The sequence below is a fragment of the Burkholderia sp. AU45388 genome, assembly GCF_030481585.1.
Classification (GTDB): domain Bacteria; phylum Pseudomonadota; class Gammaproteobacteria; order Burkholderiales; family Burkholderiaceae; genus Burkholderia; species Burkholderia sola.
On record NZ_JAUJPV010000007.1, the window covers coordinates 172,215 to 227,610 of the forward strand.

At 68.3% G+C, this 55,396-nt stretch carries 54 protein-coding genes (2 of these 54 only partly in view); 35 read left to right on the forward strand and 19 right to left on the reverse strand.

All coding sequences use genetic code 11. The annotated features are described in order from the left end of the window. The 5 genes from QZM72_RS15115 to QZM72_RS15135 form a co-directional block, all read left to right on the forward strand. Nucleotides 1-629: the 3' portion of a hypothetical protein gene (locus tag QZM72_RS15115; RefSeq protein ID WP_301738539.1), read on the forward strand. Its footprint begins 103 nt before the window's first position; the window shows 629 of its 732 coding nt (coding positions 104-732); the start codon falls outside the window, past its left edge; it ends in the stop codon at nucleotides 627-629. Nucleotides 630-663: 34 nt separating this feature from the next. Beyond that, nucleotides 664-921: a PAAR domain-containing protein gene (locus QZM72_RS15120; RefSeq protein WP_089469445.1), complete on the forward strand. Its 258-nt coding sequence runs from the start codon at nucleotides 664-666 to the stop codon at nucleotides 919-921. After that, a complete protein-coding gene (locus QZM72_RS15125) occupies nucleotides 918-2,330 on the forward strand; it encodes a hypothetical protein (RefSeq protein WP_301738540.1) in 1,413 nt (470 codons plus the stop codon). Before QZM72_RS15120 ends, QZM72_RS15125 begins: the two co-directional genes overlap by 4 nt. Beyond that, a complete protein-coding gene (locus QZM72_RS15130) occupies nucleotides 2,327-2,830 on the forward strand; it encodes a hypothetical protein (protein WP_301738541.1) in 504 nt (167 codons plus the stop codon). Before QZM72_RS15125 ends, QZM72_RS15130 begins: the two co-directional genes overlap by 4 nt. 147 nt (nucleotides 2,831-2,977) lie before the next feature. Further along, nucleotides 2,978-3,442: a thioesterase gene (locus QZM72_RS15135; RefSeq protein ID WP_301738572.1), complete on the forward strand. Its 465-nt coding sequence runs from the start codon at nucleotides 2,978-2,980 to the stop codon at nucleotides 3,440-3,442. Between the two features lie 46 nt (nucleotides 3,443-3,488). Here QZM72_RS15135 and QZM72_RS15140 read toward each other — a convergent pair whose 3' ends face one another. From QZM72_RS15140 to QZM72_RS15155, 4 genes are all read right to left on the reverse strand, one after another. After that, complete coding sequence (locus tag QZM72_RS15140) at nucleotides 3,489-4,541, reverse strand: AI-2E family transporter (protein ID WP_050017367.1); 1,053 nt, start codon at nucleotides 4,539-4,541, stop codon at nucleotides 3,489-3,491. A gap of 233 nt (nucleotides 4,542-4,774) precedes the next feature. Further along, nucleotides 4,775-5,359, reverse strand: coding sequence for a YSC84-related protein (locus tag QZM72_RS15145; RefSeq protein WP_301738542.1), 585 nt, complete (start codon nucleotides 5,357-5,359; stop codon nucleotides 4,775-4,777). Between the two features lie 64 nt (nucleotides 5,360-5,423). Beyond that, complete coding sequence (locus QZM72_RS15150) at nucleotides 5,424-5,810, reverse strand: YqjD family protein (RefSeq protein WP_089469271.1); 387 nt, start codon at nucleotides 5,808-5,810, stop codon at nucleotides 5,424-5,426. A gap of 285 nt (nucleotides 5,811-6,095) precedes the next feature. Then, the gene (locus tag QZM72_RS15155) at nucleotides 6,096-7,967 is read right to left on the reverse strand and encodes an ExeM/NucH family extracellular endonuclease (protein WP_301738543.1); all 1,872 of its coding nucleotides are present in this window, start codon (nucleotides 7,965-7,967) and stop codon (nucleotides 6,096-6,098) included. Nucleotides 7,968-8,173: 206 nt separating this feature from the next. On the opposite strand from QZM72_RS15155, the gene QZM72_RS15160 reads away from it, so the two are divergent. The 8 genes from QZM72_RS15160 to QZM72_RS15195 all read left to right on the forward strand — a co-directional run bounded on the left by QZM72_RS15160 (nucleotide 8,174) and on the right by QZM72_RS15195 (nucleotide 15,162). Beyond that, nucleotides 8,174-8,527, forward strand: coding sequence for a YciI family protein (locus tag QZM72_RS15160; protein WP_006482933.1), 354 nt, complete (start codon nucleotides 8,174-8,176; stop codon nucleotides 8,525-8,527). 125 nt (nucleotides 8,528-8,652) lie between these two features. Continuing rightward, complete coding sequence (locus QZM72_RS15165; RefSeq protein WP_301738544.1) at nucleotides 8,653-9,072, forward strand: YciI family protein; 420 nt, start codon at nucleotides 8,653-8,655, stop codon at nucleotides 9,070-9,072. A gap of 26 nt (nucleotides 9,073-9,098) precedes the next feature. Then, entirely contained in the window at nucleotides 9,099-9,515 is a 417-nt protein-coding gene (locus tag QZM72_RS15170) for a VOC family protein (RefSeq protein WP_301738545.1), read from the forward strand. Then, nucleotides 9,512-10,780 (forward strand): RNA polymerase sigma factor, encoded by a 1,269-nt coding sequence (locus QZM72_RS15175; RefSeq protein WP_175976797.1) that lies wholly within the window; start codon nucleotides 9,512-9,514, stop codon nucleotides 10,778-10,780. The genes QZM72_RS15170 and QZM72_RS15175 overlap by 4 nt, the downstream gene beginning before the upstream one ends. Nucleotides 10,781-10,994: 214 nt before the next feature. Then, the gene (locus QZM72_RS15180) at nucleotides 10,995-11,417 is read left to right on the forward strand and encodes a rubrerythrin family protein (protein WP_006479492.1); all 423 of its coding nucleotides are present in this window, start codon (nucleotides 10,995-10,997) and stop codon (nucleotides 11,415-11,417) included. 123 nt (nucleotides 11,418-11,540) lie between these two features. After that, nucleotides 11,541-12,878, forward strand: a complete 1,338-nt coding sequence (locus QZM72_RS15185) for a heterodisulfide reductase-related iron-sulfur binding cluster (protein ID WP_301738546.1) — start codon at nucleotides 11,541-11,543, stop codon at nucleotides 12,876-12,878. 29 nt (nucleotides 12,879-12,907) lie between these two features. Continuing rightward, nucleotides 12,908-13,489 (forward strand): DUF3501 family protein, encoded by a 582-nt coding sequence (locus QZM72_RS15190; protein WP_089469276.1) that lies wholly within the window; start codon nucleotides 12,908-12,910, stop codon nucleotides 13,487-13,489. Nucleotides 13,490-14,220: 731 nt separating this feature from the next. Then, the gene (locus QZM72_RS15195) at nucleotides 14,221-15,162 is read left to right on the forward strand and encodes a transposase (RefSeq protein WP_089469278.1); all 942 of its coding nucleotides are present in this window, start codon (nucleotides 14,221-14,223) and stop codon (nucleotides 15,160-15,162) included. 123 nt (nucleotides 15,163-15,285) lie between these two features. On the opposite strand, the gene QZM72_RS15200 is transcribed toward QZM72_RS15195, so the two are convergent. Continuing rightward, entirely contained in the window at nucleotides 15,286-16,827 is a 1,542-nt protein-coding gene (locus QZM72_RS15200) for a mannose-1-phosphate guanylyltransferase/mannose-6-phosphate isomerase (protein ID WP_301738547.1), read from the reverse strand. Between the two features lie 431 nt (nucleotides 16,828-17,258). Between QZM72_RS15200 and QZM72_RS15205 the strand changes: the two genes are divergently transcribed. From QZM72_RS15205 to QZM72_RS15250, 10 genes are all read left to right on the forward strand, one after another. Continuing rightward, a complete protein-coding gene (locus QZM72_RS15205) occupies nucleotides 17,259-18,632 on the forward strand; it encodes an undecaprenyl-phosphate glucose phosphotransferase (RefSeq protein ID WP_089469447.1) in 1,374 nt (457 codons plus the stop codon). Nucleotides 18,633-18,706: 74 nt separating this feature from the next. Beyond that, nucleotides 18,707-20,119 carry a UDP-glucose/GDP-mannose dehydrogenase family protein gene (locus tag QZM72_RS15210; protein WP_089469280.1) on the forward strand — a complete coding sequence of 471 codons (1,413 nt, stop codon included), beginning with the start codon at nucleotides 18,707-18,709 and terminating at the stop codon, nucleotides 20,117-20,119. 30 nt (nucleotides 20,120-20,149) lie between these two features. Further along, nucleotides 20,150-20,593 carry a low molecular weight protein-tyrosine-phosphatase gene (locus QZM72_RS15215; RefSeq protein WP_006482944.1) on the forward strand — a complete coding sequence of 148 codons (444 nt, stop codon included), beginning with the start codon at nucleotides 20,150-20,152 and terminating at the stop codon, nucleotides 20,591-20,593. Next, nucleotides 20,587-21,765, forward strand: a complete 1,179-nt coding sequence (locus QZM72_RS15220) for a polysaccharide biosynthesis/export family protein (protein ID WP_089469281.1) — start codon at nucleotides 20,587-20,589, stop codon at nucleotides 21,763-21,765. Before QZM72_RS15215 ends, QZM72_RS15220 begins: the two co-directional genes overlap by 7 nt. A gap of 50 nt (nucleotides 21,766-21,815) precedes the next feature. Further along, nucleotides 21,816-24,041, forward strand: a complete 2,226-nt coding sequence (locus QZM72_RS15225; protein WP_301738548.1) for a polysaccharide biosynthesis tyrosine autokinase — start codon at nucleotides 21,816-21,818, stop codon at nucleotides 24,039-24,041. Nucleotides 24,042-24,103: 62 nt separating this feature from the next. Further along, a complete protein-coding gene (locus QZM72_RS15230) occupies nucleotides 24,104-25,063 on the forward strand; it encodes a glycosyltransferase family 2 protein (protein ID WP_089469283.1) in 960 nt (319 codons plus the stop codon). A 43-nt stretch (nucleotides 25,064-25,106) separates the two neighbouring features. Continuing rightward, entirely contained in the window at nucleotides 25,107-26,252 is a 1,146-nt protein-coding gene (locus QZM72_RS15235) for a glycosyltransferase family 4 protein (RefSeq protein ID WP_301738549.1), read from the forward strand. A gap of 10 nt (nucleotides 26,253-26,262) precedes the next feature. Continuing rightward, the gene (locus QZM72_RS15240) at nucleotides 26,263-27,729 is read left to right on the forward strand and encodes an O-antigen ligase (protein ID WP_089469285.1); all 1,467 of its coding nucleotides are present in this window, start codon (nucleotides 26,263-26,265) and stop codon (nucleotides 27,727-27,729) included. Continuing rightward, nucleotides 27,726-28,910, forward strand: a complete 1,185-nt coding sequence (locus tag QZM72_RS15245; RefSeq protein ID WP_301738550.1) for a glycosyltransferase family 4 protein — start codon at nucleotides 27,726-27,728, stop codon at nucleotides 28,908-28,910. The genes QZM72_RS15240 and QZM72_RS15245 overlap by 4 nt, the downstream gene beginning before the upstream one ends. Next, nucleotides 28,910-30,076 (forward strand): glycosyltransferase family 4 protein, encoded by a 1,167-nt coding sequence (locus QZM72_RS15250; protein WP_301738551.1) that lies wholly within the window; start codon nucleotides 28,910-28,912, stop codon nucleotides 30,074-30,076. The genes QZM72_RS15245 and QZM72_RS15250 overlap by 1 nt, the downstream gene beginning before the upstream one ends. A gap of 150 nt (nucleotides 30,077-30,226) precedes the next feature. Here QZM72_RS15250 and QZM72_RS15255 read toward each other — a convergent pair whose 3' ends face one another. Further along, on the reverse strand, nucleotides 30,227-31,462 hold the full coding sequence (locus tag QZM72_RS15255; RefSeq protein ID WP_301738553.1) for an MFS transporter: 1,236 nt from the start codon (nucleotides 31,460-31,462) through the stop codon (nucleotides 30,227-30,229). Nucleotides 31,463-31,615: 153 nt separating this feature from the next. Here QZM72_RS15255 and QZM72_RS15260 point away from each other — a divergent pair, with 153 nt between their 5' ends. Both QZM72_RS15260 and QZM72_RS15265 read left to right on the forward strand, forming a co-directional pair. Next, entirely contained in the window at nucleotides 31,616-32,086 is a 471-nt protein-coding gene (locus QZM72_RS15260) for a helix-turn-helix domain-containing protein (protein WP_301738554.1), read from the forward strand. A 68-nt stretch (nucleotides 32,087-32,154) separates the two neighbouring features. After that, nucleotides 32,155-33,090 (forward strand): hypothetical protein, encoded by a 936-nt coding sequence (locus tag QZM72_RS15265; RefSeq protein ID WP_301738555.1) that lies wholly within the window; start codon nucleotides 32,155-32,157, stop codon nucleotides 33,088-33,090. On the opposite strand, the gene QZM72_RS15270 is transcribed toward QZM72_RS15265, so the two are convergent. From QZM72_RS15270 to QZM72_RS15280, 3 genes are all read right to left on the reverse strand, one after another. Next, nucleotides 32,990-34,531 carry an MFS transporter gene (locus tag QZM72_RS15270; protein ID WP_301738556.1) on the reverse strand — a complete coding sequence of 514 codons (1,542 nt, stop codon included), beginning with the start codon at nucleotides 34,529-34,531 and terminating at the stop codon, nucleotides 32,990-32,992. The genes QZM72_RS15265 and QZM72_RS15270 overlap by 101 nt on opposite strands. Before the next feature lie 120 nt (nucleotides 34,532-34,651). Beyond that, nucleotides 34,652-35,425: an AraC family transcriptional regulator gene (locus QZM72_RS15275; RefSeq protein WP_089469290.1), complete on the reverse strand. Its 774-nt coding sequence runs from the start codon at nucleotides 35,423-35,425 to the stop codon at nucleotides 34,652-34,654. A gap of 26 nt (nucleotides 35,426-35,451) precedes the next feature. Then, complete coding sequence (locus tag QZM72_RS15280; protein ID WP_006479474.1) at nucleotides 35,452-35,793, reverse strand: FKBP-type peptidyl-prolyl cis-trans isomerase; 342 nt, start codon at nucleotides 35,791-35,793, stop codon at nucleotides 35,452-35,454. Between the two features lie 578 nt (nucleotides 35,794-36,371). On the opposite strand from QZM72_RS15280, the gene QZM72_RS15285 reads away from it, so the two are divergent. After that, entirely contained in the window at nucleotides 36,372-37,289 is a 918-nt protein-coding gene (locus tag QZM72_RS15285; protein WP_089469449.1) for a metal-dependent hydrolase, read from the forward strand. A 448-nt stretch (nucleotides 37,290-37,737) separates the two neighbouring features. Then, nucleotides 37,738-39,228, forward strand: a complete 1,491-nt coding sequence (locus QZM72_RS15290) for a sigma-54 dependent transcriptional regulator (protein WP_301738573.1) — start codon at nucleotides 37,738-37,740, stop codon at nucleotides 39,226-39,228. 29 nt (nucleotides 39,229-39,257) lie between these two features. Here QZM72_RS15290 and QZM72_RS15295 read toward each other — a convergent pair whose 3' ends face one another. Beyond that, nucleotides 39,258-39,644, reverse strand: coding sequence for a GtrA family protein (locus QZM72_RS15295; protein WP_089469292.1), 387 nt, complete (start codon nucleotides 39,642-39,644; stop codon nucleotides 39,258-39,260). A 607-nt stretch (nucleotides 39,645-40,251) separates the two neighbouring features. On the opposite strand from QZM72_RS15295, the gene QZM72_RS15300 reads away from it, so the two are divergent. After that, nucleotides 40,252-40,500, forward strand: a complete 249-nt coding sequence (locus QZM72_RS15300) for a hypothetical protein (protein ID WP_089469450.1) — start codon at nucleotides 40,252-40,254, stop codon at nucleotides 40,498-40,500. A gap of 217 nt (nucleotides 40,501-40,717) precedes the next feature. On the opposite strand, the gene QZM72_RS15305 is transcribed toward QZM72_RS15300, so the two are convergent. Then, complete coding sequence (locus QZM72_RS15305; protein WP_089469293.1) at nucleotides 40,718-41,500, reverse strand: ABC transporter substrate-binding protein; 783 nt, start codon at nucleotides 41,498-41,500, stop codon at nucleotides 40,718-40,720. Between the two features lie 235 nt (nucleotides 41,501-41,735). Between QZM72_RS15305 and QZM72_RS15310 the strand changes: the two genes are divergently transcribed. After that, nucleotides 41,736-42,155, forward strand: coding sequence for an MbcA/ParS/Xre antitoxin family protein (locus QZM72_RS15310; protein WP_050017968.1), 420 nt, complete (start codon nucleotides 41,736-41,738; stop codon nucleotides 42,153-42,155). A 29-nt stretch (nucleotides 42,156-42,184) separates the two neighbouring features. Continuing rightward, complete coding sequence (locus QZM72_RS15315) at nucleotides 42,185-42,853, forward strand: RES family NAD+ phosphorylase (RefSeq protein ID WP_301738557.1); 669 nt, start codon at nucleotides 42,185-42,187, stop codon at nucleotides 42,851-42,853. Nucleotides 42,854-42,887: 34 nt separating this feature from the next. On the opposite strand, the gene QZM72_RS15320 is transcribed toward QZM72_RS15315, so the two are convergent. Continuing rightward, nucleotides 42,888-43,619, reverse strand: a complete 732-nt coding sequence (locus QZM72_RS15320) for a metallophosphoesterase (protein WP_301738558.1) — start codon at nucleotides 43,617-43,619, stop codon at nucleotides 42,888-42,890. Nucleotides 43,620-43,764: 145 nt separating this feature from the next. Between QZM72_RS15320 and QZM72_RS15325 the strand changes: the two genes are divergently transcribed. Beyond that, entirely contained in the window at nucleotides 43,765-44,418 is a 654-nt protein-coding gene (locus tag QZM72_RS15325; RefSeq protein WP_301738559.1) for a DUF1345 domain-containing protein, read from the forward strand. Between the two features lie 6 nt (nucleotides 44,419-44,424). Here QZM72_RS15325 and QZM72_RS15330 read toward each other — a convergent pair whose 3' ends face one another. Continuing rightward, nucleotides 44,425-45,093, reverse strand: coding sequence for a glutathione S-transferase (locus QZM72_RS15330; RefSeq protein WP_301738574.1), 669 nt, complete (start codon nucleotides 45,091-45,093; stop codon nucleotides 44,425-44,427). Between the two features lie 96 nt (nucleotides 45,094-45,189). Then, a complete protein-coding gene (locus QZM72_RS15335) occupies nucleotides 45,190-45,897 on the reverse strand; it encodes a class I SAM-dependent methyltransferase (protein ID WP_089469297.1) in 708 nt (235 codons plus the stop codon). A gap of 314 nt (nucleotides 45,898-46,211) precedes the next feature. Here QZM72_RS15335 and QZM72_RS15340 point away from each other — a divergent pair, with 314 nt between their 5' ends. Continuing rightward, on the forward strand, nucleotides 46,212-47,864 hold the full coding sequence (locus tag QZM72_RS15340; RefSeq protein ID WP_301738575.1) for a DUF3459 domain-containing protein: 1,653 nt from the start codon (nucleotides 46,212-46,214) through the stop codon (nucleotides 47,862-47,864). 51 nt (nucleotides 47,865-47,915) lie between these two features. Here QZM72_RS15340 and QZM72_RS15345 read toward each other — a convergent pair whose 3' ends face one another. The 5 genes from QZM72_RS15345 to QZM72_RS15365 form a co-directional block, all read right to left on the reverse strand. After that, nucleotides 47,916-48,500, reverse strand: coding sequence for a thiamine phosphate synthase (locus QZM72_RS15345; protein ID WP_301738560.1), 585 nt, complete (start codon nucleotides 48,498-48,500; stop codon nucleotides 47,916-47,918). 22 nt (nucleotides 48,501-48,522) lie between these two features. Beyond that, a complete protein-coding gene (locus QZM72_RS15350; protein ID WP_089469299.1) occupies nucleotides 48,523-49,866 on the reverse strand; it encodes a hemolysin family protein in 1,344 nt (447 codons plus the stop codon). Between the two features lie 76 nt (nucleotides 49,867-49,942). After that, nucleotides 49,943-50,722 (reverse strand): sensor histidine kinase KdpD, encoded by a 780-nt coding sequence (locus QZM72_RS15355; RefSeq protein ID WP_301738561.1) that lies wholly within the window; start codon nucleotides 50,720-50,722, stop codon nucleotides 49,943-49,945. Between the two features lie 67 nt (nucleotides 50,723-50,789). Next, nucleotides 50,790-51,713, reverse strand: a complete 924-nt coding sequence (locus tag QZM72_RS15360) for a DMT family transporter (protein ID WP_301738562.1) — start codon at nucleotides 51,711-51,713, stop codon at nucleotides 50,790-50,792. A gap of 40 nt (nucleotides 51,714-51,753) precedes the next feature. Continuing rightward, the gene (locus QZM72_RS15365; protein ID WP_301738563.1) at nucleotides 51,754-52,611 is read right to left on the reverse strand and encodes a LysR family transcriptional regulator; all 858 of its coding nucleotides are present in this window, start codon (nucleotides 52,609-52,611) and stop codon (nucleotides 51,754-51,756) included. 113 nt (nucleotides 52,612-52,724) lie between these two features. Here QZM72_RS15365 and QZM72_RS15370 point away from each other — a divergent pair, with 113 nt between their 5' ends. The 3 genes from QZM72_RS15370 to QZM72_RS15380 all read left to right on the forward strand — a co-directional run. Then, on the forward strand, nucleotides 52,725-53,108 hold the full coding sequence (locus QZM72_RS15370; RefSeq protein ID WP_301738564.1) for a tautomerase family protein: 384 nt from the start codon (nucleotides 52,725-52,727) through the stop codon (nucleotides 53,106-53,108). Nucleotides 53,109-53,247: 139 nt separating this feature from the next. Beyond that, nucleotides 53,248-54,867, forward strand: coding sequence for a CHAD domain-containing protein (locus QZM72_RS15375; protein ID WP_089469304.1), 1,620 nt, complete (start codon nucleotides 53,248-53,250; stop codon nucleotides 54,865-54,867). A 54-nt stretch (nucleotides 54,868-54,921) separates the two neighbouring features. After that, a protein-coding gene (locus tag QZM72_RS15380; protein ID WP_301738576.1) for a TOBE domain-containing protein crosses the window boundary here: on the forward strand, nucleotides 54,922-55,396 show its 5' portion. It continues 362 nt past the right edge of the window; only the first 475 of its 837 coding nucleotides appear in the window; the start codon lies at nucleotides 54,922-54,924; its stop codon lies beyond the right edge, outside the window.

Below are 55,396 nucleotides of genomic sequence, written 5' to 3' on the forward strand. Positions count from 1 at the left end.
TGAGCGCCAAGGAACTGCCTTATGATTCGCCGCCCCAAGTCATTTACCGAATTGACGATCACCGGTTCGTGACGCTGGAGCGGTATCGTGATTGCTATCACGGCGAGACCTTCTACAACGATACGAAAACAAGTATCCGCAGGAAGCTTGGGCGGGGTACCGTCGAGAATTTCCAGGGGCGAATCATCAATGCCGATCCGACTGGAATGAATCTCGTGTTTCCATCCGCAGTCGCGCCTTATACAGTTTGTGGCGACAGAGGATGCAACCCCGTCATGGCGTACTCAACGGATGGTGGCAACACGTTTCATGGAATGGTATATGCGAGGCACATCTATAAGCCGTTCGAGGATTCGAAGAGATTTACGGTTGCAGCAACGAAAGATAAGCTGTTTGTCGCTCAAGTCGATTATGGCGACGAAGACGGTGATCCTTACGTGAAAGAATACCCGTTGCTTCCGAATATCGATCTGAGTAAGCCATATCCTCCGGGCGTACGCAGTTCGACATTTTTGGCGTCGAAGAGACCAGGTCTTTTTTCGAAGCTTCGCACTCCCTCCGGTCAAGACCGCATCACGTGCGACGCATCAATCAAGCCGACCAATCCCGATGCGCCGCTGGTGCGTTAGAACGCGCGTGTCCCTCGCTGCAAGGAATAACACCATGAAAAATCCCGTTTGTCTCGGTGACTCCACAACACACGGCGGCACCGTCAAAACCGCCTCGTCCACGTTCGCCCTCGACGGCCGCAAGGTAGCCTTGCTACACGACATCGTGTCGTGCCCCGAGCACGGCGATAACCGCATCATCGAGACGGGCGTCGGTTATAGCGAAAGCGGGCGCAGGTGGGTCGTCGATCGGTGCCGCACCGAGTGCGGCAGCCATGTCGTTGCCCAATCGTCGGGAGTGTCGATCGCATGAGCATGCAATGGCACATGCGTCCGCCCTTGCCACGCGTATGCGGCAAGCCGCCGCCGCTATGGATCGCGTTAGCCATCTACGTCGTCATCCAAGCGGCCGGTGTGGTCATCACGGTGCTGACCTGGGGGCCGCAGCCGGTCGCGTCCGGCGACTTTTTTGTGCGCTTGCTGGTCTTGCCGCTTGCGCTGACGGTTGCTTTATGCGGGAGCCTTTACAGCGGCTACGAGCAGGAGGTCAACGATACGGACTGGTGGAACTTCCTGTGCCGGGAGACCCAGTCGAGTTGGCGACGCTGGGCGCAGCGGCGCGTCGTCATCGTCGCGAGCACGACACTCACACCGGAGGCCGAACTGGGCGAGCGCATGTTGGGCTTGGAAGGACCGCGTCCGGCGAATGCCGGTAAACGGCTACCGCTGGCGAACCATGACCAGGCATCCAGCGAAGCGCGGCTCGAAGGCGTACTCACCAGCCTGTTGACGCCATTGTCAGCGACGATTGCAGGCGTCGCGCGCACCCGCTCGATGCACGTCTACCTGCAATCGGCAACGCAGGACGATTTGTCCGAGTTGAGGCAGCTTTGGCAGCGCTTACGCCTGCCCGATCTCGTCTCGTTCTCCTGGGTATCGCTCGATACGCCGCTGTCACTCACCGAACCTTGGTTTGGCAACGATCACCCGCCGGCGGAGTTCGTGCTGACCCTTGCTTGCCAACTGCATCGAGCTGACCAGGCACCGGCCTGGTCGGAGGCCGCCATAGCGCTTCTCACCACCTCATCCGACGTGATGCGCAGTTACCGTGGCAAGCGCAGGCCGCAGGCGTATCTGTTGCGGCCAATCACGGCCGAAGCCGATGAGGTGACAGACGCAACCGCCGCTCTTCTGCGCGCGCAGCAGGTTCCGCCCGACCGGATCAAGCACCTGTGGACGAGCAGTCTACCTGGACATCTCCGGCACGCTACCGCAGCCGCGGTCAAGGACAGCGGGCTCGATTTGCCGACGCACGACCTCGATGAAGCGATGGGTGAGCCGGGGCCAGTCAGCCCGCTGCTGCTGCGCGCATTGGCGGCGCAGATCGTGCAGCACGGCCAAGGCGTACAACTGGTCGCCACGCCGACACGGCACGGTGTGCAACTGAACCTGATTGGCACACAGCTGGCGCCGGTTGAACCCGTCAAGTCCGAGTATTACCGGATGCTCAGTTTGTCTGCGACCATCGGCTTGATGGGGGTGGCCTGTTTGACGATGTTCGGAGCCGAGACGTTGGGCGTCATGAGACCGTGGATCGGCTGGGCGGTGCTGGCGCTCGTGATCCTGATGTTGCCGATCCAGATAGGCGGTTCGATACTGAACCGGCGTCTACTGGAAGACGACTTTTTCAGTGAGTTGCAACGGTCAAAGGAACGCACATGAGTAAGCTCGGGACACGCGATGCGTGGCACGAAATCGAACGCGAGGTTCGCAAGCGGGGGCGGTGGAGCAATCATCGCCGCTACGCCGTACTGTATCTGTTTTGGGTGGGCGCGATTCTCTGTGCGGTGTGGGAGACGATCGTTTGCTGGATGGCTGCACAGGCACTGGATAGCACCTGGCCGTTCATGCCAGGAGCTGGACTGTGGGCTGCGACGCTGTGTTGGGTTGGCCCGGACGCGCTTCGTCACTGGCGACAGCAGGTGGCGATGCGTCTGTATCACGAGGACATCGCCGACGGCTTATGTTCCGACCGGGGCATGCAGATCACGGCGGCGAACGGCTGGGGGTGGTACAAGCAGCGGGGTTCGCCGCTGTGGATCAGTTCGACACGCGTCCGCCCCAAGGTGCGTGTCGCGGACGCCTTCTATCGGTTGTGCGGTGACCTTCCCCTGCCTCGACTCATGCGCGGTCGCGACCTAATCCACCCACTTGACGAGTAGCTCCCATATATTGTTTCGGCCGCTCTCCTTAAAGACATTGCCAGCAAACGGCGGCGTGACCGGTGCGTCACGCCGCCGTTTTCATTTGCGCGGCGAACAGGGAGGCGCAACATGCACGCGAATACAAGGCCGGACGTACTGGCGGGGATGCGCGATCGAACGAAGCGGCGCATCGGCGCCAGGCTGCGGATCGCCGCAACGGGGATCGGCGCCGCGCTCGCGATGTCGGGCGCCGGTGCGGCCGGGCATGCGAACGCGGATGGCATCGTGCGATTTACCGGCGTGCTCGTCGATCTGTACGACGTGACGTTCGACGCGCCGTCGATCGGGGTATCAAGCCGCGCGACGGCGGCGACGCTCCGGTTCGATGCGCATGGCCGGCGCTTGCCCGGCGCGCACGTGGCGCTCATGGGGCTGGACGGCCAGCCGATTTCCCGGTCGGCGGGAACTGCGATTCGCGCAACTTGGCACGACGCGCGCGACAATCGCATCGTGTCGCTGGAATCCGGGCGCGCGCATCGCATCGGCCCGTACGGCGGCGTGATGACGATTGCGGCGGATGAAGCAACGGGCGCCGTGGCGCCCGTCGTGATCCATATCCGTCATCCTTGACCGGCGAGAGCCGCGCGCATGCGGATCGCCGGCCACCGCCTGCGTGTCATTCGCCCTGTTCGGCGCGCGCGTAGATGTCCCAGCTCGCCATGAACAGCGCGGCGACGAGCGGCCCGATCACGAAGCCGTTGATGCCGAACAGCGCCATCCCGCCGAGCGTCGAGATCAGCACGACCCAGTCGGGCATCTTCGTGTCCTTGCCGACGAGGATCGGGCGCAGCAGGTTGTCGACAAGGCCGATCACGCCGACGCAGAACGCAACGAGGATCACGCACTTCCATACCGCGCCGATCATCAGGAAGTAGAGCGCGGCCGGCACCCACACGAGGCTCGCGCCGATCGCGGGCAACAGCGACAGGAACGCCATCAGCGCACCCCACAGCACGACGCCCTCGATCCCGAGGATCCAGAAGATCAGGCCGCCGAGCGCGCCCTGGACGAGCGCGACCGCGATGTTGCCCTTCACCGTTGCGCGCACGACCGTCGTGAATTTCGCGAGCAGCAGGTTCTTGTGTTCTTCGTCGAGCGGCAGCGCGCGGCGCACGCGGCGGCCGATCTCGCCGCCGTCGCGCAGCAGGAAGAACACCATGTACAGCATCACGCCGAAGCTCACGACGAACTGGAACGTGTTCTGGCCGATGCTGAGCGCCTGGGTGGCGGCGAACTGGCTGATCTGCGCGGCGCCGTCGGTCAGCTTCTTCTGGATGCCGGGGATGTTGGTCAGCCCGTATTTCTGCAGCAGGTTCTGGATCGACGTTGGCAGCGCATGGATGATGTCATGGAAGTACTGCGAATAATTCGGCTGGGCGTCCTTGAGCTCCTGGTACACGTACGCGATTTCCTGCACGAGCGTCGCCGTGACGAACACGAGCGGCAGGATCACGATCAGGATGATCAGCGACATCGTGACGAGCGCGGCCAGATTGCGCCGCTTGCCGAAGCGTGCGGCCAGCCAGCGCTGCACGGGCTGGAACAGGATCGCGAGAATGGTGCCCCAGAAGACCGCGCCGGAGAACGGGGCGAGGATCCAGCAGAGTCCGACGGTGACCGCGAACAGCAGGAAGTAGAAGAATTTTTGGTGATCGTGTCCGCTATCCATGGATGACATTCGCGCAGATTGATGCGTGGTTTGATTGAATCTCGTTGTCCCGCGCGCGATCGGTTCGCGAACCTCAGGTTCGCGCCGCAACGCGCCGCCGGGCGGCCCATGCGGAGTATGCCCGCAAAGGTGCCGCCATCATAGCCGCTGCGTGATGCACATGCGAAAACGCCGCGGCCGAGGCCGCGGCGCTGCCGGGAAGCGAACGCGGCGCGAGGCCGCGCGCCGCATCGTCAGATGTTGAGCTTGGTGACCTTCGTGCCGTTCACCGACAGGTCGCCCATGAGGCCCGCGTTGGTCAGGATCAGCACTTCCACCGGTGCGGTGGCCGTGTTGGAATCGACCGCGCCGTTCGCGCCGACCTTCACGACCGCGACCGACGCGTCGGCGCCGGCCGACCAGCCGTCCGACTTGCGGAACGAGTCGAGCGCATCCTGCGTCATGAACAGGAACACGACCGCCTTCGATTGCGCGCCGGCCTGCAGGCCGACCGACAGCGACGACGTGTTGTAGTAGCCGACGGTGCTGCCGCCCACGCGCAGCGCGCCGTTGCCGGACTGGGCGCCGACGATGAAGCCGGCTTGCAGCACGTTCGGGAACACGAGGACGCCGCGTGCTTTCGAGACCAGGTCGCGCGAACCGGGCACGGTCGAATACAGGCGCGATAACGTCGCGTTCACGCTGGCGTCGATCGACTCGCGCTTCGACGCGCTGGCCGCGGCGCTATCGGGCTTGCCGGACGTGGTCGTGCAGCCGGCGAGGGCGAGACTGCCGAGCATCACGGCAGCGGCGGCTTTCATGGCGAGGGATTTCTGCATGGCGTTTCTCCTTCGTTGTCTGATGAGTGACGGGCGAGGCGGGCGGCGGTGCACGCCGCCCCGTTCAACGGCGGGAAAGCAGCAAGCCCGCAACGAACGCAAGGCCCGCGACGACGCCGGCGGTTTGCCACGGGTTGTCGTGCACGGCCTGCGACACGCGTTCGGCCGATTCGCGCAGCCGGGCGGCCGCGCTGCCCGATGCGTAGTCCAGCGCGCCGCGCGCTTCGTCGAGCCGGGATTGCACGCGCTTGCGCAGCGCGGCGATATCGCCGTCGCCATCGTTTTTCAGCAGATCTTCCAGTTCGTCGACCAGCCCGCGCAGATCGTCGGTCACGTCGTCATGCAGATCGCGGGCAGCCGCGCGCGTCGTGCGGCCCACGCGTCGGCCGGTGCGACGGATATCGGACAGCCCGCGGTCCAGCTTGTGTTCGATCGAGTCGGTAAGCGCCATGGTGTTTATCCTCCTTTGATTCAAGGCAATTTGAAGATAAGAAGAATCGCTGCAACTTATGTGATTCACTTGATCCGATTGAGTTTCGAGACAAATTTTCAATTCGTCGACGGAATCGCCGGGAAGCCCCGTCGCGCGGGGCGGCGCAGCGGTTGAAAAAATTTCGTGCTTCGGGGCGATACAGCGTGTCGAGCAGCGGGTCGCAGTGAAGGTCCGGTAAATATGGCGCCGCCACGGGCATCAGGTAAATAGTGCCGTTGCAGGTTGGTTGTTGATGCAAATGCACTACTCGACGCCCGGTGGAGGCGCACGATTCGTGCCTGATGCCGGCGGGGTGCCGGTGTCGTTCAGTGCGACGTCGATGACGACGGGATCGTGGTCCGACGCGCGGTAGGCGTCCGGCGCGTAATAAGCCGCCCGTCGGGCACGCGTTTTGTAATCGGGCACGGGTTGCAGCGCGAGCGGTTCGTCCGCATTGATGTGCCAGAACCGCACGGCCTTCACGCGCGCGGCGAGCGGCGGCGTGGCGAGCGCATGGTCGAGATTGCCGGCTTCGCCGCGAAATACGTAGCTGTACGCAGCATCGCCGACGAAGCGCGCGACCAGGTTCGCGTAGCCGCGCGCTTCGAGCGTGCGGACCGGGTCTTCCTTCGCATAACTGTTCAGATCGCCGATCAGCAGCACACCGTCGGCCGCGACGCCCGTCGGCGACGTGGCGAGCCAGTCGGCGACGCGCGCGGCCGCCCGCGTGCGCGCCGCGTTCCAGCAGCCCTGGCCGTCCGACTGGTCGAGATCGGCGCCGCTCGCATGCGGGCAGTTCTTCGACTTCAGGTGATTGACCGCGACCGTGAGCGCACGCGTGCCGCCGATGCGCCGGAACGTCTGCGCGAGCGGCGGGCGGTGCCGGCCGCCGAGCGAGACGGTGGCGGCGCGCCCGACCGGCTCGACCGTGCGGCTGTCGTACAGCAGCGCGACCGCGATCGCGTCGCGGCCCAGCCGCGCGGTGCCGGGATCGACCGCGCGCCAGCCGTCGCCGAGTTGCGCGGCGAGCCGACGGATGGCGCTCGCGTCGCCGTGGCCGTTGTTCGCGATTTCCATCAGCCCGATCACGTCGGCGCGCAGCGCGCGCAATGCCGCGACGATCTTCGCTTCCTGGCGCGCGAACGCGGCCGGTGTTTTCGCGCCGCGATTGGCCGGCGCGTCGAATCCGCCGCCATGGCCGTCGCCGTTGAAATAGTTGAAGACGTTGAACGACACGATGCGCACGTCGGCATCGGGATGCCGGGCCGGTGCCGCGGTACGCGGGTTCGCGGCGGCATCGAATACGGGCGCCGTGCCGGCCGCCGGTTGCAGCCGCCATGTGCCGTAGCGCAACTCGAGCACGCCTTCGACGCCGCGTACCGTGTAGCCCGCGCGCAGCGTGTTGGCGGCGCTCAGCGCGGGCGGCGGATAGCGGACGGTCGGCGGGTCGCGGCGGTTCGAACCGTCGTCGAGCACGATGCGATTCAATGCGTTGGCCGCTGCCTGCGCGGCAGCGCCGGCCGGCGGCGCGACCTGGGTCGGCACGCGCAGCCGGCCGTTGCTCAGCACGATGCTGCCGTAGCGGCCGAGTTCGTAGGTATCGCTGACCGTCAGCGTTTGCGGCAGGCGTACGCGCATGGCTTCGTGTGCGGCGAGGACGGCGGGCGACGTGACCGGCAGCGTGAGCGCGGCCGGCGTGACCGTCTGCCCGCGGGCGCAGACGGCCACGCGGCCCGTCAGCGTCAACTGCGTCCGGCCGTATCGCTCGTCGACCTTGCCGGTGAGGTGCACGAGATCGCCGGGTTCGGCGCGCGCGTTCGGCGCGTAGACGAACAGGCCTTCCGAAACGCCCGGCCGGCGCTGCCGCCGTGCGTCGGCCTGCTGGACGAAGAAGCCGCCCAAGCCGTCGGCGCCGCCGAACGCCGCGGTGACGACCGCCTCGATCGACGTCGTTTGCCCGGCGAGCGGCGACGGACCGCCGGCGCGGCGGATCTCGGCAATCGCCGTGGCCGCGCCGCCGCAGCCGCTGCTGACTCGCGGCGCGGCGGGGGGCGGTCGGGCGCAGAAGGCCACGGGCAGCACGACGAACAGCACGGCGAACAGCGCGACGGCAAACAGGGGCAGCGGGCGTGACATGGGGCGGTCCACAGGATGAAAATCCGACAGTTCGGGACCGCATCTTGAAGGCAAAATGTCAGGCTGCGGTCGAAATGGCCGTTCGGCCATTGCCGGTTGGCCAACGATGCGGCAAGCCGCTCCGCGGCTGTTACGCTTTCGCACCGGGCATCGTGTACCGCTCGTCCCCTGCATGCCGCCGCGCCCCGTTCCCACAGGAGAAATCCATGTCTTACATGCTGTTGATTGTCGAACCGACCGAACAGCGCGCCGAGCGCACGCTCGACGAAGGCCAGGCGCTCTATGCGCGGATGGTCGATTTCGCCGAGTCGCTGAAGGCGCGCGGCGTGCTGCGCGGCGTCGAGTCGCTGGAGCGGTCCGAGCGCGGCACGCGCGTGCAGGTGCGCGACGGCGAGACGCGGCTGCTCGACGGCCCGTTCGCGGAGGCGAAGGAGATGGTCGGCGGCTTCTTCCTCGTCGACGTCGACACGCGCGAGGAAGCGATCGAGATTGCGCGCCAGTGCCCGGCCGCGCAGTGGTGCACGGTCGAGGTGCGCGCGGTCGGCCCTTGCTTCCTGTGAGCGTCGCGACTCGGTATTTACCCTGATCTGTCGTGGCGCGTGTCGATCCGGCTGTGTTGCGCTCGTCGTCAGGGTAAGGCGCCGCGGAACGGGCGCCGCTTTCCACCGACGACAAGGAGTGAACGATGCGATTCATGATCATGATCCGGGCGAACGCCGTCAGCGAATCCGACGCGTTGCCGGACGACCGGCTGGTCGAGGCGATGACCGTCTATCACGAGGAACTGGCGAAGGCCGGCGTGCTGCTCGACGCCAACGGCCTGAGGCCGAGCGCCCACGGCTGGCGCGTGCGCTACACGGGCGGCAAGGGCACGGTGATCGACGGCCCGTTCGCCGAGACGAAGGAACTGATCGCCGGCTATACGCTGATCCAGGTGCGCTCGCGCGACGAGGCGCTCGAATGGACGCGCCGGTTCCCCGCGCCGTTCGGCGCCGAGCTCGATTGCGAGATCGAGGTGCGGCCGCTGTTCGAGCTCGACGACCTCACGCCGAGCGATGCGGTCGAGCGGTTCCGCGATCTTCACGTCGGCCGCGGCCACGCCTGAATCCAACCTTCCCGGGAGCACCCGTCATGCACAAGATGGTTTTCATCAACCTGCCGGTAGCCGACCTGCCGCGCGCGAAGACGTTCTACCAGGCGCTCGGCTTCGAGGTCGTGCCGGCCTATACCAACGAGCAGGCCGCCTGCATCAGGATCAGCGACACGATTTTCGCGATGCTGCTCGTGCGGTCGTTTTTCCAGACCTTCACCGACAAGACCATCATCGATCCGGCGACGCACATCCAGGTGCTGTCGTGCCTGTCGTGCGACAGCCGCGCCGAAGTCGACACGCTCGTCGCGAAGGCGCTGGCGGCCGGCGGGGCCGCGCCGCAGGCGCCGCGCGAGTATCCGAACATGTACGGCCACGGGTTCACCGATCCGGACGGCCATACGTGGGAGCTGATGGCCATGCCGCTCGATGCGTCCGCCCAGGGGCAGGCGTCGTGACGCATGAGGCCACGCATCGTGCGATCGAAGCGGTCTGGCGAATCGAGGCGCCGAAGATCATCGCGCGCGCCGCGCGCGTGGTGCGCGACGTCGGCGTGGCCGAGGAACTGGCGCAGGACACGCTCGTCGCGGCGCTCGAGCACTGGCCCGTCGATGGCGTGCCCGACAACCCCGCCGCGTGGCTGATGACGGCCGTGAAGCGTCGCGCGCTCGACCGGGTCCGGCAGGAGTCGCTTCATGCGGCCAAGCGCGACCAGCTCGGCCACGAGATGGACGCGCTCGAAGCGCACGTCGTTCCCGACATCGCGGATGCGCTCGCCGACGCGCGCGACGACGACATCGGCGACGACCTGCTGCGACTGATCTTCACGTCGTGCCACCCGGTGCTGTCGACCGACGCGCGCGTCGCGCTGACGCTGCGGCTGCTCGGCGGGCTGACGACGGGCGAGATCGCGCGCGCATTCCTGACGCCGGAGCCGACGATCGCGCAGCGGATCGTGCGCGCGAAGCGCACGCTCGCGGCGGCGCACGTGCCGTTCGAGGTGCCGGCTGCCGATGCGCGGCCCGCGCGGCTCGCCTCCGTGCTCGAAGTGATCTATCTCGTGTTCAACGAAGGCCATGCGGCGACGGCGGGCGACGACTGGATGCGCCCGGCGCTGTGCGACGAGGCGTTGCGGCTCGGCCGCGTGCTGGCCGGGCTCGCGCCGGACGAAAGCGAAGTGCTCGGGCTCGTCGCGTTGATGGAGCTGCAGGCGTCGCGCATGCATGCCCGTGTCGACGCGCAGGGCCGGCCCGTGCTGCTGCTCGACCAGGACCGCAGCCGCTGGGATCCGCTGCTGATCCGGCGCGGCCTCGCGGCGCTGGAGCGGGCGACGAAGCTTGGCGGCGTGCGCGGGCCGTATGCGCTGCAGGCCGCGCTCGCCGCGTGCCACGCGCGGGCGCGGCATGCGGCGGACACGGATTGGGCGCAGATCGTCGCGTTGTATGACGCGCTCGCCGAAGTCGCGCCGTCGCCGGTCGTCGAGCTGAATCGCGCGGTGGCGGTGGGCATGGCGTTCGGGCCGGCCGCGGCGCTCGAACTCGTCGACGTGCTGCGCGACGATCCGGCGCTCGCGCGCTATCACTGGCTGCCGAGCGTGCGCGGTGATTTGCTCGCGAAGCTCGGTCGCGCCGACGAGGCCAAGCTGGAATTCCGCCGCGCGGCGGAACTGACGCGCAACGAGCGTGAGCGCGAATTGCTGCTCAAGCGCGCGATGGATGCGTGACGCGGCCCCCGTGCATGAGCGGAGCGCGCGGCACCGCGCGTCGCCCGCGACCCGCCCCCGGCACTATCGCCCGCATTGAAAAAGCCTATTGGGGGATGCGAACGGAAGCGCCTAGATTGAAGAGCACGACGCGCGCCCGGCGCACGCATCGTTCCCCACATATCTGATCGGCCCGGCGTCGCACGCGGCCGCGCCGACTCGAACGGAGGCGCAAATGGCTCAACTCAAGGGCAGCAAGACCGAAGAGAACCTGAAGGCCGCCTTCGCGGGCGAATCGCAGGCGAATCGGCGCTATCTGTATTTCGCTTCGAAGGCCGACGTCGAGGGGCAGAACGACGTCGCCGCGCTGTTCCGCTCGACCGCCGAAGGCGAAACCGGCCACGCGCACGGCCATCTCGAATACCTGGAAACCGTCGGCGATCCGGCCACGGGCTTGCCGTTCGGTTCGTCGCGGCTGAATCTCGAATCGGCGATCGCCGGCGAAACGCACGAATACACCGACATGTATCCGGGCATGGCGAAGACCGCGCGCGACGAAGGTTTCGACGAAATCGCGAACTGGTTCGAGACGCTCGCGAAGGCCGAACGCAGCCACGCGAACCGCTACACGAAGGCGCTGGACAGTCTCGTCGACTGACGGGCCGCCGCAGGTCGCACGGCATCTCCCGCGCGACCGGCACGCGGCCGGCTGTTCGTTCATCGCCGCCCGCCTCGCGCGGGCGGTGCGCTTGCGCACATGCGCGCCATGCGGGAGCGCCCCATGCCCCACAAGGAAGGCAGTCTCGAAGCGCCGACCCGGCATCCGCTCGACTGGCAGTCCGAAGCGTTCTACGACCAGGCCGAGATCGATGCGGAAATGACCCGCGTATTCGACATCTGCGCCGGCTGCCGGCGCTGCGTGTCGCTGTGCGGCGCGTTTCCGACGCTGTTCGACCTGGTCGACGACACGCCGATGGGCGACATCGAGGACGTGCCGAAGGAAGCGTTCCGCAAGGTCGTCGACCAGTGCTATCTGTGCGACCTCTGCTACATGACGAAATGCCCGTACGTGCCGCCGCATGCATGGAACGTCGACTTCCCGCACCTGATGCTGCGCGGCAAGGCCGCGCGTTACAAGCGCGGCGAAGCGACGCTGCGCGACAAGGTGCTGTCCAATACCGATGCGCTCGGCCATCTCGCCGGCATTCCGGTCGTCACGCAGACGATCAACGCGGTGAACCGCACGCCGCCCGCACGCCACGCGCTCGAAGCGGCGCTCGGCGTCGATCGCAACGCGTGGCTGCCGGAATTCGCACCGCGCACGTTCCGGCGCGCGGCCGGGCGCTCGGCGAACCCGCCCGTGCGCGACGGCGAACGCACGCCCGGCAAGGTCGCGATCTACGCGACGTGCTACGTGAATTTCAACGAGCCGGGAATCGGCCACGACCTGCTCGCGATCCTCGCGCACAACGACATCCCGTACGAACTCGTCACGCGCGAAGCGTGCTGCGGGATGCCGCTGCTGGAGCAAGGCAACCTCGCCGGCGTCGCCGCGAAGCAGGCGGTGAACATCCCGGTGCTCGAACGCTACGCCCGTGAAGGCTATGCGCTGATCGGCGCGATCCCGAGCTGCGTGCTGATGTACAAGAGCGAGCTGCCGTTGATGTTCCCCGACGACGCGGCCGTGCGCGCGGTGGCCGACGCGTTCTGGGACCCGTTCGAATACGTGATCGCGCGGCATCGCGACGGGCTGCTGAAGACCGATTTCAAGACCGGCCTGGGCACCGTGTCGTATCACGTGCCGTGCCATGCGCGCGTGCAGAACATCGGCCGAAAGACGGCCGATGCGCTGTCGCTCGTGCCCGATACGCGCGTGAACGTCGTCGAGCGTTGCTCGGGCCACGCGGGCACGTTCGGCGTGAAGAAGGCATTTCATGCGGATGCGATGCGGATCGGCGCGCCGGTATTCAAGGCGATGGCCGAGCCGCGGCCGGACGTCGTGTCGTCCGACTGCGCGCTCGCCGGCCATCACATCGTGCAGGGCATCGACGAGAACGGGCTGTCGCCGGCGCCGCTCGCGCATCCGCTGACGCTGCTGCGGCGCGCGTACGGCATCTGAGCCGCGGCCGGCCATCCACGAGGACATCCATGACGCTGACCCGCGACTCCCTGCTGACGCTCGAAGCGTACGCGAAGATCCGCAAGGCCGAACATGCGCGGCTCGTCGCGTACAAGCGCCGCCGCGCGGTGGCGCTGGGCAACCACCTGCGCTTCCTGTTCGAGGACGAGACGACGATCCGCTATCAGATCCACGAGATGTTGCACATCGAGAAGATCTTCGACGAAGCCGGCATCGAAGGGGAGCTCGATGCGTATCTGCCGCTGGTGCCGGACGGCACCAACCTGAAGGCGACGATGCAGATCGAGTACGAGCACGAGATCGAACGGCGCGCGGCGCTCGCGCGGCTGATCGGTGTCGAGGATCGCGTGTACCTGCGGGTCGACGGGCATGCGAGCGTCTACGCGATCGCCGACGAGGATCTCGATCGCGAGAACGCGGAGAAGACGTCGGCCGTGCACTTCGTCCGCTTCGAGTTCGACGCGCCGATGCGCGCGGCGCTCAAGGGCGGGGCGGCGCTATCGATCGGCTGCGATCACCCGGCCTACACGATGCCGGCGCAGCGCATCGACGCGGACGTGAGCGCGTCGCTGGTCGGCGATCTGCGCTAGCGCCGCCGTCCCCCGCCGCGCGCCGCCCACGCCGGCTTTCTCCTTTCCGTCCCTGCGGGCCAGCAGCCGCCCCGCACGTCGTGCGGCGCGGCTGTCTGCCGGTTGCCGCGAAGTTGTAACAAGCGTGACGGATTTGCATGCGGGGACACATCGGGCGCATTGCGTCAGCGTCTTTTCATTACTCGCGGAGAAATAATAAAGAGATTGTGCGTGGAGATAATTTGATTCAACGCAAATTGAATGATTTACCGATTCGTGAATGTCTTGTTACGAATTTTCCCCTGATTTACCGATTTCGGGAAACGGTTTCGGAGATTGTTGCCGGCAGGGGCGGACCAGGCGGTAACCCCCGGTTGCGCGGCATTCTTCAGACGCTGCGGAGCCCCGCCGGACGGGCCTTTCCAGCCGCCGGCATAAAGATCCCGCAAAAAAATTCAAGCGTAAATGGATTGCCCGCCCATGGCAGGTTGTTTCAGTACGTAACATTAAGTCATTGTCATATTGAGATAAACCCTGAGGATGGTATGCTTCGTGCACAAAAATTCCCACATTGGAGTGAGACCGCGATTTGTGCGCCATTGCCGGGAATCGCGGCACCGTGAAAGTGCGGTGTCGCCCGGTATGCACAACGCCGGATAACCATAATGTGCAACCTGGCCGCCCCGCGACGCGATGTGTCGTGACGGCGCCGCCAATCGCAGCCCCGGCCTGGCTGCGTGGAGAGATCGACTATGTTCTTCGATGAGCTTAACGATGAAGAGTGGTTTCGCCTTTCAGCGCTGATCGCCGATGAACCCATCAGGCTGAACCGTCGTGGGCGTCCCCGTGCCGAACCGCGCGTCGTCGCGAACGCGGTGCTCTGGATCCTGACGACCGGGGAAGCCTGGTCCAAGCTGCCCGGCCGCTATCCGTCCGGGCCGACGTGCCGTCGTCGCTACGAGGAGTGGCTCGCGAACGGCACGCTGCTGAAGATGATCGACGTGCTGACCCAGTTCAGCGGGCGCACGTTCGCGTATATTCCGCCGCCGCCGGAGGCCGTCGTGCCGGCTCGCCGCGCGGAGCCCGCGCCCGACAACGACCGTTTGCGCGGCGTGTTCTGGCAGAACCCCGAATCGTGGCAATTGCCAGTTGCCCAGGCAAACGTTTGGCAGGGCGAGGGTGCGTCGCTGAGCGCGATGGCGGACGACCAGATGGACGGCCGCGCCGCCGTGTCGTTTACCGTGCCCGGCGCGCCGGGCACGGAGTTGCGGCATGCGCGGGCGTCGGCGGCGAGCTTCGCCGCGGCCGAGCCGCAGGTCGACGAGTATCGCGGCTATACGATCAGCGGCATCGCGCAGCCCGTGCAGAACCTGATGTATCGCGCGTGGGCCGAGATCTCGCAGGACGACCGTCGGGTCGAACGCTCGGGCCTGATCGGCCCGCGCTTCACCGATGCCGAGGCAGCCGAGCAGTACGCGCTCGACTGGGCGCGCCAGTGGATCGATCGCCACGGGGCGAGCGACGCACCGGCGTGCGAGCCGCAAGGCGAAGTGCTGGCCGGTTTGTCGGCGCTGGCGCGCGCGGAATCGGACATCAAGCGCTTCATCGCCGAGCGCCGCGCGGGCGCGTTGTCGGAAAGCCGCAACGATCCCGTGCAGTCGGAGCATCGCGAATACGCGTACCGCGTGGGCTGATCGCCGTTGCCGTGTCATGCGCGGCCCGTCGTGTGCCACGACGCCCGCGCGGAACTGCAGTGTCTCCCTGTCCGCGTTGCCCGGGCGCCGCCGTCGAAGCGGCGCCCTTTGTTGCATGCCGCGTTACTGCCGGCCGTAGGTATCGTCGAAGCGGACGATGTCGTCCTCGCCGAGATACGCGCCCGACTGCACCTCGATCAGTTCGAGCGGCATCTTGCCCGGGTTTTCCAGGCGGTGCGAGACGCCGAGCGGAATGTACGTCGATTCGTTTTCGGACAGCAGGAACGTTTCGTCGCCGCGCGTGATGCGCGCGGTGCCGCGCACGACGATCCAGTGTTCGGCGCGGTGGTGGTGCATCTGCAGCGACAGTTGCGCGCCCGGCTTCACGACGATGCGTTTCACCTGGAAACGCTCGCCCATGTCGACCGAGTCGTAGTGGCCCCACGGACGATGCACCTTGCGGTGATCGGTCGCCTCGGTGCCCTGTCGCGCCTTGATGTGCCCGACGATCTTCTTCACGTCCTGCACGCGCGATTTATCCGCGACGAGCACGGCGTCGGGCGTTTCGACGACGACCAGGTTCTGCGTGCCGACGCACGCGACGAGCCGGCTTTCCGAATGCGCGAACGTCGAGTCGGCGCCTTCGAACAGCACGTGGCCGCGGCCGACGTTCCCGGCATCGTCCTTCGGCGAGATCTGCCAGATCGCGTCCCACGAGCCGACGTCCGACCACCCCGCGTCGAGCGGCACGACGACGCTTTCGCACAGTTGCGGCAGGCTCGCGAGCGGTTCCATCACCGCGTAGTCGATCGAGTTCGACGGCGACGCGGCGAACGCATCGCGATCGACGCGGAAGAAATCGCCGTCTTCCTTGCCCTGTGCGACGGCCTGTTCGCAGGCCGCGTAGATCTCGGGTTCGAGCTGCCTGATCGCCTTCAGCCAGACCGACGCGCGCACGATGAAGATCCCGCTGTTCCACCAGTATTCGCCCGACGCGACGTACTGCTGCGCGAGTTCGAGGTGCGGCTTCTCGACGAAACGGTCGAGGCGGCGGACGTCGAGGGCGCCCGTTCCGGCGTCGCCCAGCGGCGCGCCGACGCGGATGTAGCCGTAGCCGGTTTCCGCGTGCTTCGGCACGATGCCCATCGTCGCGATCTTGCCTTGCGCCGCGCAGTGCACGCCGGCCGCGACGGCCGCGTGAAAGCGCGGCACGTCCGCGACCGCGTGGTCGGCGGGCATCACGGTCATCACCGCGTCGTTGCCGCCGGCGACGAGCCGCAACGCGGCGAGCGTCAGCGCGGGCGCGGTGTCGCGGCCGAGCGGCTCGAGCATGATGGTCGCGTTCTTGGCCGTCAGGCGCAGCTGTTCGGCGGTCGTGAAGCGGTGATCCTCGCCGCATACGATCAGCACGTCGTCGTTCAGCGGATGATCGGCCGTCAGGCCGTCGAGGCGCAGTGCGGTGGATTGCAGCAGCGAATGCTCGCCGAGCAGGCCGATCAGCTGTTTCGGAAAGCGCTCGCGCGACATCGGCCACAGGCGTGTGCCGGAACCGCCGGCGAGAATCACGGGCTGCACGGCGAGGCGGGTACCGACGGCGGGCGTGCCGACGACGGGTGCGGCGGAAGAAGAATGGCGCGTTTCGGCGACCACTGCCGGAGCATTCATGATGACACTCTCCACGGTTGAAGTCAGTGCCTGTCGTTGTAGCATGAAGTAAATCGACAATAAAACCGGGCCCAATGCCGGATATCCGCCGCGCCGCGATCCGGGAGAATTTTCCGCGGTAGCATCGGTCGCAAATAAAAAAATAAAAAATAATTCCGGGCATCGGCCTGTCATGCCCGCCCGCAAAGGGTGAGCGGGAAGCGAAAAGATCGAGAAAAAATCCCCGTTCCCGACCGATTCGGGAAAACCTGCCGATTTAATTAAAAAAGATCGCGGCAAGAATTTCCGATTATTTTTCGAAATACTTGTGCGCTTGAGGCGGAATTTTCTTGTCGCTTCAATAGCGTCATGCAACGTTTGAATCGAATGTGCGGCACGGGTCGCGCAAGGCGCTGTTCGGCAAACGCCTGTTCAAAGAAGAGGAAACAGACATGTTGAGCGTGCTGGCGAGAGTCATCGATATCGCGATGGTCGTGACGGGCGCGCTGATCGCGGCCGCGCTGCACGACGGCAGCATCGGGCTCAACGACCTGCAGCGCACGACGGTGCTGTTCGACTGCCTGCTGGTCGTCGTGTTCTTTCCGGCCGTCGGCATCTACCAGTCGTGGCGCGGCAAGCGTCTCGTCGGGCTGGTGGTGCGCGTGGCGTTCGCGTGGCTCGCGGTCGAGCTCGCGGGCATCCTGATGAGTTTCAGTTTTCACCAGTCGGGCGACCTGTCGCGGCTGTGGCTCGGCTACTGGGCGCTCGTGACGATGGCGCTGCTCGCCGGCTCGAAGGCCTGCGTGCACGTCGTGCTGCGGCAGTTGCGCCGCGGCGGCTACAACCTGAAGGCGGTCGCGATCGTCGGCGGCACGCCGGCGGCGCGGCGGCTGATCGCGCAGATGCGCGCGCGGCCGGAAGCCGGCTTCAACCCGGTGTGCGTGTACGACGAAAGCGAGGCGCCGGGCGAAGTCGCGCTCGACGACGTGCGCATCGAGCGGCAGTTCGAATCGCTGGTGTGGCTGGTGCGCAGCCGCGCGATCAGCGAGCTGTGGCTCACGCTGCCGATCACGGAGGAGCGCCGGATTCACCAGATCGTGACGGTGTTCCGCCACGACTTCGTGAACATCCGCTTCATCCCGGACGTGCGCACGCTGTCGTTCTTCAACCAGGAAGTGGTCGAGGTGCTCGGCGTGCCGGCGATCAACCTCGCGGCGTCGCCGATCACCGACGTGCGGATCCTGCCGAAGTTCGTGTTCGACCGGCTGTTCGCGCTGGCGGCGCTCACCGCGCTCGCGCCGGTGATGGTGCTGATCGCGGCGCTGATCAAGCTGACCTCGCGCGGGCCGGTGTTCTTTCGGCAGAAGCGCAAGGGCATCGACGGGCACGAGTTCGAGATCTACAAGTTTCGCTCGATGAAGGTGCACCAGGAAGTGGCCGGGCAGGTCACGCAGGCGACCAGGAACGACTCGCGCGTGACGCCGGTCGGCCGGTTCCTGCGCCGCACGAGCCTCGACGAGCTGCCGCAGTTCATCAACGTGCTGAAGGGCGAGATGTCGGTGGTGGGGCCGCGCCCGCATGCGCTCGCGCACGACGACATCTACAAGGATCTGGTCAAGGGCTACATGTTCCGCTACCGGATCAAGCCCGGCATCACCGGCTGGGCGCAGATCAACGGCTATCGCGGCGAGACCGACCAGATCGAGAAGATGATGGGCCGCGTGAAGCTCGACCTGTACTACATGCAGAACTGGTCGTTCTGGCTCGACATCAAGATCGTCGTGCTGACGCTGTGGAAAGGCTTCACCGGCAGCAACGCGTACTGACACCGACGCGCCGGGTCGCGCAGGCATTCCGGTTTTCCGAATTTCGAATCATTGGTCAAGGGGTCCGACACATCATGAATCTGACTATCATCGGCAGCGGTTACGTAGGGCTTGTCACCGGCGCCTGTCTCGCCGACATCGGGCACGACGTGTTCTGTCTCGACGTCGACCAGGCAAAGATCGACATCCTGAACGACGGCGGCGTGCCGATCCACGAGCCGGGCCTGAAGGAAGTGATCGCGCGCAACCGCTCGGCCGGCCGCCTGCGCTTCTCGACCGACATCGAGGCCGCGGTCGCGCACGGCGACGTGCAGTTCATCGCGGTCGGCACGCCGCCCGACGAGGACGGCTCGGCCGATCTGCAATACGTGCTCGCGGCGGCGCGCAACATCGGCCGCTACATGACCGGCTTCAAGGTGATCGTCGACAAGTCGACGGTGCCGGTCGGCACGGCCGAGCGCGTGCGCGCGGCGGTCGCCGAGGAGCTCGCGAAGCGCGGCGGCGACCAGATGTTCTCGGTCGTGTCGAATCCGGAATTCCTGAAGGAAGGCGCGGCCGTCGACGATTTCACGCGGCCGGACCGCATCGTGATCGGCTGCGACGACGACGTGCCGGGCGAGCGTGCCCGCGAGCTGATGAAGAAGCTCTACGCGCCGTTCAACCGCAATCACGAACGCACGCTGTACATGGACGTGCGCTCGGCCGAGTTCACGAAATACGCGGCGAACGCGATGCTCGCGACGCGCATCTCGTTCATGAACGAACTGGCGAACCTCGCCGACCGCTTCGGCGCGGACATCGAGGCCGTGCGCCGCGGGATCGGCTCCGATCCGCGCATCGGCTATCACTTCCTGTACGCCGGCTGCGGCTACGGCGGCTCGTGCTTCCCGAAGGACGTCGAGGCGCTGATCCGCACGGCCGACGAGCACGGCCAGTCGCTGCAGATCCTGAAGGCCGTGTCGTCGGTCAACGCGACGCAAAAGCGCGTGCTCGCCGAGAAGATCGTCGCGCGTTTCGGCGAGGACCTGAGCGGCCGCACGTTCGCGCTGTGGGGCCTCGCGTTCAAGCCGAACACCGACGACATGCGTGAAGCGCCGAGCCGCGAGCTGATCGCCGAGCTGCTGTCGCGCGGCGCGCGCGTCGCCGCGTACGACCCGGTCGCGCAGCAGGAAGCGCGCCGCGTGATCGCGCTCGATCTCGCCGATCACCCGAGCTGGCTCGAGCGTCTGTCCTTCGTCGACGACGAGGCGCAGGCCGCGCGCGACGCCGACGCGCTCGTGATCGTCACCGAATGGAAGGCGTTCAAGAGCCCCGACTTCGTCGCGCTCGGCCGGCTGTGGAAGGCGCCGGTGATCTTCGACGGCCGCAACCTGTACGAGCCGGAGACGATGAGCGAGCAGGGCATCGAGTACCACCCGATCGGCCGGCCGGGCTCGCGCCAGGCCGTCGCCGCGCGCGTGCCGGGCGCCGCGCGCGCCAGCGCGTAACCCGTTTTTCGTCACTCGTTGCGAGACGCCATGTTCCGGAACATCCTGATCGTCTGCCACGCGAACGTCTGCCGCAGCCCGGCGGCGGAAATGCTGTTCAAGTCGCACGCCGCGTCGCGCGGCGGCCCGCGCCCGACGTTCCATTCGGCCGGCGTCCACGCGAACGACGGCGACGGCATCGATCCGGTGATGCGGCAACTGCTCGCCGAGCGGGGCGTCGATGCGACGACCCATCGCTCGCGGCGGCTGTCGCGCCGGATCGTGCGCGACGCCGACCTGATTCTCGTCAGCGAGCGTCGACAGATCGCGGCCGTCGAAGCGGTCGATCCGTTCGCGCGCGGCAAGGTTCACCTGCTCGGCAAGTGGGAAGGGGCCGAGATCGCGGACCCGCACGGCGGCCCCGAGGCCGACTACCGCGAGAGCTACTCACTGATCGAACGTCTGGTTCAAGGATGGCTACAGAAACTATGCTGAAACGCCCGATGCGCCCGGTGGCGCTTGCCGTCGCGCTGACGACTTTCCTGTCAGCCTGTGCAACCGCGCCCGGCAACTACCTCGACTCGTCGAACCTGAAGGACGAAGGCCGGCAGGAAGCGGCCGAAACCTATCCGGTTCATTACATCGACGCCAAAGTGGTGATGGACCAGCTGCAGAAAGCGCAGGTCGATCATCCGCTGCCGCCCGGGCGCTATACCGATCCGTCGCAGTACACGTATCGCGTCGGCCCGCAGGACATCCTCGGCGTCACCGTGTGGGACCACCCGGAGCTGACGACGCCGCAGGGCCAGTCGTTCTCGAGCGGCGGCAACACGACGCAATCGGTCGCGGGCGCGCTGCAGCAGCCGTATACGACCGCGCTGCCGGGCCAGGCCGATCCGTACGGCCAGACGGTCGCCGCCGACGGCACGATCTTCTTCCCGTTCGTCGGCCGCATTCGCGTGGCGGGCAAGACGGTCGCGCAGATTCGCGACGAGATGGCGTCCAGCCTCGCGCGCTACGTGAAGAACCCGCAGCTCGACGTGCGCGTGCTGTCGTTCCGCAGCCAGAAGGTGCAGGTGACGGGCGAGGTGAAGCAGCCGGGCCCGCTCGCGGTGAGCGACGTGCCGCTCACGCTCGTCGACGCGATCTCGCGCTCGGGCGGCTCGACCGCCGAGGCCGACCTGCAGCGCGTGCGCCTGACGCGCGACGGCAAGCTGTACACGCTCGACGCGAACGGCGTGCTCGATCGCGGCGAGGTGAAGCAGAACGTGATGCTGCAGCCGGGCGACATCGTCAACGTGCCGGATCGCAGCGACAGCCGCGTGTTCATCATGGGCGAGGTCAAGACGCCGGTCACGGTGCCGATGCTCAAGGGCAAGCTGACCATCGCCGACGCGCTGACCGCGGGCGGCGGGATTCTCGACACCGATGCGAACCCGCGCAAGATCTACGTGATGCGCGGGATGCGCGACAACCCGACGAAGCCTGAAGTGTTCCGTCTCGACATGACGCAGCCCGATGCGCTGATGCTGTCGAGCCGCTTCCCGCTTCAGCCGCTCGACGTCGTCTACGTCAGCACGGCCAGCTCGGTGCAGTTCAACCGCGTGCTGCAGCAGGTGCTGCCGACGATCCAGACGATCTTCTACATGCGGCAGATCACGCGCTGATAGCCCGCCGGGGCGGCGCCCGCCCCCCGGCACCACTCAAGCGGGAACGAATGGTGAACACGCAAGCGAAACACTCCTACGCGGACCTGACCGCGAAGACCGAGGAAGAGGACGTCGTTCTCGGCCAGTTGCTCCAGGTCATCATGGACGACATCTGGCTGCTGCTCGGCATCGCGGTGACGGTCGTCGCGCTCGCCGGCCTCTACTGCTTCATCGCGAAGCCGGTCTACCAGGCGGACGTGCACGTGCGGATCGAGGGCAACGACAACACGTCGCAGGCGCTCACGCAGACGCAGACGGGCGCGTCGATCAACAGCGGCCCGCAGCAGGCGCCGACCGATGCCGAAATCGAGATCATCAAGAGCCGCGGCGTCGTCACGCCGGTCGTCGAGCAGTTCAAGCTGAACTTCTCGGTCGCGCCGAAGACGCTGCCGGTGATCGGCAGCCTCGCCGCGCGCGTCGCGACGCCGGGCGTGCCGTCGCGGCCGTGGCTCGGCCTGAAGTCGTATGCGTGGGGCGGCGAAGTCGCGGACGTCGATTCGATCAGCGTCGTGCCGGCGCTCGAAGGCAAGAAGCTCACGCTGACGGCCGGCCCGAACGGCACCTATTCGCTGGTCGACGAGAACGGCACGCGGCTGCTGGCCGGCCGCGTCGGCGAATCGGCGCAGGGCGGCGGCGTGACGCTGCTCGTGAGCAAGCTCGTCGCGCGCCCCGGCACGCAATTCACGGTGGTGCGCTACAACGATCTCGACGCGATCAGCGGCTTCCAGGCCGGCATCCAGGTGAGCGAGCAGGGCAAGCAGACGGGCGTCGTGCAGATCTCGCTCGAAGGCAAGGACCCGGACCAGACCGCTGCGATCGCGAACGCGCTCGCGCAGTCGTACCTGAACCAGCACGTGGTCGCGAAGCAGGCGGAAGCGACCAAGATGCTCGACTTCCTGAAGGGCGAGGAGCCGCGCCTGAAGGCCGACCTCGAACGCGCGGAAGCCGCGCTCACGCAATACCAGCGCACGTCGGGCTCGATCAACGCGAGCGACGAGGCGAAGGTCTACCTCGAAGGCAGCGTGCAGTACGAACAGCAGATCGCCGCGCAGCGGCTGCAACTCGCGTCGCTCGCGCAGCGCTTCACCGATTCGCATCCGATGGTGATCGCCGCGAAGCAGCAGCTCGCGGAACTGGAGGGCGAGAAGGAGAAGTTCAGCAACCGCTTCCGCAGCCTGCCGGCGACCGAGGTGAAGGCCGTCCAGCTCCAGCGCGACGCGAAGGTCGCCGAGGACATCTACGTGCTGCTGCTGAACCGCGTGCAGGAGCTGTCGGTGCAGAAGGCCGGCACGGGCGGCAACATCCATCTCATCGATTCGGCGCTGCGTCCGGGCGCGCCGGTCAAGCCGAAGAAGGTGCTGATCCTGTCGGCCGCCGTGTTCCTCGGGCTGATCCTCGGCACGGGCGTCGTGTTCCTGCGTCGCAACCTGTTCCAGGGCATCGAGGATCCGGACCGCATCGAGCGCGCGTTCAACCTGCCGCTGTACGGGCTGGTGCCGCTCAGCGCCGAGCAGGTGAAGCTCGACGCGGCCGCGGAGAAGGGCGGCAGCCGTGCGCGGCCGATCCTCGCGAGCCTGCGTCCGAAGGACCTGAGCGTCGAAAGCATGCGCAGCCTGCGCACCGCGATGCAGTTCGCGATGATGGACGCGAAGAACCGCGTGATCGTGCTGACCGGCCCGACCCCGGGCATCGGCAAGAGCTTTTTGACGGTGAACCTCGCGGTGCTGCTCGCGCATTCGGGCAAGCGCGTGCTGCTGATCGACGCCGACATGCGCCGCGGGATGCTCGACCGCTATTTCGGCCTGACCGTGCAGCCGGGCCTGTCCGAGCTGCTGAGCGATCAGTCGCCGCTCGAGGACGCCGTGCGCGAGACGCCGGTGCAGGGCCTGTCGTTCATCGCGGCCGGCACGCGCCCGCCGAACCCGTCGGAGCTGCTGATGTCGGCGCGCCTGCCGCAATACCTCGAAGGGCTCGGCAAGCGCTACGACGTCGTGCTGATCGATTCGCCGCCGGTGCTGGCGGTGACCGACGCGACGATCATCGGCCGCATGGCCGGCTCGACGTTCCTCGTGCTGCGCTCGGGCATGCATACCGAAGGCGAGATCGCCGATGCGATCAAGCGCCTGCGCACCGCGGGGGTCGATCTGGAAGGCGGCATCTTCAATGGCGTGCCGCCGAAGGCGCGCGGCTACGGTCGCGGCTATGCGGCCGTGCACGAATACCTGAGCGCCTGATCGCATTTCACGACACCGGGCCGGCGCGAGCGGCGCCTGCCCGGCCGACTGGAGAATCCTTGATGAAAATTTCCGTGCTCGTTCCGACCTATCGGCGTCCCGCCGACCTCGCGCGCTGCCTGCTGGCGCTGCAGCGGCAGCAGCGGCTGCCCGACGAGGTGATCGTCGTCGCGCGCCCGGAGGACGACGCCACGCACGAACGGCTCGCCGATCCGGCGGTCGGCGGCGCGCTGCCGCTGCGCATCGTGCCGGTGGAGGTGGCGGGGCAGGTCGCCGCGCTGAACAAGGGGCTCGACTCGGTGAACGGCGACATCGTCGCGATCACCGACGACGATGCGGCGCCGCACCCCGACTGGCTCGCGCGCATCGAAGCCGCGTTCCTGTCCGACCCGCGCGTGGGCGCGGTCGGCGGGCGCGACTGGGTGCACGAGAAGGGCCGCCTGCTCGACGAATCGCGCGAACGCGTCGGCCAGCTGACGCTGTCGGGCAAGATCATCGGCAATCATCACCTCGGCGTCGGCGGCGCGCGCGCGGTCGACATGCTGAAAGGCGCGAACATGAGCTACCGCCGCGCGGCGATCGAACGGCTGCGTTTCGACACGCGGCTGCGCGGCGCCGGCGCGCAGGTGCACAACGACATGGCGTTCAGCATGGAAGTGCAGCGCGCGGGCTGGACGCTGCTGTACGACCCGGCGATCGCGGTCGATCATTTCCCGGCCGAGCGCTTCGACGACGACCGGCGCGATGCGGCGTCGCTGAACGCGATCAGCAACGGCGCATACAACCTGCAACTGACGCTGCGCGAGCATCTGCCGCCGCTGCGGCGCGAGATCGCGTGGTGGTGGTGGACGCTCGTCGGCACGCGCGTCTATCCGGGCTTCGCGCACGTGCTGCTGGCGCTGCCGACCGCGCGGCGTGCCCGCGTGCTCGCGCACTGGCGCGCGGTGCGCCGCGGCGCGCGCGATGCGCGTCGCACCGACCTTGCCCCCCACCGTGCGGCGATGCCGCCGGTGACGTCTTGAACGGCCTGCGCGCCTCGCGCGCGGCCATGCCCGGAGGGCTCGCATGACCACGAAGGCTGCAACGAACGTTCACGTCCATTTGTTCTACGGCGCCGATCCGCGGACCTACCGGAAAGGCGACGACATCGGCTGCCTGTACGGCTATCACCACGCCGAATCCGACGAATTCCGGCTGACCTATTCGCAGGACGGCCGCGAGAACCGCGTCGTGAACATCGCGCGCCGCGCGCTGAAGGCGGCGCTCGGCTTCGACGTCGTGCATGCGTGGCGCAATCGCGCGGCGCTGCTCGCGACCGACGTGATCTGGACGCACACCGAGCAGGAGCATCTGGCGGCCGCGCTGATCCTGAAGCTCGCCGGCGAGCAGGGCAAGCGTCCGCTGCTGCTCGCGCAGAGCGTGTGGCTGTTCGACAAGTGGGGCAGCTTCGGCGGCCCGCGCCGCTGGCTGTATCGCAAGCTGCTCGCGCGCGCCGACGCGCTGACCACGCTCGCTCGCGACAATGCCGACCTGTGCCGCCGCTATCTCGGGCGCGAGGCCGAGTTCGTCTATTACGGACTGAACACGCAGGATTTCCCGCCGGTCGAGCCGAAGCAGTGGCAGCCGAACCGGCCGTTGCGGATCGCCGCGATCGGCAACGACCGCGACCGCGACTGGCGCACGTTCCTCGCCGCGTTCGGCGGCGACGAACGCTACGACGTGCGGCTCGCGACGCGCCGCCGCGTGCCGCGCGAATGGCACGCGCCGAACGTGAAGATCGGCCCGGCGTCGGGGCTCGCGAAGCAGCACGAGCTGTACGCGTGGGCCGACGTGATCGTCGTGCCGCTGCGGCCGAATTTCCACGCGTCGGGCATCACGGTGATGCTCGAGGCGGCGGCCGTCGGCAAGCCGATGATCGTGTCCGACGTGGGCGGCCTGAGCGACTACTTCCCGCACGATACGGCCGCGTATGTGCCGGCGTTCGACGCGCAGGCGATGCGCCAGGCCGCCGACCGCTTCGTCGCCGATCCGGCGGCGGCGCTCGACTGCGCGCAGGCGGCGGCTGCCTGCCTGCGCGAGCGCGACCTGACCACGCAGGCGTTTGCCGAGCAGCACGTGCGGATCACGCGCGACATGCTGCGCCGGCGCCGCACGCCCGCGGCGGCCGGCGTCGCCATGCCGCTCGCCGATTCGCACCCTTCGTCGCAGTGAGCGCGGACCGATGAGTACGATTGCCGCCGAACGCGCGCCGTCGCGCGCCCGCAGCTGGTTCGCCGAGCCGAAGCACTGGGCCGGGCAGGCCGGGCTGTGGACGTTGACCGCCGCGCTGATCGCGATCCACCAGGGCAAGGTGCTGACGCTCGCGTTCCCGGTGCTGGCCATCGGGGTCGGCATCTGGCTGTATTTCAAGAGCCCGGCGCGCTATGTCGGCTTCATGTGGTGGGTGTGGTTCCTGAGCCCGGAAGTGCGGCGCCTGGCCGACTGGTCGAAGGGCGCGTTCACGCCGACGAGCCTGATCCAGGTCGCGCCGCTCGCGGTGACGATGATCGCCGGCCTGGGGCTCATCCGGCATTACCGCGTGCTCGCGCAGCGGCGCGGGATTCCGGTGCTGCTGATCCTGTTCGGGCTCGTGTATGCGTACCTCGTCGGGATCGTGTCGAGCGGCGTGATGGCCGCGACCTACGACCTCGCGAACTGGCTGTACCCGATCCTGATCGGTTTTCACGTCATGGTGAATGCGCGCGACTATCCGGAGTATCGCGACGTGCTGCTGTCCACCTTCATGTGGGGCATGCTCGTGATGGGCGTGTACGGCGTCGTGCAGTACTTCGTGATGCCGCAATGGGACGTGCTGTGGATGGTCGGCTCGCAGATGGGCTCGCAGGGCGAGCCGGTGCCGTACGGCGTGCGCGTGTTCAGCACGATGAATTCGTCCGGGCCGTTCGCGTTCGCGATGATGGGCGCGCTGGTGTTCGTGCTGGTCGCGCCGCAGAAGATCCGCTGGTTCGCGGGCGCGGCCGGTTTCGTGTCGTTCGCGCTGTGCCTCGTGCGCTCGACCTGGGGCGGCTGGGTGATCGCGCTCGCGATCCAGCTCGTCCAATCGAGCAACCGCGTGCGGATGCGGATCCTGATCAGCGGCGTCGTGCTGGTGGGGCTGTGCGTGCCGCTGCTGACCGTCGGGCCGGTGGCCGACCGGCTCGGCCAGCGCCTGCAGTCGATCACGAACCTGAAGGACGACCGCAGCTACGACGATCGCAACAAGTTCTACGCGACCTTCGCGCAGACGGCGTTCACCGACGTCGCCGGCGAAGGGATGGGCGCGACCGGCGCGTCCACCAAGCTGTCGAGCGACAGCGGCGAGCTCGGCAAGTACGGCAGCTTCGACAGCGGCGTGATGAACGTGCCGTTCGTGCTCGGCTGGCCCGGCACGCTGTTGTATCTCGCCGGCGTCGTGATGCTGTTCGGCCGCACGCTGCGCGCGGCGTTCAAGCTGCGCAAGGACAAGTTCGTCGGCGCGTGCCTGAGCCTGTGCCTGTCGACCTTCGCGATGCTCGTGTTCACGAACTCGCTGATCGGCACCGGCGGCCTGCTGATGTTCACGGCCATTTTTTCGATACTTGCCGCGGCGCACTGGCAGAAGGCGCAACGCCTGCTGGCCGCCGCGCGTTCACGGGGAGGCGACCATTGAGAATCGCGATCGTCACGCACGTCGTGCGACACAACGACGGGCAGGGCCGCGTCAATTACGAAATCGCGCGCGCGGCGCTGGCCGAAAACTACGAGGTCACGCTGGTCGCGTCGCATGTCGCGCCCGAGCTGCTGGCCGATCCGCGCGTACGCTGGGTGCCGGTGAAGGTCGGCGGCTTCTGGCCGTCGAATCTCGTCAAGCAGCAGGTGTTCGCGCTGAAAAGCGCGGCGTGGCTGCGCGCGCACCGTAGCGAATACGACGTGCTGCACGTGAACGGCTTCATCTCGTGGATCAAGGCCGACGTGAATACCGCGCACTTCGTGCACGGCGGCTGGTTCAAGAGTCCGTACTATCCGTTCGGGCCCGCCAAGGGGCTGTGGTCGGCCTACCAGTACGTCTATACGCGCGTGAATACCGTGCTGGAGCGCTGGGCGTACAAGCGTTCTCGCGCGATCACCGCCGTGTCGCAGAAGGTGGCCGACGAGATCGCCGGGCTCGGCATCGACAGCCGCAAGATCAGCGTGATCTACAACGGCGTCGATACGAGCGCGTTCGCGGGCGCGCAGGCCGACCGCGCGGCGTTCAAGCTGCCGGCCGACGCGTTCCTGCTGCTGTTCGTCGGCGATCTGCGCACGCCGCGCAAGAACCTCGGCACCGTGCTGAAGGCGCTGACGAAGCTGCCCGCGAACGTGCATCTGGCGGTGGCGGGCTACTTGCCCGGCAGCCCGTATCCGGAAGAAGCGCGCGCGCTCGGCATCGATTCGCGCGTGCATTTCCTCGGGCTCGTGAAGAACATGCCGACGCTGATGTGCTCGGTCGACGCGTATGTCTTTCCGTCGCGCTACGAAGCGATGAGCCTGTCGTTGCTGGAGGCGATGGCGGCCGGCTTGCCGGTCGTCACCGCGCGCACGGCGGGCGGCGCGGAAATCATCACGCGCGAATGCGGGATCGTGCTGGAGGATCCGGACGATCCTGCCGCGCTCGCGCAGGCGATCGGCGCGCTCGCGGCGTCGCGCGACACCTGTCGTGCGATGGGCGACGCGGCCCGCGAACTGATGACCCGTTTCGGCTGGGCCCACATGGGCGCCCAGTACGTCGCGCTTTACCGGCGCATCGGCCAACCCTCGCAGCCGTCCGCTTTCGAGCGGGTCGAGCATGCAATCACGCAGGAGCAACCGTGATGTCCCACTCTTCCCGGCCGATCAAATCGTTGCAGATCGGCATGCACTGGTTCCCCGAACGCGCGGGCGGCCTCGACCGGATGTATTACTCGCTCGTCGGCGCGCTGCCCGGCGCGGGCGTCGAGGTGCGCGGGCTCGTCGCCGGCTCGCCGAAGGTCGCCGACGACACGGGCGGCGCGATCCAGGGCTTCGGGCCCGCGTCGCAGCCGCTCGCGCGCCGGATGCTCGCCGCGCGGCGCGCGCTGCGCGACGAGATCCGCAGCGAGCGGCCGGACGTGATTTCGTCGCACTTCGCGCTTTATACGTTCCCGGGCCTCGACGTGACGCGCGGGATTCCGCAGGTGTCGCACTTCCAGGGGCCGTGGGCCGACGAAAGCCAGGTCGAGGGCGCCGCGTCGCTCGGGCAGCGCGCGAAGCGCTATCTCGAACAGGCGGTCTATACGCGCTCGTCGCGGCTGATCGTGCTGTCGCAGGCGTTCGGCCAGATCCTGACGCACCGCTACGGGATCGATCCGTCGCGGGTGCGCGTGATTCCGGGCTGCGTCGATACCGCGCAGTTCGACACGCCGCTCACGCCCGCCGAGGCGCGGCACAAGCTGCAACTGCCGCAGGACCGGCCGATCGTGCTGGCCGTGCGCCGGCTCGTGCGGCGCATGGGGCTGGAGGACCTGATCGACGCGATCGGCCTCGTCAAGCGCCGTCACCCCGACGTGCTGCTGCTGATCGCCGGCAAGGGCAAGATCGGCGAGGAACTGCAGCAGCGTATCGACGAAGCCGGGCTGCAGGACAACGTGAAGCTGCTCGGCTTCGTACCCGACCATCATCTCGCGGCGCTGTACCGCGCGGCGACGGTCAGCGTCGTGCCGACGGTCGCGCTCGAGGGCTTCGGGCTGATCACCGTCGAATCGCTGGCATCCGGCACGCCGGTTCTGGTCACGCCGGTCGGCGGGCTGCCGGAGGCGGTCGCCGGGTTGTCGAGCGATCTCGTGCTGCCGTCGACGGGTGCCGATGCGATCGCCGAAGGGCTCGGCGGTGCGCTGTCGGGCGCGATCGCGCTGCCCGACGAGGCCGCATGCAAGCGCTATGCGCGCGATCATTTCGACAACGCGGTGATCGCGCGACGCGTGGCCGGTGTGTACGAAGAGGCGATTCAGGCGGCGGGCTGACCGCCCGCGGCGCGCATCGCGCCGCTGAACCGCAGCGAACCGAAGCCGAACCGAAAACCCGACCGGCACACGTGCGCGGCCGGTTCGCGAGCCGGCCGCCCGCCTCGGGCGGGCCGGCTTTTCCCGTTCCATCCGCCCGGCCGGCGCGCATCATGCACGCCGCAGCGTCGCGGCCCACACGCCGAGCGCGGCCACACTGACTCCCGCACCGAGCACGCAGACACCCGTCCAGCCGGCGCGCGCATACGTCATCGTCGCCGCGAGCGCACCGAGCCCGCTGCCGATCGAATAGAACAGCATGTAGCAGCCGACCAGGCGCGCATGCGCGTCGGGCCGAGCGCCGAGAATCATGCTCTGGTTGACGACGTGCACGGCCTGTCCGCCGACGTCCAGCAGCACGATGCCGACGATCAGCAGCGCAATCGACGTATTGCCGAATGCGAGCGGCAGCCACGCGCAGGCAAGCAGCGCGAGTGCGGCGCCGGTCGTCGCTTCGCCGCGCCCGCGGTCCGCGAGCCGGCCCGCGCGGGCGGCGGCGGCCGCACCCAGCGCGCCGACGAGGCCGAACGCGCCGATCTGCGTGTGCGACATCGCATGCGGCGGCGCGCTCAGCGGCAGCACGAGCGCGCTCCAGAAGATGCTGAACGCCGCGAACATCAGCAGCGCGATCGCGCCGCGCACGCGCAGCACGCGTTCATCGCGCAGCAGCGACACCATCGAGCGCAGCAGCGCCGCGTAACCGATGCGTTCGCGCGGTGCGTGCCGATCGGGCAACAGCCGCGACAGCACGACCAGCATCGCGATCGCGAGCGCACCCGATACGAGATAGACGGCCCGCCACCCGGCGATGTCGGTGACGACGCCCGCCACCGAGCGCGCGGCCAGCAGCCCGACCACGACGCCGCCCTGCGCGGCGCCCACCACGCGCCCGCGTTCGCCTGCGCCGGCGAGCGTGGCCGAGCATGCGATCAGCCCTTGCGTCATCGCGGTGCCGAGCAGTCCGACCGCGACCATTCCCGCCAGCAGCGCGACGCGTGTCGATGCGGCGGCCACGCCGATGCAGGCCGCGGTCAGCAGCAGAAGCTGAACGGCGATCAGGTGCTTGCGGTTCAGCAGGTCGCCGAGCGGCACGACGAACAGCAGCGCGAGCGCGCAGCCGAGCTGCGTCGCGGTGATGACGCCGCCGATGGCCGCCTGCGACACGCCGAAATCCCGCGCGATCGAATCGAGCAGCGGCTGCGCGTAGTAGACGTTCGCGACGCTCGCCGCGCAGCAGACGGCCAGCAGCGCGACGCGCGCCGACGACAGGCGGCCGCCGTCGGCCGGACGAATCGCATCGGTTCGCGCGTTCGATGCAACGGTGCCGGAACGACAGGACGACTCCATGGTGCCCTCATGTAATGTAGTTGCAATTTGAAACTTGTTCGGAGTGTAGGGAAACTGGTTTTAAAATGCAACCTGTTGAGTGGCGGGCGACGGGCTCGCGCACGGATGGCCGGCATCGCCGCGAAGGCGGCCGGCGCGATTGCGGAGAGGAAGATGGCCAGGCAGAAAAGTCTTGCGGATTCGCCGTGCCCGGTGGCGCGCGCGACCGATATCGTCGGCGATCGCTGGGCGTTGCTGATCGTGCGCGATGCGTTCGACGGCGTGCGCCGCTTCGGCGATTTCCGCGCGAGCCTCGGCGTCGCGACCAACATCCTGTCCGACCGGCTGAAGAGGCTGGTGGACGCCGGCGTGTTCGACGTCGTGCCGGCCTCCGACGGCACCGCGTATCAGGAGTACGTGCTGACCAAGAAGGGCGAGGGGCTGTTTCCTGTCATCGTGATGTTGCGGCAATGGGGCGAGGCCAACCTGTTCGCGCGCGGCGAGCCGCATTCGGTGCTGGTCGACCGCGGTACGGGGCGCGCGATCCGCAAGCTCGCGCTGCGGCACGACGACGGCCGGCCTTTGAAGGCGGCCGATACGGTCGTCAGGAAACTCGACGACGAGGCCGGCGCGGCACGGCGGTGAGCGTCATCTGCGACGGTTGCGCCGTCGGATAGACTGTCGCGATCTTCGTCGTCCGGAACCGCATCGCCATGACGCATCCGCTGGATTCCGCCGGTTATCGGCGCTTGCTCGACCTGCAGCACCGCATCTACGACCATGGCGTGCGCGAGGGCGTCGAGGACGGGCGCGACCATGCGGATCCGGCGCAGCCGCTGTGGCTGACCGATTTCAATCATCTCGACGTCGCGCCGCTGCTGGGCGGGCTGCATGTCCGGTATTTCGGCGAGGCTTGGGGCGAACCGCTCGACTGGACGCTGGAATGTCTGGCGGAACCGGAGGTGGCGAGCCTCGTGACCGATCTGGCATTCAGCGGCCCGGACGAAGGTGCGAACGGCACGCGCGAATGGGATTTCGGTCCGCTGCTCGATTCGGATGCGCGCTTTCCGATGCTGCGATCGCTGTATGTGCGGCCGACCGAGCCGGCCGATCACAACATGTCGATGATCGTGCGCCGGGATCTGATCATGCAGGAGGGCGGCGAGATTGCCCGGTTCGTCGCGAAGGCGCCCTGTCTCAACGAGCTGACGGTGCCGAACGCGCCCGATGTGCGCTTCTTCGACGTGCCGTTGCCGCACCTGAACCGGTTGCGCATCGGTGGCGGTAGCGACACGCAGCAGTTCATCGATCGTCTTGCCGGCAGCGACAACCTGCCGTCGCTCGGCTGCCTCGACTTCTCCGAATCGACGGAATTGCATCTGGCGTGGAAGCACGAGCGCGGCGCCGGCAGCGTGACGTCGTTCGACGCATACGAGCGTCTGCTGAAGAGTCCGGCCGGCCAGCGGCTCCGCGCGTTGTATCTGAGAAATACCTGTCTCGATCTCGATGCACTCGAAACGCTGCAGGCGCTGCATCCGCGGTTGCAGTTCATGGTGATTCAGGCCGGCAGCGGTGGGTACGTGAGCCACTTCCGGCGCAACGTTTTTCCGTGGCGTCACCTGATCCAGCCCGACCCCGGCGACGCGTGATCGCACGCCCTCGATCGTGCGCCGACGCTGCCTGGCGCGCACCCGGTGCGCCGCGGTGCGCATCGGTCCGCACGCGGGTCGCGAGCAGCGCGGCCGCGAGCAGCAGCGCGACCGACACGACGGTTTCGATCCGCAACCCGCTGACGACCTGCGATCTACCGCCGCCGCCGGCGAGCGCGCCGAACGCCGCGACACCGATCGCACCGCCGGCCTGCCGCGCGGTATTCAGCACCGCCGACGCGATGCCTGCCCGTTCGGGCGCGACCGATGCGAGCACGGCCGTCGTCATCGCGGGCACCGCGAACCCCATGCCCGACGGAATCAGCAGGAACGGCACGAGCAGCACGCCGAGCGGCGTCGCCGCGTCGACGAAATGCAGCGACCCGTAGCCGAGCGCGGCGACCAGCGCGCCGGCCAGCATCGGCACGCGCGGGCCGTATCGGGCGACGGCGCGTCCGCTCGCGAGATTCGACAGCAGGAAGCCGCCCGTGAGCGGCAGGAATGCGAGCCCGGCCTGCAACGCCGATTCGCCGCGCGCGCGTTGCAGATAGAGCGTGAGCACGAACACGGTGCCGTAGTACGTGAGGTTCACGCAGATCCCGAACAGTACGGCCGCGCTGAACGCGGGACGGCGGAACAACGATAGCGGCAGCATCGGCGCAGCCGTGCGCGATTCGACCGCGATGAACGCGAGCGCGGCCAGCGCCGCCAGCGCGAAGCCGCCTGCCACGACCGGATGCGCGAAGCCGAGCGGCCGCCATTCGATCACGGCGCCGGTCAGCGCGGTCAGCATCGCAATCGCGATGAACTGGCCGCGCAGGTCGAGCGAGCGGCACGGCGCAGCCTGTTCGCGGCGCGCGGGCACCCATGCGAACGTGGCCGCGAGCCCTGCCGCACACAGCGGCAGGTTCACGAGGAAGATGCCGCGCCAGCCCCACGCGGCGATCAGCAGGCCGCCGACGACCGGGCCGGCCGCGATCGCGATCGACCCGGCCGCCGTCCACCCGCCGACCGCGCGGGCGCGCAGGCGCGGGTCGTGCCGGCACGCGTCGTTGAGCAGCGCGAGCGAATTCGGCAGCATGGCCGCGGCGCCGACGCCTTGCAGCGCGCGGGCCGCGATCAGCATCGCGGGCGCGACGGCGGCGCCGCACGCGAGCGACGCAAGCGCGAACAGCAGCAGCCCGGCGATGTACAGGCGGCGTGCGCCGAAACGGTCGCCGAGCGCGCCGCCCGACAGCATCAGCACCGCGAACGCGAGCGTGTACGCATCGACGACCCATTGCAGGCCGGCGACCGGCAGGTGCAGATCGGCGGCGAGATGCGCGAGCGCGATATTGACGATCGTCACGTCGAGCTGCGTGACGAAGAAACCGATGCTGACGGTGGCGACGACGCGCGCGAGCGACGGCGGGAAAGCAGGGGACGGTGTGGTCGTATCCATGCGTCCATCGTAGGCGGCCACGGACAGGCGATGTTTCAGCGGGACGTGAAGCGTCGATACGCGTACCGACGCGTGCTGCCTGCTACGTGCGTCGCTGCGTATTCGGCGAGGCCGATGCGTTCAGTGCCGTTCGCCGCGCCAGCGTCCCGGCGCCATGCCGAAGCGCTTCGTGAACGCATGCGTGAACGTGCTTTGATCGGCGAAGCCGACGCTGCCCGCGATGTCGACGAGCGAATGCCGGCCGTCGGCGAGCAGCACGATCGCGGCGTCGAGCCGCAGCCGCTGCAGGTAGCGATGCGGCGTTTCGCCGAACGCGTCGACGAACAGTTGATGAAACCGGCGCATCCCGTAGCCGCAGTGCGCGGCGAGATCGGCGATGCGCAGCGGATCGGCGAGCCGCGCGCGCAGCCAGCGGTCGATGCGCGCGAAATCGAGGCCCGACGCGGGCGCGGCGATGCCCGCATCGTCGAGCAGCGCGTCGCACAGGCGCGCGGCGGCCTGCCACTGGAAACGGTGCGCGGCGGCCTGCCGTGCGTCGCCGGCCGGCGCATCGTGCTGCGCGGCCGCCGCCGCGACCTGCGCGACGAGCGACGTGAGCGCCGGGTCGATCGACACGGCGCGCGCATGGTCGAACAGCCGCCGCGGTACCGCGAGCGACGCCGCGGGCAGGTCGATCACGAGCTGGCGATTGTCGCCGAGGCCCGCGTAGTCGTGGCGCGCGCCGGCCGGAATCAGCCAGGCCGCGTGCCGGTCGATGCGCCGGCCGATGCCGTCCACCGCCATCACCATCGCGCCATCGACGCCGAGCACGACCTGGTGGAAGTCGTGCACGTCCGACGCTTCGCACGTGGCGTAGCGGCGCAGCGCGATGGCCGGGGAGGCGAGGCGTTCCATCGGGAAGGAACCGGCGGGATGCGGGGTCAGACGTCGAGCAGTTCGACTTCGAACACGAGCGTCGCATTCGGCGGAATCACGCCGCCTGCGCCGCGCGGGCCGTAGCCGAGTTGCGGCGGGATCGTCAGGCGACGCACGCCGCCGACCTTCATGCCTTGCACGCCTTCGTCCCAGCCCTTGATGACCATGCCGCCGCCCAGCACGAACGCGAACGGGTCGTTACGATCCTTGCTCGAATCGAATTTCTGACCGTCGGTCAGCCAGCCCGTGTAGTGGACGCTGACGGTCTTGCCGGCTTGCGCTTCCGCGCCGGTCCCTTCGGTCAGGTCTTCGTACTTGAGGCCCGATTCGGTCGTGATGACGGACATGATTTCTCCTGAAAGAGCGTGACGTAAAACCGCTATTGTAGGCGAGCGCGCCGCGGGCCGGCGCGGGCGGATTTCGTGCCGCCGTACGCGTGTCGGCAAGCGGGGCGGAGCGTCGCGCGCGGGATCGCCCGAAACGCGATTGGAACGCGCGTTTGAATTTTTCGCGTGTCGCGGGGCCGAGGTTGCGCCGCGGCAGTGCGCCGCGCGTATGAATCGATGCGACCGGCACGCGTTGCCGCAGGCTGCACGACCGGCGCCGGAGCGGCGAAAGGCCCGCCACACGGGGCTTGGGGCCCGATGGCGGCGCGCTGCATCGGGCCTGGCAGCTCGCCCGTACGCGAGTTCGCGCGTTCGAATCGCGCCGGGTCCGGGCTCCGTTCGAGCGCCGTTTTTTCCATCTTTCCGACCGTGCCCCGTTTGGAAGCGCGCATCTACCGCGCGGCTTGCGTGCGCCGGCGCGCGCGGCCTATCTTTACATCTGTCGATGTCAGAATTTGGCGGCGCGCGATGTGCCGCCCGGGCTTGCGCCGGCCGCGTCGGATGATGCCGCGCCGCTCGGCAACAGGAGAACGATGAACATGAAGTCAGCCGCTTCCGCCACCGCGGCCGGGATCATGCCGGTGCGTCGCGACCTGCGCTTCGACCTGCCGGTCGAACGCGCGAAGGACTGGCATGGCCTCGGGTCGCACGTGACCCATTTCTTCAACGCGCTGTCGCTGCTGTTTCCGGCCGGCGAGCGCTTCTTCATGGATTCGGTGCGCAACTACCGCGACCGGATCGACGATCCCGTGCTGAAGCAGCAGGTGCTCGGCTTCATTGGCCAGGAAGCGATGCACACGCGCGAGCACGTCGAATACAACGAGCTGATGCAGGCGAACCGGCTGCCCGCGCGCAAGCTGGACAAGCGCGTGTGGACGGTGCTCGGCTACATGAAGCGCAAGCTGCCGCATTCGGTGCAGCTCGCGCAGACGGTGGCGGCCGAGCACTACACGGCGATGCTCGCCGACTGGCTGCTGAGCGACCCGACGCGCCTCGACGGTTCGGTCGAAGGCTACCGGCAGATGTGGTTGTGGCACGCGCTGGAGGAAACCGAGCACAAGGCCGTGTCGTTCGACGTGTGGAATGCCGCGATGAAGCCGGGGCTGCGCCGTTACCTGATCCGCATCGGCGTGTATCTGCTGACGACGCTGACGTTCTGGCCGACCGTGTTCCTGCTCCATGTGACGCTGCTGCGGCGCGATCGCGGCGCCGGCCATCACGTGCGCGGCCTGCTGCGGGTGATCGCGTTCCTGTACGGGCCGCGCCGCGGGCTGTTCCCGCGCATCGCCGGCGAATGGCTGAGCTTTTTCCGGCCGGGCTTCCATCCGTGGGATCACGACAATCGCCACCATCTCGCGCGGGTCGACGCGCTGGCCGCCCGCTACGGCCAGCAAGGCGGCACGCCGGCCGGCCGCGGCCGCGCGAACGCGCCGGCACCGCTCGCGTCGGGCCGCTGACCCGGCCGCCCGCCGCCCGGCGGGGCGCCGCGCATGTTGCGTGCGTGCATCATCTGATTGCTTCCCACGATTGACGCAAATCAACCGGAACCGGTTGCGCGGGCGCCCGCCTGCCCGGCCGGCCGGTTGCGCGCGCATGCGCCGGCGCGCCGAGCGTGCATGCGCCGCGTCGTCGCAGGTAATCGCCGCGCGCCAGCACCGGCGCGGCTTCGCGCGAGCGGCGCCGGTCGCTTCCGGTCGCGCGCCGTGCCCGCCTCCGGGATAACACCCCTCTAGCCGCAGGCCGGCCGCATCGATATACCGTTCATGGCAACGTCGACCTCCGGCGCGATTCATGAGCGGGGGGATTTTATTCGGACGGAAATACGGCCAATATGTCGGTTCGATCGTGTCCGTCGTACGCGGCGGTGAGCCGGCGCGCGATACCAACGCCAAGCGGGGAACAACGATGGTTGCTAGGTCACCCGACGCAAACGGGCAGGCGGCGCCCGAGATGACGGACGTATCCGTCACCGCTCCCGAGGCCGGACGCAAGCTGTTCGTGATCATGCGCACGCCCGACGAGCCGTTGCTCGCACAACTGCGCGGCCTTGGCTGGGAGATCGCGGTCGCGAAGACGGCCGGCGCCGCGCAGAACATGACCTCCGGCGTGAGCGTGGCCGCGGGGCTGGTCGATTTCACCGGGTTCACGTCGCGCGACTATCCCGCGCTGAAGATGTGCCTGAGCCAGCCGGCGATCGGCTGGATTTCCATCGCGCAGGCCGGCATCACGATCGGCCCCGCCGTGCGCGAATTGATCCGCAGCTATTGTTTCGATTACGTGACGCTGCCGCTGCCGTACGAATGGATTTCGCACGTGCTCGGCCATGCGCGCGGGATGGCCGCGCTCGATCGCGTCGACGGCGCCGCCTATGCGGCGTCGATCGGCGAACACGGGATGATCGGCAACTGCGAGGCGATGCAGCAGTTGTTCAGCACGATCCGCAAGGTCGCGAAGACCGACGCGAGCGTGTTCATCTCGGGCGAGTCGGGCACCGGCAAGGAACTGACGGCGCTCGCGATTCACGAACGCTCCGGCCGCGGCAAGGGGCCGTTCGTCGCGATCAATTGCGGCGCGATTCCGCATCACCTGCTGCAGTCGGAGCTGTTCGGCTATGAACGCGGCGCGTTCACCGGCGCGAACCAGCGGCGCGCGGGCCGGATCGAATCGGCGAACGGCGGCACGCTGTTTCTCGACGAGATCGGCGACATGCCGGTGGAAAGCCAGGCGAGCCTGCTGCGCTTCCTGCAGGAAGGCAAGATCGAGCGGCTCGGCGGGCAGGAATCGATCGCGGTCGACGTGCGGATCATCTCGGCCACGCACGTCGATCTCGACGGCGCGGTCGAGGCCGGACGCTTCCGCGCGGATCTCTATCACCGGCTGTGCGTGCTGCGCATCCACGAGCCGCCGCTGCGCGCGCGCGGCAAGGACATCGACATCCTCGCGCACTACGTGCTGCAGAAATTCAAGTCCGACAGCGGCCGCAAGATCAGCGGCTTCACGTCGGCCGCGCTCGACGCGATGCGGCGCTACGAATGGCCCGGCAACGTGCGGGAGCTGATCAACCGCGTGCGGCGCGCGATCGTGATGGCCGAGAGCCGGCTGCTGACGCCGCACGATCTCGGGCTCGACACGCCCGGGGAAACCGAACCGGTGACGCTCGAACAGGCGCGCTCGCTGGCCGAGCGCACCGCGATCGAGAACGCGCTGCTGCGCAACGACCACCGGATCAACAAGGCCGCCGCCGAACTCGGCATTTCACGCGTGACGCTCTACCGGATGATGATCGAGCACGGGCTGAACGATCACGACAACACCGCCAGCAACGGCGGGAATGGCGACAGCGGCGGGCATGATGGCGCGCCGTCGGGCGACGCGGAGCATCAGCGGGTCGGATGAGCGGCTTCGCGCGCTGCGCGCGGTGCGGCTCACCGATAGGTCCACAGCCGGTGCAGCACGAACGTGACGGGCGGCACGCACAGCACGACCGCGACGATGCTCCATGCCCGGGCGAGCCCGAGCGCGTCGGTGCCGCGCGCCAGCAGCATCGTCGCGGCGAGGCCGGCCGTCGCGACCGCGAGAAAGCGCACGAAGTTGCCCCACGTCACCGGCGACGAAAAACTCCACAGCGTGTTGGCGAGATACGAGAACGCGGTCGAACAGGCGAACGCGGTTGCGTTCGCGATGACGGGCGTCGCGTCGAACGACGCGAACATCGCGGCGGCGATCAGCGCATGCAGCGCGGTCGAGCCCAGGCCCGCCACGCCGAAGCGGATCAGTCTCGCGCGCTCGGCGGCATGGAAGGTGCGGATCATCGTGGGCGGAGCGTTTGCGTGAAGTCGCGTGAGGTCGCGTGAAGCGGTGTCGCAGTATAGCCATGCGATCGGCCGCCGCGTCCAGCGTTCGGCAGCGACCCACGGTGCGGCTTGCCGCCGGCATGTAAAGCGCATGAAACATTTCGCGTCGGCCGCCGGGCGAATTTCCGCGGCGAAGCGGGCCGATCGGCCAGCCCGCCGCCGGTAAAAATTCCGCGCTCCATTGTTCAGCCTTATCCCGCAAGGCCCCCGCCGTTGCAAGGCCGGCACGCGCCGCGGCGCCCACGTTTCAGTTCCGTAACTTCCGGCATTCCACGGCCGTTCTGGCCGCCAGCCGGCCCGGTCACCGCCTTGTCCGGCCGGGCTCGCACGGCGCTGGCCCGGTCCTTGCGAAGAAGGTCATGCGAGAGTCGACGACGCGAGATTCGTCCGGTCAGGCAGCGAAAGCCGCCCGTACCGGCCAGGATGCGGTCCGCGGGGATGCGGCGGCCGGGCGCGGTGCGGCGGGCCGCGTCACGGCGAGCACGGCACGTCGTCGCCCGATCGCCGGGGCATCGGCATCGTCCGGTTGCCGGAAAAAACATCAGACAGCAAACGGGGTAGAAAAATGATCGATCGTCACACGCCGCGGTCCGCAGGCCGCGATCGCCGTGATTCGGGACATCGCCGCTCGAACGTCGCGCTGGCGGCCGACAGGCGTGCCTCGACAGGCCATCTCTCCGCGCCCGGTGCGAGGCGGATCCGGCTGGTTGCCGGTCATCCGCGCCGGGTCGGCACTTTCCTGCACGCGAATCCGATCCGCATGGGCATGTGCGCGCGGGCGCCGATACCGCGACGCCCGATCTTCGCCTATTGACGCGGGCGGCACGAGATCCGTTCGCATGACCCTCTTTGCCGCGAACGATTGATCCGTTATCCGAACGATGATCGACGCATCGTGCCGCGCGCGATGCAGGAAGACAGGCATTCGATGCAACGGCGAACCACGCGCCGCCGTTGCCATCCGGTTGAAGGGGAGGGGCGGTCGGACGCGCGCGACGGAAGCGGTATCCGTACGCGCGCGACGCCGTTTTTCAGCCGCCGTAGATGTCGAAGTCGAAGTACTTCGACGCGAGTCGCTTGTAGGTGCCGTCCTTGACCATGTCGGCGATCGCGCGATCGATTTTCGCCTTCAGGTCGGTGTCCTCCTGACGCAGGCCGATGCCGGCGCCGACGCCGAGCAGCTTTTCGTCGACGAGCTCGGGCCCGACGAACGTGTAGTTCGCGCCGCGCGGCGATTTCAGGAACCCGATCGCGGCCTGCACTTCATCCTGGAGCGCCGCGTCGAGGCGGCCGGCGATCAGGTCGGCATACACGCCGTCCTGGTTCTGGTACGACACGACGTTCGCGCCTTGCTTGCCCCAGTACGCCTTCGCATACGTCTCCTGCGTCGTGCCCTGCTCGACGCCGATCGATTTGCCCTTCAGCGATTCGGCGGTCGGCAGCAGCGACGAGCCCTTCTTCACGACGAGCCGCGTCGGCTGGTTGTAGATCTTCGTCGTGAAGCCGATCTGCTGCGCGCGCTGCGGCGTGATCGACATCGACGACAGCACCGCGTCGAACTTCTTCGCCTTCAGCGCCGGAATCATCCCGTCGAAATCGTTCTCGAGCCACACGCATTTCGCCTTCAGGCGCGCGCAGATCTCGTTGCCGAGGTCGATGTCGAAGCCCACGAGCTTGCCGTCCGGCGCCTTCGACTCGAACGGCGCGTAGCTCGCGTCGGTGCCGAAGCGGATCGTGGTCCAGTCCTTCGCGACGGCGGGGCCTGCGGATACCGCGAGCAGGGCGATCGAAACAGCGGCAATCAGTCTCTTCATGGTGCGTTCCTTGGGCAGGGTGCATCCGGGTTCCGGGCGACACGGTTTCCACGGACACGACTCGCGCCGTGACGCGGTGTCCGCCCGGCCATTAACGCAGAAAATAAAATAAGAGTCCAGAATGGACAAAAAATATCGATTTGCCGGATCAGCGTGACGAGCGATGGGTGCGACCCTTGCAAAAATACGAGAATGGACTAATCTTGTTAGTAAATTCGTTTCGAGACTAACCGTCATGTCACAGCCCGCTTACGAGTCGCATTCCGCCGTGCCGCACGCTTCGGTCGCGCAGATGTCGGCCGCCGGTCTGCGTGCGTTTTTCAACATCGCGCGCGACTGGGAGTTGACGATCGACGAGCAGATCGTGCTGCTCGGGTCGCCCGGCCGCTCGACGTTCTTCAAGTGGAAGGCCGCGCCGGAATCGGCACGTCTGCCGCGCGATACGCTCGAGCGCCTGTCGCTGCTACTCGGCATCTACAAGGCGTTGCAGATCCTGCTGCCGCAGCCGGCCGCGGCCGATGCGTGGGTCAAGCGGCCCAACGATGCCGCGCCGTTCGGCGGCAAGCGCGCGCTCGACCGGATGCTGGCCGGCAACGTCGGCGATCTGGTGGCCGTCCGGCAATATCTCGACGCGATGCGGGGTGGCTGGGCGTGACGACACCGATCGACGTCACCCGGTGGCCCATGACCACCGTCGACTGGGCGCCCGCCTATCGCGTGATTCCCACCCGTTTTCCGGCCATCAACCTGTTCGACCGCGTCGCGTCGGCGGACGATTTCGACGCGCTCTACGCGCTCGAATCGCTGACCAACGACCGCATCCGCAACGAAGTCGGCACGCTCGACCTCGTGCCGCCCGCCGAGCGCCGCTACGGGCAGGGCTGGGGGCCGATCATGGCCGCGTTCACGCACCTGAATCCGTTGGGCAGCCGCTTCTCGGACGGCAGTTACGGCGTGTTCTACTGCACGCGCTCGCGCGACACGGCGATCGCCGAAACGCGTTATCACAGCGGGCTGTTTCTCGCCGCGACGAAGGAGCCGCCGATGCGCCAGCAGATGCGGCTCTATACCGTGTTCGCGCACGGCGACGTCGCCGACGTGCGCACGTGGCCGCAGCGCGCCCCCGCGTTGCTGGATCCGGTCGACTACAGCGCGGGGCAGGCGTTCGGCCGCGCGGTGCGCGATGCCGGCGGCGCGGGGATCGTCTATCCGTCGGTGCGCGATCCGCGCGGCGAGTGTCTCGCCGCGTTCCGCACGACGCTGCTGCGCGACTGCCAGCATGCGGCCTATCTCGAATACAACTGGAACGGCTCGGCCGTCGATGCGGTGTTCGAACTGAATCAGGTCGGCTAGCGTTCGCGTGCGGGACGAAGCGCCGGCTGGCGCGTCAGGGCAGCGGCCAGTCTTCCGCGTGGCGCTCGCGCGCTTCGGCTTGCGTCATCGACCAGATGCGGCCGGTGCGCGGCTCGGCGAGCGTGAGCCGCCCGGCCGGCGCGAACGCACCCGTGTCGATGAACCATTGCGCGCCGATCCGCTGCGGCTCGCGCACCGGCGTGTGTCCGGTGCAGGTCAGCGACAGCCCGGCCTGCACCGCCGGATCGGCGAGCCCCTGAACGAGATCGCGGCCCCAGATCAGGCGCTCGCGCACGTCGTGCGGATAGCTGCCGGTATCGAGATCCGCGTCCGAGCCGAAGAATTCCGCATGCAGCACGTTGAAGCGCGCCGGGCCGTCGCCGATCACGCGCACGAGCGGCAGTGCGTCGACGCGCGCCGCATGCGCGCGCAGCCGTTCCGGCGGCAGGTCGGCGCCCCAGTCGCCGCCGATCCCGCGCCACGCGTCGGGCGGCAGCTTGCCGCGCGCGACGAGGCTCAGCACTTCCTCGTGATTGCCGCGCACGACGTGGCACCACGGCCGGTCGAGCAGGTCGAGCGCGGTGTCGGAGGCCGGCCCGCGGTCGACGAGATCGCCGACCGAGAACAGCCGGTCGCGGGCCGGATCGAAGCGGACGTCGTGCAGCAGCGCACGCAGCACGTCGACGCAGCCGTGCAGGTCGCCGACGACGAAGTCGCGGCCGGCCGTGTTCACGGGATGGCGGCAGAGCAGGGCGGTGGCGGTCATCCCCTTATCTTAGGCGCTCCTCAGGCGCTCGCGCCCATCGCCATGTCACGCTGGAATGAGGATAATCGGGGCGCGTTTCGCGCCGGCGCAGCGGCGCAGCCGCGCACGCGGCCGAACCCTTTCCATCTGCTTTCGGAATCACACGATGACGCTTTATCCGCAGGTATTACGCAACCGGCCGCGCATGGTCTCGGCATTCGTCGCCGGCGTGCTGTGCGCGGTGCTGCTGCCGTTTCCGCTGCGAGCCACCGCGCGGGCGCTGATCGGGTGGGATTGCGCGGTCTGGTTGTATCTGGCGTTGATGTGGGGGCGCATGGTCACCGCGCATCATCATAAGGTGCGCGAAGTCGCGATCCGCGAGGACGAAAATGCGACGACCGTGCTGACCGTCGTGTGCCTCGCGACCGTCGCGAGCGTGGCCGCGATCGCGATCGAACTCGCGACCGCCAAGAGCGTCGGCTTTCGCGCGGGGCTCAGCCACTACGCGATCACGGGCGCGACGCTGTTCGGCGCGTGGTTCCTGATCCCGACGATCTTCACGCTGCACTACGCGCGGCTCTATTACGGCTCGCCGTGCAGCGACCGCGCGCTGCGTTTCCCGGATCAGCACCCGGAGCCCGACTACTGGGATTTCCTGTATTTCGCCTTCACGATCGCGGTCGCGTCGCAGACGGCCGACGTGTCGCTCGCGGATCGCGCCGCGCGGCGCTCGGTGCTCGCGCAGTCGATCCTGTCGTTCTACTTCAACATGGCCGTGCTCGGCTTGTCGATCAACGTCGCGGCGGGGTTGCTGAGTTGACGCCGATCACTTGAGCAGGTCGTACCGGCCGCCGCGTTCCAGCGCCCGCCGGTAGGCCGGCCGCGCATGGACCGTGTCGAGAAAGCGCGCGATCGCCGGATACCGGCCGCCGCCGCCGCGCGCGGTCGCGGCTTCGAGCGGAAAGCTCATCTGGATGTCGGCCGCGCTGAAGCCGTCGCCGACGAACCAGCCGCTGCGCGCCAGCGCGCCGTCGACATGGCCGAGATGCAGGTCGATCTGCGGATCGACGAAGCCCGACTGCAGCGTCGCGGCGATCTTGCGTGCGATCGGCCGCGCGAAGAACGGCATCGGCGCATGCGCGATTCGCAGCGCGACGAGCTTGAGCAGCAGCGGCGGCATCGCCGATCCTTCCGCGTAGTGAAGCCAGTACGTGTAGTCGTGCCGCTCGGGCGAGCCGGGCGGCGGCGCGAGGCGCCCGTCGCCGTAGCGTTCGACCAGGTATTCGATGATCGCACCCGATTCGGCGAAGGTGCGGCCGTCGTCGGTCACGACGGGCGACTTGCCGAGCGGATGGATCGCGCGCAATTCGGCCGGCGCGAGCATCGTCTTCGGATCGCGCTCGTAGCGCACGATCTCGTACGGCACCTCCAGTTCTTCGAGCAGCCAGAGCACGCGCTGCGAACGCGAGTTGTTCAGGTGGTGGACGGTCAGCATGTCGAGGTCGGAAGGGGGCGGGAACGTCATCATACCGAGCCCATGCGCCGCGTACGAGAATCGCGTCGTGCGCGCCGTCGCGGGCGCCTCGAACCGTCATGCGCGCCGCACCGCGACCCACGCCCCCCAGAACAGGCTCGCGAAAAAGCGCAGCGGCGCGTCGAAGCCCGCGTCGCGCAGCAGCGCGAACACGGCTTCCTCGGACGCGGGCGGATCGGCGCCCTGCAGGATCTTCGCGAGTTGCGCGCGCACGGCGTCGGGCGTGGCGCCCTTCATGCGCCAGCGTTGCTGCCACGCGTCGAGCAGGCGCGGGTGGTCCGCGTAGCGGCGATGGTTGCCGGCGAGTACGAGCGGCGCGCCGGGCTTCAGGCGTCGCGCGATCGCGTGCAGCAGCGCGGCTTTCGCGTCGTCGCCCGGCACGTGATGCAGCACGCCGATCAGCGTCGCGCCGTCGAACGCGGGCACGTCGGGCAACGCGTCGACGCCGTCCTCGACGAACGTCGTGCGCGCGCCGAAACCCGCGGCTTCGACGTTCGCACGCGCGAGCGCGAGCATCGGCGCGGACGGGTCGACGGCCGTGAATTGCCAGCCCGGTTCGAGCGCGGCCGCGACGCAGATTTCCTGTCCCGTGCCGCCCGCGCCGGCAACGAGGATCCGCGCATCGGTCGCACCGATCGCCGACGCGAGCATGCAAGTGGTGAGTTCGTGGCACGCATCGTAGCCGGCGAGCGCGATGCGCGATTGCTCGGCGTATTCGTGGGCACGCGACGGATCGAATTTCGCGGCGCTGGCGGGAAGCGACATGGCGGGTCCTCGGGTAAGGGCGGACGACATGTCCGCGAACATGGCGCAGAGCGTATGCGCGCGCGGCCCGCGCAACAAGACGAGCAATCATTCCGGTATGCCGACTACCCGACTCAGCGGCGCATGCCGGCCCGTTTCCAGCGGCGATGTTCCAAGGGTCGATTCGCATTTAAAAATGTCTGACTACGATGCCTCGACGGGGCGAATCCGGCGCATACTCGGTGCTCTCCCCCCGCCTGGCCGTCGCATGCCGGGCTCCGATGCGCTGCGCCATCGGCGCGGCCATGCCGCTCGGTACGCACGAGGAGCGCATGATGTCCGATTGTCCGCACGATCCGTACGCGCAGCACTACATCCATTGTTTGCCGTTTGGCGCGCAGCCCTGCGGCGCGCTCAGCACGACGCCGCGCACGCATTTTCGCGTGTGGGCGCCCGGCAGCACCCACGTCCAGCTCGAACTCGATACCGGCTACGGCCCGATGCTCGTCCCGATGACGAGCGCCGGCCCGAACTGGTTCGAGGTCTTCGTCGACTGCGGCGCGGGCGCACGCTACCGCTATCGTCTCGACGATACCGTGTCGATTCCCGATCCCGCATCGCGCTCGCAGCCCGACGGGCTCGACGGCCCGAGCGAGGTCGTCGATCCGCGCGCGTTCACGTGGCGCAATACGTTCTGGCACGGGCGCGCGTGGGAAGACATCGCGCTCTACGCGATCCGCCCGCACGCGGTGGGCGGCTTCGACGCCGTGCGCCGCCGCCTGCCTCGGCTCGCGCGTCTCGGCGTGACCGCGCTGGAGTTGCTCGCGTCGCCGCACGACAGCCTGCCGTTCGCGCCGCTCGCGGCCGAAGGCGGCCCCGACGCGCTGAAGGCGCTGATCGACGATGCGCACGGCTACGGTCTCGCGGTGCTGCTGGAGCTCGACTACGCGCGCTTCGGCAGCGGCACCGATGCGCTGCGCCACTACGCGGGGCCGTTCTTCCATACGCGCGACGATCCGCTGCAGGCTGCCCCGCTCGCGCTCGATCATCCGGAAGTCTGCGATTTCTTCTGCGACAACGCGCTGTACTGGATCGACGAATACCGCTGCGACGGGCTGCGCCTGCGCGAAGCCGACCGGATCGGCGTGTCGTGGCTGCGCGAGATCGCGGATCGCGTGCGCGCCGCCGTGCCGGCCGACCGGCTGATCCACCTCGTGCTCGGCAGCGAGCGGCATCCGGCGCATCTCGCCGATACCCATTTCGACGCGCAGTGGAACGGCTGCGGCGAACGCGCGCTGCACCGGCTCACCGGGCGCGACACGTCGGCGCATGAAGGCATTTCCACGCACCAGTCGATTCACACGCTCGCCCGCGCGCTGACCGCGGCCGGCGCGGCATACCGGCCGGCCGCGTCGGCGGACGGGATGACCGCCGACAGCGGACTGTCGCTGACGTCCCTCGTGCTGTCCGACGGCGCATGGCGTGACGGCGGCCCGGGCGATCGCGGGCAGGCGGCCGGTCTGGCCGCGCTCGCGCTGTCGCTGCTTACGCCGCAGATCCCGCTGATCTTCGACGAAACCGCGCGCGACCTCGACCGTGCGCATTTCGTGCAGTCGGCGCTCGCGGTGCGCGCGAAGCTGATCGCGCCGCGGCTGTCCGATTGCCGGCCGCAGGAAGCCCATGCGCTGAAGGCGGACGGCGACGGCGATGCCGACGCGCTGTGCGCATCATGGCGGCTCGCCGACGACGAGACGTTGACGATCGCGTTGAACCTGTCGCCCGATGCGGTGCCGTTCGACGCCCCGGTCGGGCGGGTGGTGTTCGAGACGCCGGCACGCGCGCGCGACCGGGTCGATGAAGGGGGGTTGCCGCCGTATTCGCTCGTCGCGTGGCTGACGGGCGACGTCAATCGCTACGCGCTGACGCACGACGTGCGCCGCATGGACGACGGTTCGTGGCGCGGAATGCGTCCGAGCCTGAATGCATGAGCCGACGAACGCGTGAAGGGGGCTGCCGGCCGCCTGCCGGAAAGCATCGAATCACCAGAACCCGCGAATGCCCGCGATGCCGTACGCGCCGTGACGGCGCGCGTCGTCGAGGTGTGCGCGCGTCATGCCGCCGAGCGCGAACACGGGCATCGCGGCCTGTGCAGCCAGCGCGTCGAATCGCGCCCAGCCGAGCGTCGGCGCACCGGGGTGGCTGAGCGTCGGCAGCACCGGCGACAGCGTGACGAAATCCGCGCCGGCACGCGCGGCCAGCAGCAGGTCGTCCTGCGCGTGGCATGCGGCGGACACCCATCGCCCGGCCGGCAGCGGCCGCTGCGCGGCGGCGCGCAACGCGGGGCCGTCGAGATGCCAGCCGGCGTCGTCGAGCCGCATCACGCCGGCCGCGTCGATCGGGCCGTTCAGCATCAGGTGCGCGCCGGCCGCGTGGCAGCGCGCGAGCGCCGCGGCGGCCAGCGACGCGAATGCCGCCGCGTCGAACGATTTCACGCGCAGTTGCACGAGCGTTTCGCCGCGTGCGAGCACGGCCGACAGCCGGTCGAGGAACGCGGCCCGATCGGCCGCCGACGCGGACGCCGGCTCCGGCGTGATCACGCAGCAGCGCGGCAGCGGCGCGTTCATCGCGCGATGCGACGCGCGGCCGTCATTCGTCGGCCTCTTTCGCGATCTTCGGATAGACGCGCACGAGCACGATGCGCGGCCCGTTCATCTTCTTCACGACGACGTCGAAGCGGTCGAACGCCACGCGCTGCCCTTCGGTCGGCAGGTCGCTCAACGCCTGGATCACGAGGCCGCCGACCGATTCCGCGCGGCCTTCGTCGATGTCGATGCCGAGCGCCTGCTCGAGCGACACGACGGGCAGGCTGCCCTTGCCCATCAGCGTGCCGTCGTCGAGGCGGCTCCAGTCCGCATCGCCCTGGCGGAACTCGTCGTGGATCTGGCCGACCAGCGCGCCGAGCAGGTTGTCGAGCGTCAGGAAGCCGATCGGCTTCTCGCCCTTGTTGCCGACCAGCGCGAAGTGCGGCGCGCCCTTGCGGAAGCGGCGGAACAGCTCCAGCGCCGGCGTGTCGGGCTTCACGTACTGGACCGGGCGCACGTAGTCGGAGAGATCCTCGAGCGCGGCGCCCGCGTGACGCGCGAGCAGCAGGTCCTTCAGGTGGATCAGCCCGCTCACCTGTTCGCGCGACGCATCCTCGAACAGCGGATAGCGGCTGAAGCGGTGCCGCGCGACGATCTCCATGTTGTCGGGCAGCGGCAGGTCGCGCCGCAGGCCGATCATTTCATGGGCCGGCCGCATCAGGTCCGACACGGTCATCGACGAAAAATCGAGCGAATGCGCGAGCGTGTTCCATTCGTCGTTGCTGTACGTGCCGCGCGCCGGCTGCGCCGCATTGCCGGCCGCGCTGCGGCGGCTGCGCAGGATCAGCTTCAGCTCGTCGGTCGAATAGTGCGCATCGCCGCCGTGGTCGGCCGACAGCCCCGCGAGCCGCAGCACCGCGTTCGCGCTGGTGTTGAGCACCCAGATCGCCGGATACATCGCCCAGTAGAACGCGTAGAGCGGCAGCGCGACCCACAGGCCGACTTTCTCCGGCTGGCGGATCGCCATCGATTTCGGCGCCAGTTCGCCGACGACGATGTGCAGGAACGAGATCAGCGAGAACGCGAACACGAGCGAGATCAGATGCACGACGCGTTCGGACTCGACGCCGATCAGGTCGAGCAGCGGGCCGAGCAGTTGCGCGAACGCCGGTTCGCCGACCCAGCCGAGGCCGAGCGACGCGAGCGTGATGCCGAGCTGGCACGCGGAAAGATACGCGTCGAGCCGGCCGTGCACGATGCCGAGGATGCGCCCGCGCAGGCCGTGCTTGCGGGCGAGGGTCTTGACGCGCGTCGCGCGGAGTTTGACGAGGCCGAATTCGGCCGCAACGAAGAACCCGTTCAGGGCCACCAGGAACAACGCGCCGATGAGCGCGAAGATCTGTAACAAAGAATCGCTCCGGTTATGACAGGCCCGTCAGTATAGAGCCAGAAAGGAATTTGTAATGCGTCGGGCGACCGCTTGCTTACACCGGCGCCTCGCACGGAATCGAGAACGTGAGGGTGGCGGGCGCGCCGTCGGCGAACAGGTCGTGTGTGAACGTCCCGCCGTGCGCGAGGGCGACGCGCTGGCACAGCGCGAGTGTCCACGCGCTGCGTTTCGTGTCGCGCTCGCGCAGCATCTCGCGCCGTGCGAACGATTCGAACGCGTGCGGCTGGGCGGGATCGACGAGCACGTCGGCGTTCACGGTGCAGGTGGCGCGCGCGGTGAACTGCGCGCCGTCGCGCGTGCAGGCGAATGCGACGCGGCTGCCTGCGGCGCTGGCCTCCACGGCCGTCGTCAGCAGGGTCCAGAGCGCCTGCGCGACGCGTTCGCGATCGGCGGTGAGCGACGGCTCGCCGTCCGGTAGCGTCGTGTCGAGCGCGATCTGGCGAGCGTCCGCGAGCGCGAAACGCACGAGCGCGATCGTTTCGTCGAGCAGCGCGCGCAGCGCGAACGGCTGTGGCGCGAGCGCGAGCGTGCGGGTTTCCGCGCGCGGCGCGTCGAGCACGCCGTCGATCAGCGCGACCTGCTGGTCGATGCCCGTGCGGATGCCCGCGAGCGCGCGCTGCAGGTTCGGATCGGCATTGGCAAGCTGGCGCTCGAGCACGTAGGCCCAGCTGTGCATCGCATTCAGCGGGCTGCGCAGGTCGTGCGACGCGGTGGAGAGCGCCTGGTCGCGCAGGAACAGCGCCGCCTGGGCGGCGTAGTGCGCTGCGCGTTCGCGCAGCAGGTCGGCGGCGGGATCGACGGAAGTGGACGTCACGGAGCTGGCCTGTCGGAAGCGGTTGGCGTGGAAGTCACGCGAATCGCCATTATAGGGACGGTGGGCGTCACGCCGGCAGCGCGTCCTCGTCCTTTTTCCGCGCGTCGCCGTTCGGCAGCAACTGGCACGCGAGCAGGCCGGCCAGCATCAACGCGCAGCCGACGAGCGCGCGCAGCGTCAGCGTTTCGCCGAGCGCGGCCCAGCCGGCGATCGCCGCGAACACGCCTTCCATGCTGAAGATCACCGCCGCGTGCGCGGGCGCCGCGTCGCGTTGCGCGACGACCTGCAGCGTATAGCCGACCCCGACCGACAGCAGCCCGCCGTACAGCAGCGTCGGCAGCGCGCCGCGCAGCATCGCGATGCTGACCTGTTCCACGGCCAGGCCCACCGCGAGACACGCGACGCCGCATACGGCGAACTGCAGGAACGCGAGCACGAGCGGATCGTGGCGTTTCGCGAGATGGCCGACCGCCATCACGTGCGCGGCGATGATGACGGCGCCCGCGAGCTGGAACCAGTCGCCGTAGAGCACCGAGAAGTGCTCGTCGATGCTGAGGAAATACAGGCCGATCGCGGCCAGCAACGCGCCGAACCACGTGCCCGCGCCGATCCGGTGGCGCGCGAACACGCCCATCAGCGGCACGATCACGACGTACAGCGAGCTGATGAAGCCGGCGTTCGCGATCCGCGTGTATTGCAGGCCGACCTGCTGCAGCGAGATCGACACGGCGAGCAGCCCGCCGAGCGCCAGGCCCGGCAGCAGCAGCGCCGGTGCGCGCCGGATCGCCGCGAGCTGCGCGCGCGACGCGGGATTCAGGATCAGCAGCGGCACCAGCACGAGCGCGCCGAGCAGGAAGCGCAGCCCGGTGAACAGGAACGGGCCGATCACGTCGAGACTGAGGCGTTGCGCGACGAAAGCGGAGCCCCAGATCGCGGCGGCGCCGAGCATCAGCAGGTTGGCGCGGAGGTGCTTGCGGGCGTCGGGCTTCATCGGAATTCGTCTGGAGATTACGGGCGGCGGGCCCGCTAGTTTACGCCGAGATTGCAAGACTGTCGGCGAACCTGCGCAGCGCGGCGGCGGCCCGGGCGTCGCGGACGCGCGAATACAGCACGACCTGCGACTGCGGCAGCGCCGGCAGCCCGAATTTCGCGCCGACGTCGACCAGCGTGCGCGGGGCGACGCGCCGCGCGAGCGGGCAGACGGCCAGCCCCGCCGCGGCGGCGGCCGCGACCGCCGCGACCCCGCCGCCCGTGAAGCGCTCGCGCCACGGCAGCCCCGCGCGGTCGAGCGCGCGCAGCGCGGCGGCGCGCACGCCGCAGGGGCCGGCCAGCACGGCGAGCGGCAGCGGCTCGCCAGCGCGCGGCGCCCAGTCGGGCGCGGCGAGCCACGCCAGCGGCTCGGTGAACAGCGACGTGGCGTCGTCGCGCGGCGGATCCTCGCCGGGTTCGTGTCGCGCGATCACCGCGTCGAACCGCCGTTCGTCGTATTGCGGAAGCAGGCTCGTCGACGCCCCGAGATGCATTTCCAGCGACAGCCCCGGATCCTGCCGGTGCAGGCTCGTCAGCACGGCGGGCAGGTCGGGCACCGCGACGTGCTCGCTGACGCCGAGCGACAGGCGCGCCGTGCCGGTCGAGATCGCGCCGAGCGCACGCTCGTGCGCGTCGAGCAGCGCGCGGGCGGCCGGCAGGAAGTTCTCGCCGTCGGCGGCCAGCTTGACGACGCGCGGCGTGCGCGCGAGCAGCGGCTTGCCGAGATGGGCTTCCAGCCGCTTCAGCTTCAGGCTGACGGCCGATTGCGTGGTGCCGAGCGCATCGGCGGCGCGCGTGAAACTGGCGAGGTCGGCAACCAGCACGAACGCGCGAACCGCATCGAGATCGAGTACTTTCATTTCAAGTGAAAATGGATGAAATATTCGACAATGACTGTTCATTATAGATGGCCGCGCCTAACCTGACGCTGTGTTTTCGATCCTCAACGTCACTTACCGACAGGAGCAGCACCATGCCATTCACCCGTATCGCCGTACGCGAAGGCAAACCGGCCGCCTATCGCAAGGCCCTCGTCGACGGCGTGCAGCGCGCGCTGATACAGGCGTTCAACGTCCCCGAGGACGACATCTTCATGGTCGTGACCGAGCATGCGGCCGAGAATTTCGTGTTCGGCCGTCATTACCTCGATATCGAACGCAGCGACGATCTCGTGATCATCCAGATCACCGCGAACAACACGCGCACGCTCGAGCAGAAGCGGGCGCTGTACCGGACGATCGCCGACAACCTGTCGCAGCAGCCCGGCGTGCGGCAGGAAGACGTATTCATCGGTCTCGTCGAGGTGCTGAAGGAGAACTGGTCGTTCGGCAACGGCATCGCGCAATACGCCGTCTGACGTGCCGGCTTGACGGGCCACAGAGAGACGGGGCCGGATCGTCGCCTGCGTCCTTTTGGGGCGTGTACTATGGAAGTTGCTTCACGAGCGACGCTGGCGCGGTCGATGCGCCGGCGATCCTTCTTGTGCGGGAGCCTCCATGTCGCGTGTGCTGGAAATCGTGTTGTCGTTGTCGCTGGAAGGGTGGCCGGGAAAGGGCGCAAGCCGCGCCCGTGGCGCGCAGCGCGACTTCGGCGCCGAACTCGTGCGCGCGTGGCGCATTTGCCCGCAGGTCCGGATGCGCCGCGGCCACGAGCGCGTGACGATCGAGCCGTGCCAGATCGAGGAGGCCGAGCGGAGCCCGGGCGCGAGCTGGTGGACCTGGGTCGAATCGAACGCGCATGGCACGCGGGTCGTCGCGTCGCGCACCGAGACCTTCGCCCCCGGCGTCACGCAGCGCGAACTGTTCGACGCGGAGCACGCGGGCGTCGTCGTCGCGACGCCGCTTCCGATACCCGCGACAGGTGCCGCGGCCGATGCCGACGCGCCTGCCGCCGAAATCGACGGCGTTCCCTCGGACACCGACGAAGCGCGGTCCCAGGCGTCGGCGCTGCGTATCGTCAGCGAACGGCGGCGTGGGCGCTGGGCCGACGACAGCGGCGTCGTGGTCGAGATGACGCTCGACGACATCACGCTGCACGGCGGCGGCGAGCCGCCGCGCCGCTACGTCGAGTTGCGTCTGGCCGCGCCCGACTGGGAAACCGTTGCCGCGCGCACGGCCGCGCTGCACGCGCTGTTTGCCGCGGCGCGCGAACTGACCGGCGCGTGGCCCGCGTTCGTGCAGCTGACGAGCGTGATCGACCGCGCCTGTGCGGGCGGGCCGGTGGCCGCCGCGCTGGTCAAGGCGCAGCCCGTCGACCTGACCGGCATCCGCACGCAGCGCGCCGCGCTGTTCGCGCTGTCCGGCGACATCACCGCGCAATGGCTCGGCAACGAGTGCGGCGTACTCGATCGCGACGATCCCGAATTCGTACACCAGATGCGCGTCGCGCTGCGCCGCCTGCGCACGCTGATGCGCTTCTTCCCGCGCTTCACCGACCGTCAATGGAAGGACACGCTCGGCGTCGACCTGCGCTGGCTCGCCGCGTTGCTCGGCACCGTTCGCGACTGGGACGTGTTCGCGACCGAAAGCCTGCCCGCACTGATCGCGGCCGACGGCGGCGGCAGCGAGTGGGACGGCACGCTCGGCGCGGCCCGTGCGCAGTCGATGGCCGCGCGCGTCGAGCTGCGGCAGGCGCTGCATTCGGCGCGCTATGCGCGGCTGACGCTCGGCTGGCTCGAATGGCTGAGCGCGCTCGCGCTGCCCGCGGCCGACGGCGACGACGCGCCGCCGCTGCGGCGTCACGCGACCAAGCGCGTGCGGCGGCTGTTCGGTCATCTCTACGGATCGCCGTCGCTCACGTCGCTCGACACGGCCGCGCGCCATCAGGTGCGGATCGATGCGAAGCGGCTGCGCTACGCACTGGAATTCTTCGCGTCGCTGGCGTCGCGCCGCACGCGCACCGAGACGGTCAAGACGCTGGCGCGCGTGCAGAGCGTGCTCGGCGAAGCGAACGACGCGATGGTCGCGCTGCATCATCTCGAGCAACTGGCCGCGCCGCCGTATCAGCTCGGTTTCGTGCGCGGCTACGGCGCCGCGCTCGAACAGCGGGCCGCCCGCGACGCCGAGACGCTGCTGGCCAGCCTGCGGCCGCCGAAGCTCGACGGCAAGCCGGGCTGAGCGCCGCGCGCCGGACCCTATAATGGCCGCCCGTTTCCCGCACGCATGCCGATGATGACCGACGCACCGCATTCTTCCTCGTCCCCCGGGCCGCTCGAACTGGGCGGCGAGCTGTGGCTGCGCGCCGGCGAACAGACGCTCGGCGGCGCGACGCGCATCGCATTGCTCGCGGCGATCGGCGACACCGGTTCGATCACGCGCGCGGCGAAGGCGGTGGGCCTCAGCTACAAGGCCGCGTGGGACGCGGTCGACACGATGAACAATCTCGCCGGCGAACCGCTCGTCGCGCGTTCGACGGGCGGCAAGGGCGGCGGCGGCACGACGCTGACGCCGCGCGCGACGTCGTTGATCGCCGCATTCCGCACGATCGAGCGCGAGCATCGCCGCTTCATCGAGGCCGCGAGCGCGGCCGTCGCGGGCTTCGACGTCGACTGGGCGCTGATCGGTCGGATCGGGATGAAGACGAGCGCGCGCAATCAGTTGTTCGGCAAGGTCGCGTCGATCGTGCGCGGCGCCGTCAACGACGAGG

Coding starts and splice junctions, on each gene's coding strand:
- QZM72_RS15335 (WP_089469297.1), bottom strand. CDS start 45,897: ATGTCGCTTCCCGCCAGCGCCGCGAAATTCGATCCGTCGCGTGCCCAC.
- QZM72_RS15325 (WP_301738559.1), top strand. CDS start 43,765: ATGACGCTTTATCCGCAGGTATTACGCAACCGGCCGCGCATGGTCTCG.
- QZM72_RS15280 (WP_006479474.1), bottom strand. CDS start 35,793: ATGTCCGTCATCACGACCGAATCGGGCCTCAAGTACGAAGACCTGACC.
- QZM72_RS15345 (WP_301738560.1), bottom strand. CDS start 48,500: ATGAACGCGCCGCTGCCGCGCTGCTGCGTGATCACGCCGGAGCCGGCG.
- QZM72_RS15300 (WP_089469450.1), top strand. CDS start 40,252: ATGATCGATCGTCACACGCCGCGGTCCGCAGGCCGCGATCGCCGTGAT.
- QZM72_RS15125 (WP_301738540.1), top strand. CDS start 918: ATGAGCATGCAATGGCACATGCGTCCGCCCTTGCCACGCGTATGCGGC.
- QZM72_RS15215 (WP_006482944.1), top strand. CDS start 20,150: ATGTTCCGGAACATCCTGATCGTCTGCCACGCGAACGTCTGCCGCAGC.
- QZM72_RS15255 (WP_301738553.1), bottom strand. CDS start 31,462: ATGGAGTCGTCCTGTCGTTCCGGCACCGTTGCATCGAACGCGCGAACC.
- QZM72_RS15250 (WP_301738551.1), top strand. CDS start 28,910: ATGTCCCACTCTTCCCGGCCGATCAAATCGTTGCAGATCGGCATGCAC.
- QZM72_RS15180 (WP_006479492.1), top strand. CDS start 10,995: ATGGCTCAACTCAAGGGCAGCAAGACCGAAGAGAACCTGAAGGCCGCC.
- QZM72_RS15185 (WP_301738546.1), top strand. CDS start 11,541: ATGCCCCACAAGGAAGGCAGTCTCGAAGCGCCGACCCGGCATCCGCTC.
- QZM72_RS15210 (WP_089469280.1), top strand. CDS start 18,707: ATGAATCTGACTATCATCGGCAGCGGTTACGTAGGGCTTGTCACCGGC.
- QZM72_RS15165 (WP_301738544.1), top strand. CDS start 8,653: ATGCGATTCATGATCATGATCCGGGCGAACGCCGTCAGCGAATCCGAC.
- QZM72_RS15315 (WP_301738557.1), top strand. CDS start 42,185: ATGACCACCGTCGACTGGGCGCCCGCCTATCGCGTGATTCCCACCCGT.
- QZM72_RS15260 (WP_301738554.1), top strand. CDS start 31,616: ATGGCCAGGCAGAAAAGTCTTGCGGATTCGCCGTGCCCGGTGGCGCGC.
- QZM72_RS15295 (WP_089469292.1), bottom strand. CDS start 39,644: ATGATCCGCACCTTCCATGCCGCCGAGCGCGCGAGACTGATCCGCTTC.
- QZM72_RS15200 (WP_301738547.1), bottom strand. CDS start 16,827: ATGAATGCTCCGGCAGTGGTCGCCGAAACGCGCCATTCTTCTTCCGCC.
- QZM72_RS15170 (WP_301738545.1), top strand. CDS start 9,099: ATGCACAAGATGGTTTTCATCAACCTGCCGGTAGCCGACCTGCCGCGC.
- QZM72_RS15140 (WP_050017367.1), bottom strand. CDS start 4,541: ATGGATAGCGGACACGATCACCAAAAATTCTTCTACTTCCTGCTGTTC.
- QZM72_RS15285 (WP_089469449.1), top strand. CDS start 36,372: ATGAAGTCAGCCGCTTCCGCCACCGCGGCCGGGATCATGCCGGTGCGT.
- QZM72_RS15160 (WP_006482933.1), top strand. CDS start 8,174: ATGTCTTACATGCTGTTGATTGTCGAACCGACCGAACAGCGCGCCGAG.
- QZM72_RS15230 (WP_089469283.1), top strand. CDS start 24,104: ATGAAAATTTCCGTGCTCGTTCCGACCTATCGGCGTCCCGCCGACCTC.
- QZM72_RS15370 (WP_301738564.1), top strand. CDS start 52,725: ATGCCATTCACCCGTATCGCCGTACGCGAAGGCAAACCGGCCGCCTAT.
- QZM72_RS15365 (WP_301738563.1), bottom strand. CDS start 52,611: ATGAAAGTACTCGATCTCGATGCGGTTCGCGCGTTCGTGCTGGTTGCC.
- QZM72_RS15240 (WP_089469285.1), top strand. CDS start 26,263: ATGAGTACGATTGCCGCCGAACGCGCGCCGTCGCGCGCCCGCAGCTGG.
- QZM72_RS15235 (WP_301738549.1), top strand. CDS start 25,107: ATGACCACGAAGGCTGCAACGAACGTTCACGTCCATTTGTTCTACGGC.
- QZM72_RS15265 (WP_301738555.1), top strand. CDS start 32,155: ATGACGCATCCGCTGGATTCCGCCGGTTATCGGCGCTTGCTCGACCTG.
- QZM72_RS15375 (WP_089469304.1), top strand. CDS start 53,248: ATGTCGCGTGTGCTGGAAATCGTGTTGTCGTTGTCGCTGGAAGGGTGG.
- QZM72_RS15360 (WP_301738562.1), bottom strand. CDS start 51,713: ATGAAGCCCGACGCCCGCAAGCACCTCCGCGCCAACCTGCTGATGCTC.
- QZM72_RS15330 (WP_301738574.1), bottom strand. CDS start 45,093: ATGCTGACCGTCCACCACCTGAACAACTCGCGTTCGCAGCGCGTGCTC.
- QZM72_RS15225 (WP_301738548.1), top strand. CDS start 21,816: ATGGTGAACACGCAAGCGAAACACTCCTACGCGGACCTGACCGCGAAG.
- QZM72_RS15340 (WP_301738575.1), top strand. CDS start 46,212: ATGTCCGATTGTCCGCACGATCCGTACGCGCAGCACTACATCCATTGT.
- QZM72_RS15275 (WP_089469290.1), bottom strand. CDS start 35,425: ATGGAACGCCTCGCCTCCCCGGCCATCGCGCTGCGCCGCTACGCCACG.
- QZM72_RS15270 (WP_301738556.1), bottom strand. CDS start 34,531: ATGGATACGACCACACCGTCCCCTGCTTTCCCGCCGTCGCTCGCGCGC.
- QZM72_RS15320 (WP_301738558.1), bottom strand. CDS start 43,619: ATGACCGCCACCGCCCTGCTCTGCCGCCATCCCGTGAACACGGCCGGC.
- QZM72_RS15290 (WP_301738573.1), top strand. CDS start 37,738: ATGGTTGCTAGGTCACCCGACGCAAACGGGCAGGCGGCGCCCGAGATG.
- QZM72_RS15130 (WP_301738541.1), top strand. CDS start 2,327: ATGAGTAAGCTCGGGACACGCGATGCGTGGCACGAAATCGAACGCGAG.
- QZM72_RS15135 (WP_301738572.1), top strand. CDS start 2,978: ATGCGCGATCGAACGAAGCGGCGCATCGGCGCCAGGCTGCGGATCGCC.
- QZM72_RS15305 (WP_089469293.1), bottom strand. CDS start 41,500: ATGAAGAGACTGATTGCCGCTGTTTCGATCGCCCTGCTCGCGGTATCC.
- QZM72_RS15220 (WP_089469281.1), top strand. CDS start 20,587: ATGCTGAAACGCCCGATGCGCCCGGTGGCGCTTGCCGTCGCGCTGACG.
- QZM72_RS15190 (WP_089469276.1), top strand. CDS start 12,908: ATGACGCTGACCCGCGACTCCCTGCTGACGCTCGAAGCGTACGCGAAG.
- QZM72_RS15120 (WP_089469445.1), top strand. CDS start 664: ATGAAAAATCCCGTTTGTCTCGGTGACTCCACAACACACGGCGGCACC.
- QZM72_RS15155 (WP_301738543.1), bottom strand. CDS start 7,967: ATGTCACGCCCGCTGCCCCTGTTTGCCGTCGCGCTGTTCGCCGTGCTG.
- QZM72_RS15150 (WP_089469271.1), bottom strand. CDS start 5,810: ATGGCGCTTACCGACTCGATCGAACACAAGCTGGACCGCGGGCTGTCC.
- QZM72_RS15195 (WP_089469278.1), top strand. CDS start 14,221: ATGTTCTTCGATGAGCTTAACGATGAAGAGTGGTTTCGCCTTTCAGCG.
- QZM72_RS15310 (WP_050017968.1), top strand. CDS start 41,736: ATGTCACAGCCCGCTTACGAGTCGCATTCCGCCGTGCCGCACGCTTCG.
- QZM72_RS15145 (WP_301738542.1), bottom strand. CDS start 5,359: ATGCAGAAATCCCTCGCCATGAAAGCCGCCGCTGCCGTGATGCTCGGC.
- QZM72_RS15205 (WP_089469447.1), top strand. CDS start 17,259: ATGTTGAGCGTGCTGGCGAGAGTCATCGATATCGCGATGGTCGTGACG.